Origin of the sequence: Bradyrhizobium sp. in8p8 (assembly GCF_000426845.1) — a bacterium.
GTDB classification, from domain to species: Bacteria; Pseudomonadota; Alphaproteobacteria; order Rhizobiales; family Xanthobacteraceae; genus Bradyrhizobium; species Bradyrhizobium japonicum_C.
The window spans coordinates 801,281-856,955 of sequence record NZ_AUGD01000001.1 but is presented as its reverse complement, the minus strand read 5'-3'; the positions used below and the strand labels follow the sequence as shown (position 1 = coordinate 856,955).

The window sequence follows — 55,675 nt, the reverse complement described above, 5'->3', positions numbered from 1 at the left end:
CGAACATGCAGGCAACCGCCGACACCTACGCCAAGCAGGTGCTCGGCATTCGCGAGAGCGATGTCTGCCTGTCGGCCGCAAAACTGTTCTTCGCCTACGGCCTCGGCAATGCGTTGACGTTCCCGATGGCCGTCGGCGCGAGCGTCATCCTCAACAGCGAGCGTCCGACGCCGGCACGCATGTTCGACCTGATGAACCGCTACAATCCGTCAATCTTCTACGGCGTGCCGACGCTGTTCGCGGCGATGCTCAACGACGAGACGATGAAGGGCGAGCGCTGCGGCGAGGCGTTGCGCATTTGCACCTCCGCCGGCGAGGCGCTGCCGGAATCCGTCGGCAACAGCTGGAAAGCGCGGTTCGGCGTCGACATCCTCGACGGCGTCGGCTCGACCGAGCTCTTGCACATTTTTCTCTCGAACGCGCCCGGCGATATCAAGTACGGCTCCTCCGGCAAGCCGGTGCCGGGCTACGCGGTGCGGCTTGTGAACGAGGCCGGCCAGGACGTCGCCGACGGCGAGGTCGGCGAGCTCCTGGTCGATGCGCCTTCCGCCGGCGAGGGCTATTGGAATCAGCGTCACAAAAGCCGCCGCACCTTCGAGGGGCCGTGGACTCGCACCGGAGATAAGTATGTTCGCGACGGCGAGGGCCGCTACACCTTCTGCGGCCGTGCCGACGACATGTTCAAGGTCTCCGGCATCTGGGTCTCGCCGTTCGAGGTCGAGAGCGCGCTGATCACCCATCCGGCGGTGCTGGAAGCCGCCGTCGTGCCCGAGGCCGATCCGGAAGGCCTCCTGAAGCCGAAGGCGTTCGTGGTGCTGCGCCCGGGCGCGACGACGACGGACTTGCAGGAGATGCTGAAGGAACACGTCAAGCAAAAGATCGGCCCTTGGAAATATCCGCGCTGGATCGACGTGGTGGAGTCCCTGCCCAAGACCGCGACGGGGAAGATCCAGCGGTTCAAACTGCGGGAAGGCGCGAATTGAGTTTGCTGATGCCGCGCACTGCCGTCACCGAGACCTCCGTCGCGTTCCCTTCCCCACAAGGGGGAGGGAACGACGGAGTGCGCGTAAATATCTCGCGCTCATCCAGCGAAGCAGAGTGACACCATGACCAATCTCACCCCCACCGGTTTCCTCAGCATCGGCACCGCCAGCCTCGAATACAAATGGCTCGCGCCACCGGCCGCGGATGCGCCGACCATCGTGATGCTGCACGAAGGCCTCGGCTCCGTCGGGCTCTGGGGCGACTTCCCGGAGAAGCTGCAGCAAGCCTCCGGCGCCGGCATCTTCGTCTATTCGCGCGCGGGCTATGGTCAATCCAGTCCGGTCGCGCTGCCGCGGCCACTCGACTACATGCAACGCGAGGCGCTGGACGTGCTGCCGAAGCTGCTCGACTTGATCGGCTTCAAGCGTGGCCTTCTGCTCGGCCATTCCGACGGGGCCTCGATCGCCACGATCTATGCCGGAGCGCATCAGGATCATCGTCTCAGCGGCCTCGTGCTGATCGCGCCGCATTTCATCGTCGAGGATATCTCGATCAAATCCATCGCCGCGATCAAGGCGACGTTTGAGACCACCGACCTCAAGACGAAGCTCGCGCGCTGGCACAAGGACGTCGACAACGCGTTCTACGGTTGGAACGGCGCCTGGCTCGACCCGAAGTTCCGCGATTGGGACATTTCAGACTACCTCGCCTACATCCGCGTCCCCGTTCTGGTCGTGCAGGGTGCGGACGATCAGTACGGGACGCTGCGTCAGGTCGAGATCGCGCAGGAGGAGTGCTACTGCCCGGTCGACGTGAAGATCGTTTCCGGCGCGGGGCATTCTCCGCATCGCGAGGCGCCGGCGGCGACGCTGGAGGCGATCGAGCAGTTCGCAGGAGCGGCCCTGCGCGACGATCAGGGTCTGCAAGGGCGCGCCGCGTGATGGCAGCAGAACGACTCCTCATGAAACAAAGTGCATGCTACGGCAGTTGATGGCTAGACGCGTTCGAAAAGATGCATTATTGTGCATCTAACGGACAAGCCAGAACGCATAATTCAAGCTCAGGGATGACCCATGGCCGGGGAAGATCGGCGCCTCGCAGGCGGCGCGACATTCATCGATTTCCAGACCGAACCGTCCCGCTACAAGCACTGGAAGCTCGCGGTCGACGGCGACGTCGCGACGCTGACCATGGATGTCGATGAGAACGGCGGCCTGTTCGAGGGCTACCTGCTCAAGCTCAATTCCTACGACCTCGGCGTCGATATCGAGCTGGCTGACGCGCTTCAGCGACTGCGCTTCGAGCATCCCGAGGTGAAGGTCGTGGTGATGCGCTCGGCCAAGAACCGCGTGTTCTGCGCCGGCGCGAACATCCGCATGCTCGCGGGATCGACCCACGCGCACAAGGTGAATTTCTGCAAATTCACCAACGAGACCCGCAATGGCATGGAGGATTCGTCGGAAAATTCCGGCCAGCGCTTCATCACCGTGGTGAACGGCTCGGCCGCCGGCGGCGGCTATGAACTGGCGCTTGCGACGGATCACATCATCCTTGCCGATGACGGCTCGTCCGCGGTGGCCTTGCCTGAAGTGCCGCTGCTCGCCGTGCTGCCCGGCACCGGCGGTCTGACGCGCGTCGTCGACAAGCGAAAAGTGCGCCGCGACCATGCCGATTTTTTCTGCACCATCGAGGAGGGTGTGAAGGGAAAGCGCGCGGTGCAGTGGCGTCTCGTGGACGAGATTGCGCCGAACTCCAAGCTGGAAGCCAGGATCGCCGAGCGCGCCAGGGAATTCGCCGCCGCTTCGAAGCGGCAGGGCAGCGGCAAGGGCGTTGCGCTGACGCCGCTCAACCGCGTCATTGACGAGACCGGCATCCGTTATGGCTTCGTCACCGTGGACATCGATCGCGCGGCCCGCATCGCCACCATTTCGATCAAGGCGCCGGAGGCTGCACCGCCCGCCGACATCGACGGAATGATGGCGCAAGGAGCGTCGTTCTGGCCGCTCCAGGTCGCGCGCGAGATCGACGATGCCATCCTGCATCTTCGCATCAACGAGCTCGAGATCGCCATGCTGGTGTTCAAGAGCCATGGCGACCGCGCCCATGTGCTCGCCTGCGACGCCTTCCTCGAAGCCAACAAGGCCCACTGGCTCGTCAACGAGATCAGGCACTACTGGAAGCGCGTGCTGAAGCGCATCGACGTCACCTCGCGCACGCTGGTGACGCTGGTCGAACCCGGCTCCTGCTTTGCCGGCACGCTGGCCGAGCTCGTGTTCGCCGCCGACCGCTCCTACATGCTGATCGGCACGCGCCAGGGCGACAACCGTCCGCCGCCGTCGATCGAACTGTCTGCGATGAACTTCGGCCCGTATCCAATGAGCCATGGCCTGACGCGGCTGCAATCGCGCTTCCAGGCCGATCCGTCCGACGTCGACCGCGCGGAAGCCACGCTCGGCACCGCGCTCGATGCGGAGCAGGCGGAAGAGCTCGGCCTCGTCACCTTTGCGCTCGACGACATCGACTGGGACGACGAGGTCCGCGTGTTCCTCGAGGAGCGCGCCAGCTTCTCGCCCGACAGCCTCACCGGCATGGAAGCGAGCCTGCGCTTCGTCGGCCCCGAGACGATGGAATCAAAGATCTTCGCGCGCCTCACCGCCTGGCAGAACTGGATCTTCCAGCGTCCGAATGCCGTCGGTGAGGAAGGCGCGCTGCGCCGCTACGGCAGCGGCCAGAAGCCGAAATTCGATATGACGCGAGTCTAGCGGGTAGGGAGTGGCGAATGGCGAATAGGGGATGCCCATTCGCTACCCGCCATTCGCCATTCGCCCCTTCAAGCGAGCTAGTCCCACACGGGAGGTCCCCATGAACGTCAACATCATGAACGTCGACTACTCGACCAAGATTCCCAACAACGTCAATCTTGCCGAAGACCGCCAGGTGCTCAAGGCGCTGGAAGGCTGGCATCCCGGCTACATGGACTGGTGGAGCGACATGGGGCCGGAAGGTTTCCAGGAATCGCTGGTCTATTTGCGCACGGCCTATTCGGTCGATCCGCGCGGCTGGGCCAAGTTCGACTATGTCCGCATGCCCGAATATCGCTGGGGCATCCTGCTCGCGCCGCAGGAGGAAAACCGCGTCGTGCCGTTCGGCGAGCACTACGGCGAGCCGGCCTGGCAGGAGGTTCCGGGCGAGCATCGCGCCATGCTGCGGCGCCTGATCGTGATCCAGGGCGACACCGAGCCGGCCTCGGTCGAGCAGCAGCGCCATCTCGGCAAGACCGCGCCCTCGCTCTACGACATGCGCAACCTGTTCCAGGTCAACGTCGAGGAAGGCCGCCACCTCTGGGCGATGGTCTATCTGTTGCAGAAATATTTCGGCCGCGACGGCCGCGAGGAAGCGGATGATCTGCTGCGCCGCCGCTCCGGCGATGCCGATGCGCCGCGCATGCTGGGCGCCTTCAACGAGGCGACGCCGGACTGGCTGTCGTTCTTCATGTTCACCTACTTCACCGATCGCGACGGCAAGATGCAGCTGCACAGCCTCGCGCAGTCCGGCTTCGATCCCCTGTCGCGCACCTGCCGCTTCATGCTGACGGAGGAGGCGCACCACATGTTCGTCGGCGAGACCGGCATCACCCGCGTCGTGCAGCGCACCTGCGATGCGATGAAGGCGGCCGGCATCACCGATCCCGCCGACATCGCCAAGGTCCGCGCGCTCGGGGTGATCGATCTCCCGACCATCCAGAAGAAGCTGAACCTGCACTATACGCTGTCGCTCGACCTGTTCGGCTCGGAGGTCTCGACCAACGCGGCCAACGCCTTCAACGCCGGCATCAAGGGCCGCTACCACGAGACCCAGATCGAAGACGATCACCAGCTCAAGAACTCCACCTATCCGGTGCTCAAGCTGATCAACGGCGAGATCAAGCTGGTCGACGAGCCGGCGCTGACCGCGCTCAACATGCGCCTGCGCGACGATTACAGCCAGGACTGCGTCAAGGGCATGCTGCGCTGGAACAAGGTGATCTCGACCGCGGGCTACGATTTCCAGCTCAAGCTGCCCAACGTTGCCTTCCACCGCCACATCGGCGAGTTCAAGGACGTGCACGCGACGCCCGACGGCATCCTGATCGACGATGCCACCTGGGCCAAGCGCAAGGACGAGTGGCTGCCGTCCGCCAGCGACGGCGACTTCATCACCTCCCTGATGCAGCCCGTCACCGAGATCGGCCAGTTCGCGTCCTGGATCTCCCCGCCCAAGGTCGGCATCGACAACAAGCCCGGCGATTTCGAGTACGTGAAGATCGAGTCGTAAGCATCGGGACTCGGCACTCCCGCAAACACGAATGGCGTCATCACCCGGGAAGCGGGTGATGCACTATTCCAGGGGCGCTTGTGGCTTCACATAGAAGTCGCAAGCGCACTGGATTCCGGACGGGCAGTGTTTTGCCCGACGTGTCAACCGCGTCGCGGCTGAATCGTCGTTTCTGGGCGGCTCAAGAAAATCCCTTGCTGATCAAGGGGCATTCTACTGTGCATGGGGTTGTTTTCGACGTTTCGGTTTTGGGCCCCATTGCGTGTGACCAGAGATCGCCCGATCAATCGCTGTCCCACCCGCTGCCCTTGATCCCCGGGTTCGCATAGACGATGCCGCCGTCGACCGCGATGGTCGCCCCGACGACGTAATCGCCCGCGCGCGAGGCGAGATAGATCGCGGCGCCCGCCATGTCCTCGTCGGTGCCGATGCGGCCGACGGGTACGCGCGTTGCGACCTCGTCGGCGTGGTCGCGCGCGGCGCGGTTCATGTCGGACTTGAACGGGCCCGGCGCGATCGCGGTGACCACGATGTGGTCCGGGACGAGCTTCACCGCCATGCGCCGCGTCAGATGGATCAGCCCGGCCTTGCTCGCGGCATAGGAATAGGTCTCGCCCGGATTGACGAAGATGCCGTCGATCGAGGCGATGTTGATCACCTTCGCGGGCCGCTCCGCGCTTCCCGACGCGCGCAGCGTCGGCGCCAGCGCCTTGGTCAGGAAGAACGGCGCCTTGACGTTGAGGTTCATCACCTTGTCCCAGCCGCTCTCCGGAAATTCGTCGAACTCCGCGCCCCAGGCCGCGCCGGCATTGTTGACCAGGATGTCCAGCCTGGCCTCGCGCTTGCCGTACTCATTCGCCAGCAGCTCGCAGCCGGCGACCGTGGAGATGTCGATCGGCAGCGCGATGCACTCGCCGTCGTATTGGGCGCTGAGCTCTTTCGCGGTGGCTTCGCAGGGTCCTGCCTTGCGCGCGGTGATGTAGACCTTCGCCGCGCCGGCGCTGAGGAATCCCGCCGCAATCATCTTGCCGATGCCGCGCGAGCCGCCGGTCACCAGCGCGATGCGGCCTTTGAGCGAGAACAGATCGTTGAACATGGTGCCTCCCTTGATTGGCGCTTGTTGTGAGCGGGGCGGGGAGGGGAGTCAATCTCCGCCGCCGCGGACATCGAGGGGCTACGCCGCCGCGATCCGGCGGAGGCCGTTCCACATCGCGGTCGCAGCGCCCGAGGTCAGCACCGGCAGGATGCGCGCGTCCTGGTAGTTGCCGTTGAGCGAGACGCGTGGCAGCGCCGTCATGTGGGCGGCATTGTCGGCGAACAGCATGCCGGGCCGCGTCGTCACCGCGGTCTTGAAGCCGGCGGCTGCAGCAAGGGTGAATTCGCGCATCCCCGCGGCCTCGCGGTCGCCATAGGGGTAGGCAAGATGCAGCACGGGGCGCTCCAGCGCCTGCTCGATCCGCGCGCGGCTCACCGTCATCTCCTGCGCGGCAACGTCTTCCGCCTGCTTGGCGAGGTTGCAATGGCTGACGCTGTGCGCGCCGATCGTGACCAGCGGATCGGCGGCGAATGTCTTCAACTCGGTCCAGGACAGGCAGAGGCTGCGGCACAGCGCTCCCATGTCGACGTCGTACGTCGTGCACAGTGCCTCGATCTCGCGCTTGAGGTCGTGCTCGCCCGGCAGCGCGCGCAGCCAGTCGTGCAGGCGGTCGAACGTTGCCTGCTTGGCCGCAGGCGTCGTCGCATCGAGCCGCAATGCAGAATTGCCGATTGTAATGTCGATCTGCTCGGCCTTCGCGATGACGGCCTCCAGCGCCGCCCACCACAGGCGTCCGGTGCCGTCGGCAAAGTCGCTCGCGACATAGACGGTCAGAGGCGCGTCAAATTCGCGCAGCACCGGCAGTGCATGGTCCAGATTGTCGCGATAGCCGTCGTCGAGGGTAAAGGCGGCGAAGCGGCGGTCGAACCGTCCCTGCGCCAATCGCTCGTGCAGCTCGTCCATGGTGACGATGTCGATGTCGCGCGAGCGCAAATGGCACAGTGTCGCGCGAAGGAATTCGGGGGTGACTTCGAGATGCCGGTTCGGCTGAAACGCGGCCTCACGGGCCGGCCGCACCCGGTGCAGCATGAAAATGGCGCCGACGCCCGACAAGAGCGGGCGCAACAGGTGGTGCGCCCCGCTGAAATAAAGTGCTCCCAGCCCGGCGCGGATGACGTTGTTACGCAGTTGTTTCATGACCGGCTGAGGGACTCTGGCATTCCGCCTTCAACTTACGGAAGAACCCTTGAAGAAAAAGTTATTTGGATTGTCCAGGCAGGGCCTTCGGAACGGCACCATTTCCGGTTTGACAGCCTGCCAAGGGTTTGTTTTGTCTCCGTTTCCAGAGTTCGGGTCGTCGAATGCAAAAGCTTTTCTCGTGGGCCAGCAAATGGTGGCCGGGGCTGATCCCCCTGGCCATCATGTGGGGATTTGCGGCCTGGAATAACACCTTACCGGTTGAGGCCGACCTGTCTGCCCGAAGCTCGGCGGTGCTGAAGAATACCGTCCTGGACAAAACCCGGATCGCGGTCGATGGCCGCGACGTCAGCCTGGCCGCGGACGCCTTCTCCGAGGAAGGGCGCCGCGACGCCGTGATGGCGGTCGAGACCGTGCCCGGCGTGCGACTGGTCGACGACCGGACCCGACTTGTTCCCGAGGCCAAGCCTTTCGTCTGGAATGCCGAGCGTGACGTGGTGCGGGTGACGCTGTCGGGCTCCGCGTCCTTGCCGTCGATGAAGGCCCGGCTGACCGAGGCGGCCCGCAAGGAGGTCGGCGGCGCCGAGGTGGCCGACCAGATGGGTCTGGCACGCGGCGCGCCGCCGCGGTTCGAGGCGGCCGCGATGCTCCTGCTGGACCAGATCGGCAAGCTCAAGGACGGCAAGATCACGATAACGGACACCAAGGTCAATCTGTCGGGCATGGCGCGCGAGCTCGGCGGCCGCGAGGCGATCGCAGCAGCGCTGAAGAACCTGCCCGAGGGCTTTTCAATCGCCGCCAACGACATCAAGGCGCCCCCTTATATCTTCCAGGCCTACAAGGACCCGGTGGCGGCGAAGGTGACGCTGACCGGCTACGTTCCCGACAACAATGTCCATGCGGCAATCGCCACCAGCGCCTCGCGAAAGTTCTTCACCGAAAAGGTCGTGGACAATCTCAAGGCCAGCGTCGGCGCACCCGGCTCCTTCAGCATGGCGGTCGTCGCAGCGCTTGGCGCGCTGTCGCGGCTATCGACCGGCACGCTCGTCGTCTCCGATCGCGAGGTGAAGCTGTCCGGTGATGCGCTCTACGAGGGCGCCGCCAACGACATTCGCGCTGGCCTCGGCAGGGACTTCCCGAAAACCTGGCAATACAAGCCGGAGATCACGGTGAAGCCCGCGGCAGGCCCCGTCGACGGCACCGTGTGCCAGCAATTGTTCACAGAGCTGCTGACCAAGGGCAAAATCCGCTTCGCAAACAAGCGCGCGGATATCGATCCCGACTCCGTGGCCATCCTTGATCGTCTCATCGAGACCGCACTGCGCTGCCCCACCACCAATATCGTGGTCGTCGGGCATACCGACGCGGACGGTGAGGATTCCTTCAACCAGGCTCTCTCGGAAAAGCGCGCACAGGCGGTGATCGACTATCTGGTCAAGGCCGGTTTGCCGGCCAGCCGGTTCACGGCGGTCGGCCATGGCAGCACGCAGCCCGTTGCCAGCAACGACACCGATGAAGGCAAGGCGCGGAACCGCCGCATCGAATTTCTGGTGAGGTGACGATGCCCTATCTCGTCTCTTTCCACCTGGGCTGGCTGATCGGCTCGTTGCTGCTGGGCTTTTGCATGGGCTGGATCTCGGTGGTCCAGCGCGGCAACGGCACCTCGAAGGTGACGGCGCGCTGGCTCGCCGCGCTTGCTGTGGCTCTGATCGCGGCCTCGGTCGCCCATGTTGTCCCCGGCCGCTTCGGCTACTGGCTCGACCTTGGGCTGATCATGTTCGCCTGCTATCTCGTCGGTTGCACCATTGGTGCATGGCTGCGCGACCGCGTCGTCTCGCGCACCGCACCGCCGGCGGCTCCGTGATGTTGCCGTGCACCCTGACCGCGCGGCCGATAGATTGAAGTTGGCTTAAGTCGTGACGGAACATTGTGCGGCCGAAATCATCAAAACTTCATGGCGTCTGCGCAGGATTGCCACGGAGATTCGCGTCAACCGTGCCGCCGAAGGCGCCAAACCGTGCATCAGGAGCCATGACCCTGCCTAAAATACTGAAGGCACGTGTTTTTGTTCGAACTGGCGAATTCCACTCCGCCCGAAAACGCGCTAGTGGAGGGGCAGGGGGCATGCGCGATGCCGGTGCCGGCGGCGAAGGTTCGTTGAGTGCCTGTGAGTCGTCCGCCCGTCCGCCGGCCACCCTGGCCGCTGAAGCGTTGTTCGAGGTCTAGATGCTGGAAGCCATACGCAGGGCGACGTCGTTTCTGCGCGAGAAGCAAGTCCTGCATAAGCTTGGCGTTGTGATCAGCATCGCGGTCATCGGGATCGCTTGCTATGTGCTCTACCACATGCTGCGGGGCATCGATTTCAACGAGGTCCTCGAAGCGATCAAGAGCACCGAGCCGAGCCAGATTGCGATGGCGGCGCTGTTCGTCGCTGCGGGCTATTTCACCCTGACCTTCTACGACCTGTTCGCCACGCGCGCGATCGGCCACGCCCAGGTGCCCTACCGGATCACCGCGCTCGCGGCCTTCACCAGCTACTCGATCGGTCACAATGTCGGCGCATCCGTCTTCACCGGCGGCGCGGTGCGCTATCGCATCTATTCGGCCTATGGACTGAACGCGATCGACGTCGCCAAGATCTGCTTCCTCGCCGGCCTCACCTTCTGGCTCGGCAACGCCGCCGTGCTCGGGCTCGGCATCGCCTACCATCCGGAGGCTGCAGCCTCGATCGACCAGCTTCCGCCCTGGCTGAATCGGACGCTGGCGCTGATGATCATCGCGGCGCTGGTCTGCTACGTGGTCTGGGTCTGGACCCAGCCGCGGGTGGTCGGCCGCGGCCCCTGGACCGTGGTGCTGCCGGGCGGCCCCCTGACGCTGCTCCAGATCGCAATCGGCATCATCGATCTCGGCTTTTGTGCGCTCGCCATGTACGTGCTGGTCCCGGACGAGCCCAATCTCGGTTTCGTCGTGGTCGCGGTGATCTTCGTCTCGGCGACCCTGCTCGGCTTTGCCAGCCATTCGCCGGGAGGCCTTGGCGTGTTCGACGCCGCCATGCTGGTCGGCCTCTGGCAGATGGACCGGGAGGAGCTGCTGGGCGGAATGCTGCTGTTCCGCCTCCTCTATTATGTGTCGCCCTTCGTCATATCTGTAATCTTGCTGACGTTTCGCGAAGTTATAATCGGCACACGTTCGAAGCGCTTGCAGCAGGCGGCACTCAAGCTCGACCCCGGCCCGGCGCGTGAAGCCGCCTATGTGAGAGAGCGTAGCGACAGCGGTGCCTGACCGCCGCAAGTCCTCCAGGAGAAGCCCGTCCCGATGGCGATCGACGCCCCATCTTCTCCCAACGTTCAGCCATGGTCGGACCGGCTGCGGCACTCGACCATCATCCTCATCGCCGCGGCGCTGGCGCTGTCAGTCGTGGTCTCGCTCGGCGAATTGTCGGCACTGCACGCCGCGATCGTGTTCCTCTGCATCGCGGCGGCTGCCCTGATCCCCTGGCGGCTGCACGATCCCGCCGCTTCCCGGGACGACGTCAGGCGCATCAACCCGGTCGAGAGCGCGGCGGTGGCCGCGGTGGTCGCCGGCATGCCGGATCCGGCTGTGCTGCTCGACCGCGCCGGTCGCGTCATCCACCTCAATGCCGCCGCCGCTCAGCTCGCCCCGGCGCTGCGTCGGAACGAGCTCGCCCAGTTCGCGCTGCGCTCGCCGGAGATCATCACGGCACTGCGCGAGGCGATCGCGACCACCGAGCCGCGGCGCGCGACCTATCTCGACCATGTTCCGGTCGATCGCTGGATGGAGCTCATGATCACGCCGGTGCCGGTTCCGACCAGCTTCGGCGGTACCGACAAATGCATGCTGATGACCTTCCACGACCAGACGCCGCTGCGCCGGGTGGAGGAGATGCGCGCCGACTTCGTCGCCAATGCGAGCCACGAGCTGCGTACGCCGCTGGCCGCATTGTCGGGCTTCATCGACACGCTGCAGGGCCAGGCCAAGGACGACCCCAAGGCGCGCGAGCGCTTCCTCGGCATCATGCACAACCAGGCCACCCGCATGGCGCGCCTGATCGACGATTTGCTGTCGCTGTCGCGGGTCGAGCTGTCGGCCCATGTCCGGCCCGACACCCTGGTCGACCTCGTGCCGATCATCCGCCAGGTCGCCGACGGGCTCGAGCCGCTGGCCCGCGAGCGCCAGGTCGTGGTGGAAATCCAGCTGCCGGATCCGCCGGTGATGATCGCCGGCGACCGCGAGGAGCTGCTCCGCCTGTTTGAGAACCTGATCGAGAACGCGCTCAAATACGGCGCCTCCGGCGGGCGCGTCATCGTGTCGCTGACATCAGGCGCCGCCTCTGATGGAACTCAGGAAATCCGGATCATGGTACGCGATTTCGGCCCCGGTATCGCGCCCGAGCACCTGCCGCGGCTGACCGAGCGCTTCTATCGGGTGGACGTCGGCGACAGCCGCTCGCAAGGCGGTACCGGACTCGGATTATCGCTGGTGAAACATATTCTTAACCGCCACCGCGGCCGGCTTTTGATCGAAAGCGTGCCCAAGCAGGGTGCAACTTTCACGGCGTGTTTTCCCCAGGCGAAGATTTCGACCGCGGCCTAAAAACCAAGCGAATCCAAATGCTTGGTTGCGTCATCCAACTGTCATGAAACCTTCGTAAAAGCACAGCCGACCGCTCCTAAACGGGCGGCGCGGGGAGCGCGATCGGGCGCGGATGGCGCTTCGCTCCCCTGTATGGAGACCAGCATGAATTTCCTCAAAACTATGGTCGCTGCTGGCTTGGTAGCCGCATCGACGACGGCCGCCTTCGCGGCCGACATCACCGGCGCCGGCGCGACGTTCCCGTTCCCGCTCTATTCCAAGTGGGCTGACGCCTACAAAAAGGAGACCGGCAACGGTCTGAACTACCAGTCGATCGGTTCGGGCGGCGGCATCAAGCAGATCCAGGCCAAGACCGTGACCTTCGGCGCGAGCGATATGCCTCTCAAGCCCGAGCAGCTTGAAAAGGACGGAATGATCCAATGGCCGCAGGCGATGGGTGCCCTGGTGCCGGTCGTCAATCTCGAAGGGATCAAGTCGGGCGAGCTGGTGTTTTCCGGCGAGCTGCTGGGCGACATCTATCTGGGCAAGGTCAAGACTTGGAATGACCCGGCGATCGCCAAGCTTAATCCCAAGGTGAAGCTCCCCTCGGACGCCATCACCGTCGTGCGTCGGTCGGACGGTTCCGGCACCACGTTCATCTGGACCGATTTCCTTTCCAAGACCAATGCCGAGTGGAAGACGAAGGTCGGTGCCGGTACCGCGGTCGAATGGCCGACGGGCGTTGGCGCCAAAGGCAATGAAGGCGTCGCGGGCAATGTCAGCCAGACCAAGAACTCGATCGGCTATGTCGAGTATGCCTATGCCAAGCAAAACAAGCTGACCTACGGTGCCCTGATCAACAAGTCCGGAAAGACCGTGCAGCCGACCGTTGCGGCCTTCCAGGCTGCAGCCGCCAACGCCGACTGGGCCGGCTCCAAGAACTACTATGTGATCCTGACCGACCAGCCGGGTGAAGCGTCTTGGCCGATTACCGGCGCGACCTTCATCCTGATGCACAAGGATGCGACCGACAAGGCGGCCTCCCAGGAAGCCCTCAAGTTCTTCAAGTGGGCGTTCGAGAAGGGCGACAAGATGGCCGAGGAGCTCGACTACATCCCGATGCCCGACACTGTCGTGAAGCAGATCGAGAAGACGTGGGCTGCCGAGATCAAGAGCTGATTGCAGCGTACTGAACTCGCGCTCCGCCTCGCGGCGGGCGCGAGTGGACGAGCGGCCCGGAATCTTCAGGATTCCGGGTCCCCTTCAAGACAATCCCGGAACGACGCGGGCAAGCTGTCGAAAACGACCGCCTTTGGCGGCATGCAGCTGGCGTGAGCAAAACAGGGGATCGGCGTGGCAGAGATGGCCGTTCAGAGCGATGTAATCGACGATGCCGGACCGTATGATCGCGCCAAGGCCTTGGGCGCGTTCAAGCTCGGCGACGTCACTTTCTATTGGATCACGCGGCTTTCCGCGATCTCGGTGCTGCTGATCCTCGGCGGCATCATCCTTTCGCTGGTCGTCGGCGCCTTCCCCGCGATGAAGGAGTACGGCCTCTCCTTCCTGTGGACGCAGCGCTGGGCACCGTCCGCCGATCCTCCGGTGCTGGGCGCGCTCGGGCCGATCTACGGAACGCTCATCACCTCCTTCATCGCCATGCTGATCGCCATTCCGGTCGGCCTCGGCATTGCGATCTTCCTCACCGAGCTCTGTCCGCAATGGCTGCGCCGCCCGATCGGCATGGCGGTCGAGTTGCTCGCCGGCATTCCCTCGATCATCTACGGCATGTGGGGCTTCTTCGTGCTCGGGCCGTTCCTGGCCAACACCTTCCAGCCATTCATGATCAAGGTCTTCGACGGCGTCCCTGTGCTGGGCGCGATCTTTGCCGGGCCCCCCTCCTATCTCAGCCTGTTCAACGCCGCGCTGATCCTCGCGATCATGGTGCTGCCCTTCATCACCTCGATCTCGGTCGACGTGTTCAAGACGGTGCCGCCGGTCTTGAAGGAAGCCGCCTATGGTGTCGGCTGCACCACCTGGGAAGTCGTCCGCAGCGTGGTGATCCCCTACACCCGCGTCGGCATCATTGGCGGTGTCATGCTGGCGCTGGGCCGCGCGCTCGGCGAAACCATGGCGGTGACCTTCATCATAGGCAATTCGTTCCGCATCTCATCGTCGATCTTCGCCCCGGGTACCACGATCTCGGCGGCGATCGCGTCGGAGTTCGCCGAGAGCGACGGCCTGCACCAGTCCGGCCTGATCCTTCTCGGTCTGCTCCTGTTCGTGTTGACGTTCTTCGTGCTCGCAGCCGCGCGGCTGATGCTGATGCGCCTGGAAACCAAGGCCGGGAAGTAAAGCCATGAACCCGATCTATGCACGTCGCCGCCGCTGGGACATCGTCATCCGCGGGCTCTGCATCGCCGCTGCCGCCTTCGGCGTCACCTGGCTCGCGCTGATCCTGATCACGCTGTTCTACAACGGCCTGGCCGGGCTCAACTTCCAGGTCTTCACCGCTGACACCCCGCCGCCCGGATCGACCGAGGGCGGCCTGCGCAACGCTATCGTCGGCTCGCTGATCATGACCGCGATCGGCGTCGGCATCGGCGCGCCGCTCGGCCTATTCGCCGGCACCTATCTCGCCGAGTACGGCCGCAACGACAAGCTGACCTCGGTGATCCGCTTCATCAACGACATTCTGTTGTCGGCGCCCTCGATCATCATTGGCCTGTTCATCTACGGCGCGGTGGTGGTGCCGATGCGAGGCTTCTCGGCGATCGCGGGCGCGCTGGCGCTCGCCGTCATCGTGATCCCGGTCGTGGTGCGCACCACGGAAGACATGCTGCTGCTGGTTCCCAACCCGCTGCGTGAGGCCGCCAGCGCACTGGGCCTGCCGCGCTCGCTGGTGATCAAGCGGATCGCCTATCGCGCCGCGCGTTCCGGCCTCATCACCGGCGTGCTGCTCGCCACCGCCCGCGTTGCCGGCGAGACGGCACCGCTGCTGTTCACCGCGCTCTCGAACCAGTTCTTCAGCCTGGGCCTGGACAAGACCATGGCCAACCTGCCGGTGACCATCAACAATTTCGTGCAGAGCCCCTACGCCTACTGGAAGCAGCTCGCCTGGAGCGGCGCGCTGCTGATCACCCTGACCGTGCTTGCCCTGAACATTGGCGCGCGCATCATCGGCGCCGAGAGGACTGCAAAATGAGTGAAATGTCTGTTTCCGTCAGCGCGCCGACCGTCCATCCCGGCTCGCAGCCCCTGCCCGAGGCGCCCGCCAAGGTTACGGCGCGCAACCTCAACTTCTACTACGGTGAGCACCATGCATTGAAGAACATCAATCTGGCGCTCGGCACCAACCGCGTCACGGCATTCATCGGCCCGTCCGGCTGCGGCAAGTCGACCCTGCTGCGCATCTTCAACCGGATGTACGATCTCTATCCGGGCCAGCGCGCCACCGGTCAGCTGCTGCTCGACCACACCAACATTCTCGACCCCAAGCTTGATCTCAATCTGCTGCGCGCCCGGGTCGGCATGGTGTTCCAGAAGCCGACCCCGTTCCCGATGACGATCTACGAGAACATCGCGTTCGGCATTCGTCTGTACGAGAAGATCTCGAAGTCCGAGATGGACGACCGCGTCGAGAAGGCGTTGCGTGGCGGCGCGCTGTGGAACGAGGTCAAGGACAAGCTCAATGCTTCCGGCCTGTCGCTTTCCGGCGGCCAGCAGCAGCGCCTCTGCATCGCTCGCACTGTCGCGGTCCGGCCCGAGGTGATCCTGTTCGACGAGCCCTGCTCGGCGCTCGATCCGATCTCGACGGCGAAGGTTGAGGAACTGATCCAGGAATTGTCCGAGAACTACACGATCGCGATCGTCACCCACAACATGCAGCAAGCGGCGCGCGTCTCGGACAAGACCGCGTTCATGTATCTCGGCGAGCTGATCGAGTTCGACGATACCAGCAAGATCTTCACGTCGCCGAGCGACCGGCGCACGCAGGATTACATCACCGGCCGGTTCGGCTGAGGAGACGGAACATGGGTTCTGAACATACCGCAAAGGCCTTCGACAGCGACCTCCAGGAGCTCACGCGCCTGGTTGCCGAAATGGGCGGCATCGCCGAGCGCATGATCGTCGATTCCGTCGACGCGCTGATCCGCCGCGACGTCGCGCTCGGCCAGCGCGTCGTCGCCACCGACACCGAGCTCGATGCGCTGCAGAAGCGCATCGAGGAGCGCGCGGTGCTCACCATCGCGCGCCGCCAGCCGATGGCGGTTGACCTGCGCGAGATCGTCGGCGCCATGCGCGTCGCGACCGATCTCGAGCGCATCGGCGATCTCGCCAAGAACATGGGCAAGCGCGTCGCGGCGCTGGAGACGGATTTCCATCCGCTCAAGCTGTTCCGCGGCCTGGAACACATGACCGACCTGGTGCAGCAGCAGGTCAAGTCGGTGCTGGACGCCTACGCCGCGCACGATCTGCCGGCGGCAATGGCGGTGTGGAAGGGCGACGAGGAGGTCGACGCGATCTGCACCTCGCTGTTCCGCGAGCTCCTCACCTATATGATGGAGGATCCGCGCAACATCTCGTTCTGCATCCATCTGATGTTCTGCGCCAAGAACATCGAGCGGATCGGCGACCACGCCACCAACATCGCCGAGACCGTGTTCTACATGATCGAGGGGCAGGCGATCACCGACAAGCGGCCGAAGGGCGACATGACCAATTTCGCCACCACGATACCGAATACCTGAAGACGTAAGGAGCGACGACACCATGGGCGCACGCATTATGGTGGTTGAGGACGAGGAAGCTCTCACCGAGCTTCTCCGCTACAACCTCGAAGGCGACGGCTATGACGTCGAGACGGTGATGCGCGGCGACGATGCCGATACCCGCCTCAAGGAGCACATTCCCGATCTGATCGTGCTCGACTGGATGCTGCCTGGGCTATCGGGCATCGAGCTGTGCCGGCGGCTGCGCACGCGGCCCGAGACCAAGCAGCTCCCGATCATCATGCTCACCGCGCGCGGCGAGGAGAGCGAGCGGGTGCGGGGGCTTGCGACCGGCGCCGACGACTACATCGTCAAGCCGTTCTCGGTGCCGGAGCTGCTCGCGCGCGTGAAGGGGCTTCTGCGGCGCGCGAGCCCCGAGCGGCTCGCGACGGTGCTCGCCTATGGCGACATCGAGCTCGACCGCGACAAGCGCCGCGTGGCGCGCTCGGGCCGGCCGATCGATCTCGGCCCGACAGAATATCGCCTGCTTGAGTTCTTCCTGGAGCATCCCGGCCGCGTGTTCTCGCGCGAGCAGCTGCTCGACAGCGTCTGGGGCCGCGACATCTACATCGACGAGCGCACCGTCGACGTCCATATCGGGCGCCTGCGCAAGCTGCTCAATCTGGGTCGCGAGCAGGACCCGATCCGCACGGTCCGCGGCGCCGGCTACGCGCTGGATGATCGGTTCGCCAAGGCGGAGCAGACGTAAAGCTCTAAACTGGCGAGTGTTGGTTTCGCGAGATGCGGCAATGATCTTGGCCGCCATCCCGGGACGCGCGCAGCGCGAGCCCGGGTCCATAACCACAGAACGTGCTTTGACGAAGACTCGGAGTGACCATCTCGCGCGACAATTGCGCGCTGTGGCTACGGATCCCCGCCCCTCGCGCGCAATCGCGCACCAGGCGGGGATGACACCGAGTTACTGGAGCCGTGATCGCGTCACGGCTGCCATCAGGTAGATCGACAAACTCAGCGCGTGCCCGGCTTGGCCGGCGCGCGCCGGCGGTCTGCTGCGGGCTGATACGCCACGCGCGAATGCTGGGCGCAGTAGGGCAGGCCGGAAAGCGCCTTGCCGCCGCAGAAGAAGAAATCCGGGCTCGAGGGATCGCCGACCGGCCAGTGACAGGTCGCCTCGTTCAATTCCAGTAGCGACAGCCGTTGGCTCATAGGCACCACGTTGTCGTAGGTAACAGGTTCAGCCTCAACCTCGACCTCGAAGGCCTGCGCCAGCGCGGTGTTGCCGCGCGCGACGGGGCGAGTGACTCGCATCATGTGCTGCGCGGGCCGTGCCTTGCGCGGCCGGGGCGCTGCCGATGAAGGGCTCTTGGCGCGGCCGGACAGGCCGAGCCGGTGCACTTTGCCGATCACGGCATTGCGGGTCACATTGCCGAGCTCCGCCGCGATCTGGCTGGCCGAAAGTCCGGCCTCCCAGAGCTTCTTCAGCTGCTCGACGCGATCATCGGACCAGGTCAAAACCGTCATTGCACCCTTTCCCTCGCTGCGCGCCTGCCGTCCTGGGGCCTTCACAGCGAATGCTTAAGCCTTGAAAAACCCGTGCCGCCAGAATCCCTTAAGGCTCGCCGGGCGCGCTCAAGACGCCCGAACGTTTACGCCGGTACATGAGGACTCTTGGGATCAGAACTGCTGCACGAGATGTCGTATCTGACAGTCCAAACGCTACAATATGGCGTGACTCCCGCGCAAGAGTCCGCCGACTCGCGTCCACATGTTCCGTGGTGAAAATCCCGCAAAATCGGCACCGCAAGACTACGGATTCAGCGTTTCGCGGGGCTTTCGGGCGGCATTGACACACGTCTTGCCAAGCATAAGATAGTCCCACGTGCCGCCCTTAAAAGGCGGCACGTTTCGTTTTCCGGGCCGGTCAATGGTGCGTTGCGCAATGCATGCATCACACCGTCCGCAACATTCAAGTGACGTCATGACTAACAGCGCCGCGCCGCATTTGCTCCCCGTTTTCGCCAGGGCCGACCTCGGTTTCGAGCGCGGTGAAGGCTGTTGGCTGATCGCGACCAACGGAGATCGCTATCTCGATTTCACCTCGGGCGTGGCGGTGAATGCGCTCGGCCATGTTCATCCGGCGCTGGTCAAGGCGTTGCAGGAGCAGGCGACGAAGCTCTGGCACATGTCGAACCTGTTCCAGAGCCCGGACGGCGAGAAGCTCGCAAGCCGGCTCTGCAACGAGAGCTTTGCGGACTTCGTGTTCTTCTGCAATTCCGGCGCCGAGGCGCTGGAAGGCGTGATCAAGCTGGTGCGCCACCATCACTTCTCGAAGGGGCATCCTGATCGTTACCGCATGATCACCTTCGAGGGCGCCTTCCATGGCCGCACGCTGGCGACGCTCGCCGCCACCGGATCTGCAAAATATCTGGAGGGCTTCGGTCCGCCGATGGAAGGCTTCGACCAGGTGCCGCATGGCGACCTGGAAGCCGTGAAGAAGGCGATCGGCCCACACACCGCGGGCATCCTGATCGAGCCGATCCAGGGCGAGGGTGGCGTTCGTTCGTCGCCTCCCGCCTTCCTCAAGGCGCTGCGCGAGCTCTGCAACGAGCACGGCCTGCTGCTCGCCTTCGACGAAGTGCAGACCGGCATGGGCCGCACCGGCGAGCTCTTCGCCTACAAGCGCACCGGTGTCGTGCCCGACGTAATGTCGCTGGCGAAGGCGCTCGGCGGCGGCTTCCCGATCGGCGCGGTGCTCGCGACCGCGGACGCGGCCGCCGGCATGGGGCCCGGCTCGCACGGTTCGACCTTCGGCGGCAATCCGCTCGCGATCGCCGCGGCCAATGCCGTGCTCGATGTCATGCTCAAGCCCGGCTTCTTCGACCACGTGCAGAAGATGTCGCTGCTGCTCAAGCAGAAGCTCGCCTCCGTGATCGACCGGCACCCCGATGTCGTCAGCGAGGTACGCGGCGAGGGCCTTTTGGTCGGCATCAAGGCCGTGGTGCCTTCGGGCGATCTCGTCGCGGCGCTGCGTGCTGAAAAATTGCTCACCGTCGGGGCCGGCGACAACGTAGTGCGCTTCCTGCCTCCGCTGATCGTCACCGAGGCCGAGATCGAGGACAGTGTCGGGCGGCTCGAACGCGCCTGCGCTGCGATCTCGTCCAGCCAGACCAAGCGGGCGGCAAGCTGATGAGCAAGACGCCCGACAAAGCTCCTAAGCACTTCTTGGACATCAACGAGCTGCCGTTGTCGGAGCTCAAGCGCATGCTCGCCGCATCCTCCGCCATGAAGGCCAAGCAGAAGGCGCATCAGCCGGTCAGGCCGCTCGAAGGCAAGACGCTGGCGATGATCTTCGAGCGTCCCTCGACCCGCACGCGCGTCTCGTTCGACGTCGGCATGCGCCAGCTCGGCGGCGAAGCGATCATGCTCACCGGCGCCGAGATGCAGCTCGGCCGCGGCGAGACCATCGCCGACACCGCGCGCGTGCTGTCGCGCTATGTCGATGCGATCATGATCCGCATCCTCAATCACGATGCGCTGCTGGAGCTTGCGGCCAACGCCACCGTGCCCGTCATCAACGGCCTGACGCGGCGCTCGCATCCTTGCCAGGTGATGGCCGACCTCATGACCTATGAGGAGCATCGCGGCCCGATCGAGGGCAGGACGGTGGCCTGGACCGGTGACGACAACAACGTGCTGGCGTCCTGGGCGCATGCCGCAGAACGCTTCAAGTTCCAGCTCAACGTCGCAACACCTTCCGAGCTCGCACCGAAGAAGGCGATGCGGGACTGGATCAAGGCGACCGGCGCGCCGATCGTGCTCGGCACCGATCCGGAAGCCGCCGTGCGCGGCGCCGACTGCGTCGTCACCGACACCTGGGTGTCGATGGGCGACAAGGAAGGCGAGCACCGCCACAACGTGCTGAAGCCGTACCAGGTCAACGCCAAGCTGATGTCGCTGGCCAAGCCGGACGCGCTGTTCATGCACTGCCTGCCTGCCCATCGCGGCGAGGAGGTCACCGATGAAGTGATCGACGGCCCGCAATCGGTCGTGTTCGACGAGGCCGAAAACCGCCTGCATGCGCAGAAGGGCATTCTGGCCTGGTGCTTTGACGCGGTGAAATAAGCTTGCTTGGAGTCCGGATGAAGCGCAGCGAAATCCGGGGTTCTCAACTCGTGAAACGATCTCCCCGGATACCCGGGCTACGCGGCCCGTGAGGACGACGGAATGCCGGCGTTCCCCTTCCATTTTCCGCCTCCGACCCCAAATAGTGCGCCATGGTTTCCCAATCCCCTGACATGAAAACCGGGCCGGAAGGTCCGGTTCGCGCACCATCGGCCGTTCCGATCGACGACGCGGTGCTGCCTTACGAGGTCGACGCGCTCGACGTGCGCGGGCGGCTGGTACGGCTCGGCCCGGCGCTCGACGACATTCTCACCAAGCACGATTATCCGGCGCCGGTCGGCAAGCTGCTCGGCGAGGCCATCATGCTGACGACGCTGCTCGGCAGCGCGCTTAAATTCGAGGGCCGCTTCATCCTGCAGGCCCAGACCGATGGTCCGGTCTCGTTCCTGGTCGTCGATTACGTGGCGCCGGATCGCCTGCGCGCCTATGCGCGCTTCGATGCCGCGCGTCTCGGCGAAGCCAAGGATTCCGGCACGCTGCTTGGCCGCGGCCATCTCGCCATGACCATCGACCAGGGCCCCGACATGAGCCGCTACCAGGGACTGGTCGCGCTCGACGGCGGCAGCCTGGAAGACGCCGCGCACGAATATTTCCTGCGCTCCGAGCAGATCCCGACGCGCGTCCGCCTCGCAGTCGGCGAGGAGTGGCGCTCGAGCGACGGCGGCAAGCATCGCTGGCGCGCCGGCGGCATGTTGATGCAGTTTCTGCCCAAGGCCCCCGAGCGTGCCTGGCAGGCCGATCTGCATCCCGGCGATGCCCCTGATGGTACCGAGGTGCACAGCGTCGCCGAAGACGACGCCTGGGTCGAGGCGCGCTCGCTGATCGAAACCGTCGAAGACATCGAGTTGATCGATCCCGAGCTCTCCGGCGAGCGGTTGCTCTACCGTCTCTTCCACGAGCGCGGCGTGCGCGTGTTCAATCCGCAGGTCCTTCAGGCCCGGTGCTCCTGCTCGCGCGATGCGGTTGCCTCGATGCTGAATAGCTTCTCGCCCGACGACCGCGCCGCGATGGTGAAGGACGACAAGGTCGTCGTCACCTGCGAGTTCTGCTCGTCGGTCTACCAGTTCACGCCGCACGAGGCGGGCGTCGAGGACGCTTAATCCTATCCTCCGTCATTGCGCGCCAACCGGTCCGCGCGAAGCGCGGCCCGGTGACAGGCTCCGCGAAGCAATCCCGCGTCTTTGCGCGGTGGCGGTCTGGACGGCTTCGCTGCGCCCGTCCTCAGTTCAACACCCGCTTGTTGTCGGGGCTGTCCAGCGAAAATGTCGGTACGTCGATTTCGAAGCGCTCGCCGGTTTCGCTGACCATCTGGTACCGACCGGTCATGAAACCGGAGGCGGTCGAGAGCGGCACGCCGGAGGTGTATTCGAAGCGCTCGCCGGGGGCCAGGATCGGTTGCTCGCCGACCACGCCCTCCCCCTTTACCTCCTGTTGGCGGCCGGAGGCATCGGTGATGATCCAGTGCCGCGTCTTGAGCTGCACCGTCTCCTCGCCCGAATTGGTGATCACGATGGTGTAGGACCAGAAATAGCGTGAGCGGTCCGCCGACGACTGCTCCGGAACAAAGTTCGGCTCGACGGTCACTTCGATCTGGCGGGTCACGGCGCGGTACATGGCTGCATCATACCGAAATCCGTCCCGGGAACCAAACGCCCCAGGCTGGCTTCGGCGACATCGTCCGGCCAGATTTGGAAGGGAAGGACACCCACAGTGACCTCCTGATGTGGGTCCGGCCGCTTTGCGAGACGGCCGCCGGACCGCTACATTCCGTCAACGTCGCGATTTGCGGGAAGGGTTTTTTGCCCCCGATGACCATTGCCGACCAAGTGACGGGACCGACGATCGCGGGCGCCGCTGGCACCAAGCCCGCGGCGGCCAAGCCACGCACCGCCGTACCCGCCATTACGCTGCCGGCCATCGGCGAGCGCGAGCTCCGGCTCGATCTGTTTCGCGGACTCGCCTTGTGGCTGATCTTCGTCGACCACCTGCCGCCCAGTCTGCTGACCTGGTTCACGATCCGCAATTACGGGTTCAGCGACGCCACCGAGATCTTCATCTTCATTTCCGGCTATACCGCCGCCTTCGTCTACGGCCGGGCGATGCTGGAGAGCGGCGTCGTCATCGCCACCGCGCGTATCCTGCGCCGCGTCTGGCAGATCTACGTCGCCCACGTCTTCCTGTTCACGATCTTCCTCGCCGAAATCTCCTATGTGGCGACCCGCTTCGAGAACCCGCTCTATACCGAAGAGATGGGCATCATGGACTTCCTCAAGCAGCCCGACATCACCATCGTGCAGGCGCTGCTTTTGCGTTTCCGTCCCGTCAACATGGACGTGCTGCCGCTCTACATCGTATTGATGCTGGCGCTGCCTTTTATCCTCTGGTCGATGAAGTGGCGGCCCGACGTCACGCTCGGCCTCTCGGTCGTGCTCTACGCAGTGACCTGGGAGTTCGATCTTTATCTGTCGGCCTATCCGAACGGCTTCTGGGCCTTCAATCCCTTTGCCTGGCAATTGCTGTTCGTCTTCGGTGCATGGTGTGCGCTCGGAGGTGCGCGCCGCATGTCGCGCATTCTGTCGTCACGCGTCACGATGTGGATGGCTATCGCCTATCTCGTCGCGTCGTTCTACGTGACGTTGACCTGGTATGTGCCGCAGCTCTCCCAGTTCATGCCGAAGCTGATCGAGCAATGGATGTATCCGATCAACAAGACAGATCTCGACGTCTTGCGCTTCACGCATTTCCTGGCGCTGGCCGCGCTCACGGTGCGTTTCCTGCCGCGGGATTGGCCGGGCCTGAAGTCGCCTTGGCTGCGGCCGCTGATCCTGTGCGGTCAGCATTCGCTCGAGATCTTCTGCCTCGGCGTCTTCCTGGCCTTCGCCGGCCACTTCATCCTGGCGGAAGTCTCCGGTGGCGCAGTCATGCATGCGTTGATTAGTCTCTGCGGAGTCCTGATCATGTGGGGCGTGGCGTGGGTGATTTCGTGGTATAAGCGCGTGGCTGACAAGAGCGGTGCGAAAAGCAAAAACGCCGTCGGCAACGCCGATCTGGCGGGAGGGGGCTGATGAAGGCGAAGGTTCTCCTGAGCCTGATCCTGCTTTGCGGTAGCCTGACCGCGCCGACGGCGCGAGCGGGCGATGCTGCGCCCACGGCTTCCGCTGCGCCCGCTTCGTGCGATTTGCCGGCCTATCTGCTGACCAGCGAAAGCCCGCTGCCCAAGGTCGCCGCCGCCGTCAAGGCTGGCAAGCCGCTCGAGATCCTCGTCATAGGCAGCCGCTCGACGACCATCCCATCTTCGGAGAACAGCTCGTACCCCGCGCGCATGGAGGCGATCCTCAAGGAGAAGCTGCCGCCGTCGGGAGTGGTGCATGTCTCCGTAGAAATACAGAGCAAGAAAACGGCAGAGGAGACCGCCGCCACCTTCGTTAAGCTGATGGAAGCAAAAACGCCTACCTTGGTGATCTGGCAGACCGGGACCGTGGATGCTATCCGAGCCATCGATCCCGACGACTTTCGCAGCGCCGTCACCGAAGGCGTTGTTGCATTGCAAAGTGCGGGGACTGACGTCGTCTTGATGAACTTGCAGTACAGTCCACGGACCGAAACCATGATTTCGGCCCAGCCTTTTCTCGATAATATGCGGGTCGTGGCACAGGAGCACGACATCCCGCTGTTCGATCGTTTCGCAATCATGCGGCAGTGGAATGATCAGGGTCAGTTCGACCTGTTCAGCCCGTCCCGCGGGCCCGAACTGGCGAAACAGGTCCATGATTGCCTTGGCCGGGCGTTGGCACAATTCGTGATCGACGCAGCTCACCGGGAGCCGGCCCAGCAGCAAAATTGAGGTCTAGCGTTAATGAGTTCTCTCCGCCCTTTTTGCCTGACGACATGGCTGGCCGCGCCTGCAGCCGCAGCGCTGTTGCTGCTGGCGCCGGCCGCATACGCTCAGACGCCAGCCGCACAGCCGACACCGGCGCAGCCGGCTGATCCGACTTCCGCTTCGCCTGCCCAGACCACCGTTGCCGCGAGGTCGTCCGAGCAGCGCGGCGTCACGTCGCGTGCCATCGACAAGGTGAAGGAGGTTGCAAAGTCGGCCGCCGACATCTTCAACCGTGTGCCATGCCTGCCGTCTAAGGGCGGTTCGAAGACAATGGGCTCGCTGCCGCACGTTGCGGGCAAGCTCGCCGCCGGCCAGCCCGTCGTCATCGTCGCGTTCGGCTCGTCGTCGACCCAAGGGTTTGGCGCGAGCTCGCCGGAGTTCAACTATCCCAATCGTCTTGCCGCGCAGCTGCGCCGGCACTACCCGACCGCCGACATCACGGTCATCAATGCCGGTGTCGGCGGCGAGGATGCCCCCGAGATGATGAAGCGCCTCCAGACGCAGGTGATCGACGTGCATCCGGATCTCGTGATCTGGCAGGTCGGCACCAACGCCGTGCTGCGCAATCTCGATCCCGGCGACACCGTGAAGCTGGTCGAGGAGGGCATCAGCCGCATCCAGGCCGCCGGCGGCACCGACATCGTGCTGGTCGATCCGCAATATTCGCCGGCCGTCAATCAGCGCGCCGAGAGCGCCGGCAAGATGGTGAAGCTGCTCGGCAAGGCCGCCGAGCTCCGTCACGTCGGCATCTTCCCGCGCTTCGAGGTGATGCGCGATTGGCACGAGAAGCAGGCGATTCCGGTCGAGGGCTTCGTCATCGCCGACGGCCTGCACATGAACGATTGGGGCTATGCCTGCTTCGCCCAGCTATTGGGTGACGACATCATCCGGTCCGTCGACCAGATCAAGCTCGGTGTGAACGTGCCCGCGGACGTGAGGACATACCGGCCGATGTGAGAAGGCGAATAGGGACTGGCGACTAGCGAATAGATCAACCTATTCGCCAATCACTCTCCGCCATTCGCTATTCACGCCTTCGCCAGCGCCGCCGTCAGATCCTCGATCAGATCGTCCGGATGCTCCAGCCCGGCCGAGAAGCGGATGAAGCCTTCGCTGATGCCGAGCGCGGCGCGGTCTTCCGGCTTCAAGCGTTGGTGTGTCGTCGTCGCCGGATGCGTGACGAGGCTCTTGGCGTCGCCGAGATTGTTGGAGATCTTCGCAAGCCTCAGTTCATTGAGGACGCGGAAGGCAGCCGCCTTGCCGCCCTTGACCTCGAAGCCGACCAGCGTCGAGCCGCCGCGCATTTGCTTCTTGACCAGTGCCGCCTGCGGATGATCGGAGCGGCCGGGATAGACGAGCCGCGAAATCTTCGGATGGCTCGCCAGCACCTCCGCAATGCGCGCAGCGGTATCGGTCTGCGCGCGCACGCGCACGCCGAGCGTCTCGAGACCCTTGAGCAGGACCCAGGCGTTGAACGGCGAGATCGACGGGCCGGTCTGGCGCATGAAGTTGTGGATGTGCTCGGCGATGAAGGCTTCCGAGGACAGGATGATGCCGCCGAGGCAGCGGCCCTGGCCGTCGATATGCTTGGTCGCGGAATAGACGACGACGTCGGCGCCCAGCGCCAGCGGACTCTGCCAGATCGGGGTCGCGAACACGTTGTCGACCACGAGCCGTGCGCCGCCTCCGTGTGCGATCTCGGCGATGGCGGGAATGTCGAGCACGTCGAGCGTCGGATTGGTCGGGCTCTCAAGGAAGAACGTCTTGGTGTTCGGCCGAAGTGCACGCTGCCATTGGTCGAGGTCGAGCCCATCGACCAGCGTGGTCTCGATCCCGTAGCGCGGCAACAGGTCCTGGATGACGTAGAGGCACGAGCCGAACAGCGCGCGCGAGGCCACGACGTGATCGCCCGCCCTCAGCGGCGCCAGGATCGCGGTCGTCACCGCGGCCATGCCGGTCGCCGCCGAGCGGGCAGCCTCGGCGCCCTCGAGCTCGATCATGCGGCGCTCGAACATCGCGACGGTGGGGTTGGAGTAGCGCGAATAGATGAAGCCGGGATCCTCGCCCTTGAACCGCGCCTCGCACTCCTCAGCGCTGTTGTAGACGTAGCCTTGTGTCAGGAACAGCGCCTCGGACGTCTCGCCATATTGCGAGCGCAGGGTCCCGGAATGGACCAGGCGGGTTTCGGGACGGTAGGCAGCAGGCGACTTTGACATTGGACCCTCCGACATGACCATCGACGCGCAAATGGTCACAAAAAAACCGGCCTGGATATCTCCACGGGCCGGGATCACAGAGGTCCCCGGCCTGTTTAGCGACTTATTTAACGTGGCTGCAAGCCGGCCGGCTCAAATCACCACGGGATAAGTGATGCTCATATTCCGCAACGCCCTTTCCGTCAAGGCGTCCATCGGCTAGCCGTAAACGGCCGGCATGTCCCGCATGTCGGGATGCGACAGACCCCTGATGAGGACCCCCGGTTGACGTTCACGGTCGCCGCCGACGCCAATGGTATCCTGCCCGACCGCATGATCGCGGCGATGGCGGAAGCGGGGCTCATTTTGCCGGCGTACGACTTCGTCGAAAGCCAGATCCAGCCGGCGAGCCTCGACCTGCGCCTTGGTGATATCGCTTATCGCGTTCGCGCCAGCTTCCTGCCGGGCCCTGGCGCCACGGTTGCCGAACGCATCGACGAGTTGAAGCTGCACGAGTTCAGCCTCGCCGACGGCGCAGTGCTTGAGACCAACTGCGTCTACATCGTGCCGCTGCTGGAGAGCTTGGCGCTGCCGCCGGAGATCGTCGCGGCCGCCAACCCAAAGAGCTCCACCGGCCGGCTCGACGTCTTCACTCGCGTGATCGCCGACGGCACCCGCCGTTTTGACATGATCGGCGCCGGCTATCATGGTCCGCTCTATGCCGAGATCAGCCCCAAGACGTTTCCGGTGTTGGTGCGCGAGGGCTCGCGCCTGAGCCAAGTGCGCTTCCGCACCGGTGACGCCATCCTCAACGCCGACGAACTCGATGCGCTGCATGCCACCGAGCGTCTCGTCGACGTCGACGATGCCGATCTCTCGGGCGGCGTCGCCGTCTCCGTCGATCTCTCCGGCGAGAAGGGCGGCGGCTTCGTCGGCTACCGCGCCAAGCGCCATACCGGCGTCGTCGACGTCGATCGTCGCTCCGGTTATGCGGTGGAAGAATTCTGGGAGCCGATCTCGGCGCGTCCCGACGGCAGCCTGATCCTCGACCCGGGCGAGTTCTACATCCTCGCCTCGAAAGAGGCGGTGCAGGTGCCGCCCGATTACGCCGCGGAGATGGTGCCGTTCGATCCCTTGGTCGGCGAGTTCCGCGTGCACTATGCCGGATTCTTCGATCCCGGCTTCGGCTATGCCGGCGCAGGCGGACAGGGCGCACGCGCCGTGCTGGAGGTTCGCTCGCGCGAAGTTCCGTTCATCCTCGAGCACGGCCAGATCGTCGGCCGCCTCGTCTATGAGAAGATGCTGGCCCGCCCGGACGCCATGTACGGCCAGCGCATCGGCTCGAACTACCAGGCGCAGGGCCTTAAACTATCGAAGCATTTTCGGGCGTAGCTTCATCCTGTAGCCCGGATGGAGCGCTCGTGTGATCCGGGAACTCTCGCCGAGAAAACCCGGATTGCGCTGCGCTCCATCCAGGCTGCATGCGAGGTGACGAGATGAGCAATCCATCCGATCTCGACATACGTATCATCGAAGACGTTGCGGACGCGCTGATCTATTCGGATCGCTCCGGCACGATCACGCGCTGGAATCGTGCTTCGACCGCGCTGTTTGGCTTCTCCGCCGCCGAAGCGCTCGGCCAGAATCTCGATCTGATCATTCCCGAACATCTTCGAGCCGCGCACTGGAAGGGTTTCGAGGCCGCGCTTGCGAGCGGCACCACGAAGCTTGCAGGCAAGCCGACGCTGACCCGCGCGCTGCACAAGAGCGGGCGCAAGCTCTACATCGAGATGACCTTCGCGCTGGTGCGTGATTCCGGCGGCAACGTGCTGGGATCAGCGGCGATGGCGCGGGACGTCACCGAACGCACCGAGCGCGAGCGAGCGGCCAAGGCTGCACAAAATTCGTGATGCGGAATTGGCGGCGTGCAGTGCAGGGCGGCCTGCATGCGCCTCATGTTGCCTGCCACCGGGCGCGGTGACACACTCGATCAAAACCAGGATCGGGAGTGAACATGACCGCCGCATCAGATACAGCGCAGGAAACCCAATGGAAGCGCTGGCGCGCGATCGCCGATCTCTACCACGCTTACTTTACCGGTCTGATCCTCACCGTGGTCACGCGGCGCGGCACCGCGGATGCAGCTGAATTCGTCTTCCGCGTGTTCCGCCGTCAGCAGCAGGAACGCTTCCTGCCGGGTCTCGAGAAGCTCGGCCTCGACCATCTGCCGCCGGCGGTGGCCGCTGCGCAATATCACTATCTCTCCAACTGGATCGGCGGCGTGCATGTCGAGTACATGTATGAGAGCGACACCAAAGCCTGGATCCGCTACCCGCCGCCACGCTGGATCTGGAAAGGCACTGCGATCTGCGGCATCCCCGGCGAGGTGTCGCGGGCGATGTTGCGCGGCTGGCACGCCAACAACGGCGTCGCCCTCGGCGATCTGCGTCTGGGCTTCGTCTGCACCAAGCAGAGCGTCGACGGACAGGACGGGCTCGAAGGTTATTATCATCAATACGACCATCCGCTCGAGGTCGACCAGCGGCTCGTCTTCGCGCGTCACCTTGAAGCGCCGCTGTTCGACGCGAACAGTGCCCCGGCGCTGCCTGTCGCGAGCTGGCCGAAGCCGCGTCTGGAGAAGGCCTATCGCAACTATGCAATGGAATACGTCCGCACGGCGGCGCCCGTGCTGGTGCAGCTGTTTGGTCCGGAAGATGGCGGGTATCTCCTGCACCTCACGGGGAAGCTGGTCGGCATGCAATATTTCGATGAGGTCGCAGCAGCTCTGACGATGCGCCGCGGTGGCGCACACGAGTTCGTATCGTTCCTGAATGCGCTGTTCGCTGCGCAGGATGACGTGGCCGAGACCACACAGTCCGAGGGTACGTTCGAAATCCGCCAGCAGAGCTGGAAGCTGATGGACGACGTCGCCGACTATCACCCCGCCTGCGCGGAAGTGCTTGAAGGATTGTTCGAGGGGCTGGCTGCGGGATGCGGGCGGCACATCGGCGTGCACCTGCGGCCTTCTGTCGGCGGGCGTCCGCCGCTGGTGTGGACGATCCAGTAATCTCACATGGAAATGCACTGTCGCAGGGCATGCTTGCGCACTGCGCAGGAGGAATCTTGGCGAGCCGTGCTAACAAGCCCGTGCCGCGCACCGCGCGCAAGCAGATTATTGGCACACCTGTTCATTACTGCGCCGCAAGTGGTGCCCGGGAGAGGACATGTCCGACATCGCCGAGATCCCGGTCGATGAGCAAGAACGCCCGTTGCCGCCACCTCCGCCGCCGATCAGGAGCGCGCTGACCGACGGCCCGATCCTCCGCACGCTGCTCTCACTCGCCTGGCCGAACGTGATCGGCCTGTCCGCCGGCATCTGCGTGGTGATTGCGGAAACCTCCTATGTTGGCCGGCTCGGCGTCGAGGCGCTGGCGGCGATGGCGCTGGTGTTTCCGACCATCATTCTGACCATGACCATGTCGGGCGGGGCCATGGGCGGTGCGGTGGCCTCGGCCATCGCGCGCGCGCTCGGCGCCGGGAACCGCGAGCGCGCCGGCACGCTCGCGGTCCATGCGCTGCTGATCGGCGTCAGCTTCGGCCTCGTCTTCATGCTCGGCATGCTGATCTTCGGACCCAAGGTGCTCGAAATGCTTGGCGGCCGCGGCGATGTGCTGACGCATGCGATCGCCTACACGCAGGTGTTTTTCGGCGGCGCCGTTCTGCCCTGGCTGCTCAACACCATGGCCGGCGTCTTGCGCGGCACCGGCAACATGAAGCTGCCGTCCTTCCTCATCCTCAATTCGGCGGCTTGGCAAATCGTGCTCGGCGGCACGCTGGGCCTCGGGCTCGGACCTGTGCCGCGCCTCGGCATGCACGGCGTCGCCGCCGGGGCGCTGATCGCCTATTCCATGAACATCTGCATCATGGGCTGGTACCTTTTCTCCGGCCGGGCGCGGATCGCAATGAGGCTGCGCGGCCTGCGCATTCAATGGGCGATGTTCTTCGACATCCTCAAGGTCGGCGCCATCGCCTGCTTCTCGCCGCTGCAATCGGTTCTGACGATCTCGATCTTCACTCACATGCTGGCGAAGTTCGGCACCGCGGTCCTCGCCGGCTACGGCATCGGGGCGCGGCTCGAATTTTTGCTGACCTCGATCGCGTTCGCGTTCGGCATCGCCTGTGTGCCGATGGTTGGCATGGCGATTGGCGCCGGCCGTATCGCGCGCGCCCGGCGCATCGCCTGGACCGCCAGTGCTGCCGCCTTCGTGGCGGTCGGCGCGCCGGCCTGCCTCGTCGCGATCTTCCCCGACCTCTGGGTCAACATGTTCACGGACAGCCAGGCGGTGCGCGCGGCGAGCCATCAATATCTGTCCACGGTCGGGCCGTTCTACGCCTTCTTCGGCCTTGCCACGACGATGTATTTCTCCTCGCAAGGCGCAGCCAAGGTGATCGGGCCGGTGCTGGCGCAGACGGCGCGGCTGGTCTACATCGCGGGCGTCGGCTGGTGGCTGTCGACGCACGACGCGAGCGCGCAGAGCTTCTTCTGGCTCGCCGCAAGCTCGATGGCGGTGCTCGGCCTTCTGTCATGCTCCAGCGTGGTGCTGACGCGCTGGGGACCGCGCAAGGGCAAGCCGGGGATCAGGCCTGCACTGTCGGGCGCAGCCGACTAGCGGGACTTGTCGCGGCGACGGCGCCGCCGGTATGGCGATTCGCGTCGATATTGCGGGATCATCGCCGTCATGTCGCTGCCATTGCTGCCGCCAAGCAGCACGGCGGCTGCTTGGCAGATCACCTGGCGAATGCGCGTGCCCCTGCGGCCTCTACGTACAAACCGCCTCGACATTGTTGCCGTCAGGATCGATCAGGAACGCCGCGTAATAGGTCGGACTGTAGTCCTTGCGCGGCCCGGCCCCGCCGTTGTCGCGGCCGCCGCTCTTCAGCCCTTCGCTGTGAAACGCCTTCACCTCGTCTTGGTTTTTGGCACGGAAAGCGATGTGGGCACCGTCGGCCTTGCGGCCCTTGTTCAGGTGCAGCCACAGCGCCGGCTCGCCCTTCGGCCCGAAGCCGGCATAACCGTCGCCGCTCGAGCACAGGACATAGCCGAGCGGCGCCAGCACTGCGGTGTAGAAGCGCGTCGCGGCGTCGAGGTCGGCAACGCGAAGTCCGATGTGGTCGTACATGATTGTCTCCATCGATTCAGCGCGCCGACGGCGGCGCGAGCCGGAGACGAAGCTAGTCAGTTGATGGCAAGCCGCTCTTGGAGAATCTTGCGCTCCCCTTTCGAGGCTTGGCGGAATTTCGTCGGGGGCACGCCGGCAGCGCGATGAAACGTACGGACGAAGTTGGAGAGATCGCCGAAGCCGACGTCATAGGCGATGTCTGTGACCGCGATGTCGCCGTCGGTAAGCAACCGCGCCGCGTGCCGCAGCCGCGAGCGCACCAGATATTGATGCGGGGTGACGCCGAGCACGCTCGAGAACAGCCGGAGGAAATGAAACGGGCTGAGGCCGGCCTGTTTTGCTGCCTGCTCGAGATCAAGCTCGGCATGCGAGTTGTCGTCGATCCACAGCGCGGCCTCCACGGCGCGGCGGCGATCGCGGGCGGTGGGCGTGGCTGGCTTGCGGGTCTTGCCCGAGGCGACGTCAACAAAACGGCCGGCGAGGATCTGGCCGACCTCGTCGAGCCCGATGTCGCTGTTGCCATCTGCTGCCGTCTGGGCGAGCTCGCCCAACACCATCAGCTCGGGCAGCGGCGGCGTCGCGCCGACCTGCCAGACCTTGCGCTGTCCGCCGAGCGAATCGACGAGGTGTTCGCTCAGGAAGAACGACAGGCAGACGTCACCGGACACGTGCTCATGCGTGCAGGTATATTCCTGGCCCGGTGCGCCGATCAGCATCGAGCCCGCCACCAGCTCGAAGAAGCCGGCGCGGCAATGGCAGCCGAAGCTGCCGGAACGGACATAGGCGATGGAATGGCCGGTGCGGCATTCCTCAAACGGCGTGTCGTCCGGTCCCGCATCGCAGCGAAACTCGAAGACAGTCATCGATGGGGTCGTCAGCAGCGCGGTGGCGTCCATCCCGCCTATCTAGGTCGAGGCGCGCGGCGGGGCAACGGGCAGCAGAACATCGAACAGAGTCTTGCTGGCGAGGGGATGGGCGCCTTCGAGCGCCAGCAGCCGCCGCTTCGAGATCACGCCGCCGTAGGGCGAGAGCCGGTCGGTGTAATTGCCGGCTTCCAGCACCCGGTGACAGGGCACGATCAGCATGAAGGGATTCTTCGCGATGGCTTGCGCCACCGAATACACCGCTCCGGAGGCACCCAGCGCCTTGGCGACTTCGGCATAGGTGCGCGTCTCCCCGCGCGGAATGGTGCAGACGAACTCGTAGACGCGCTGGTTGAAGCCCGGCACGCCGCCGGCGTCCAGGCTGACATCGGAGAAATCGGGATCGCTGCCCTGCAGCAGGCCCGTGATGCCCTCGATCGCAAGCTCGGCGTTTTCGGACGGCCGCTGCTCCCGCGCCTCGGGATGGACCTGGAAAATCCGGCGGCGGGTGTCGATTTCCCGCGCCTCCGGCAGTTGCACCGCGATCACGCCGGTGCTGCTCCAGATGATGCCGCAGCGCCCCAACGCCGTGTCGAATATCGCGTAAGCCCGCTCCACCATGCACACGCCCCACTCAGTGCACGTCCCCCCAAGAACAAATCATAACACCGCCACAATCCGGCGCACCTGGAATCTTTCCAGGACGTTAACAAGCGTCCCGCCCGCGGCGCCAAGGCGCTTGGCGAGACGCGCCGTCTCGGCTAATCAGGAGGGGCGCAAGGCGCGCGCAAGCGGGCGTAGTTCAATGGTAGAACGGCAGCTTCCCAAGCTGCATACGAGGGTTCGATTCCCTTCGCCCGCTCCAAGCTGCCCGAAGAATCCAAGCTTCCAGGGTCCAAGTCCGTTGGTGCAAACGGATCAGCTCCCGTGCGACGCCAAGTTTCTAATATATTGGACTGTGGCTGCCGGCGTTTGCATGCGTGCGGGCTAAGCTGCTCCCGCCCTGATGGTGCTGTCTTCGTATTGGTCGCTGTTCGGATGAAAGCCTTGGACCAGCAGAAACTCGACCGCGCGATCGGCCGGCGCCTGAAGACGCTGCGGACGCAGGCCGGCATGACGTTGAACGAGCTCGCGGGCCGCTCCGGCGTCAGCCGGGCCATGATCGGCCGGGTGGAGCGGGCGCAGAGCAGTGCGACGGCGGCGCTGCTTGGAAAGCTCTGCGCCGCGCTCGACGTGTCGCTGAGCGAGGTGGTCGCGCTGGCCGAGAAGCCGCCCGAGCGGCTGGTGCGGCTGGCCGACCAGCCGCACTGGCGCGATCCCGAAAGCGGCTATCGCAGACGGCATGCTTCCCCGACGGATGCGGCGAGCGGCATCGAGATCATCGTCGTCGACCTGCCGGCCGGCGCGCGGGTGCCGTACAGCCCCTGGGGCCGCAACGCCTTCACCCAGCAGCTCCTGATGCTGCACGGCGCGATCGCCGTGCACATCGATGCCAAGGCGGTGCGGCTGCGCGAGGGCGATTGTCTGGATTTCGACGTGATGCGTGCCGTGATCTTCGAGAACGAAACCAGGCAGGACGCGCGCTACATCATCATCACGCGGCGCGGCGCCGCCTATGGAAAGATGTGAGATCCTGGAGACCTGACGATGCAGATCCGCACCGGTGACACCTATGATCCCCGCGTGATCGCGCTGCTCGATCATCACGTCACGGCAGCGCGGGCGCAGACAGCGCCGGGCAGCGCACATGCGCTCGATCTCGCGGGCCTGCGTGCACCCGATATCGCCTTCTGGACCGGCTGGGACGGCGAAGCGCTGGTCGCCACCGGCGCGTTGAAGACGCTTTCGTCCGACCACGGCGAGGTGAAATCGATGCACACGCTGCAGACCACGCGCCGGCGCGGCTTCGGCAGCCAGATGCTGCGCCACATCATCACGGAGGCTCGTGCGCGCGGGATGACCCGCCTCAGCCTCGAGACCGGCTCGTGGGACTACTTCAAGCCGGCCCACGCGCTCTATCAGGCGCACGGCTTCGTCATCTGCGGGCCATTCGAGGGCTACGTCGAGGATCCGAACAGCCTGTTCCTGACCCTGGACCTGTCGGCGCCGGCGCACCGGTAGCTCAGGAGCGCGTCTCCTCGATCTTGTCGAGCACGCGCTCCGGCGCAATGTCCCGCGCCGCTTCCTCCATATCGCGCTCAGACTCCGGCTTGACGTCGAGCCGCTCGGCGATCTGCGTGAGCAGGCGGGCAACCTTGGTCAGCTCGTGCTCGGCGAGCAGGCTGATCTGGAGGTCGAGGTCGGCGCGCTTGTCGGCAGCCGCGGTCATGCGGTTCTGCGAGATCAGCACGAAGGTGGAGAGGAAGATCGCCTCCACCGAGGCGATCATCGCCAGCACGACGAAGCTCTCGTCCCAAGCCGGAAGGCCGGGGATCCAGTGCAGGTTGGCGATGATCCAGAACCCGAACACGGCGAGGTGGAGGCAGACGAACGTCATGCTGCCGGTGAAGGTCGTGACGGCGTCTGCGACCTTGTCCTGGCCTCTTGCCGCCTGCTGCTCCCGGCGCCGCCGCTTGACCAGCGCCTGGATGTTGCGTTCGAGCGTCGGGCTCAGGCCCTCGCTGGAATGATGGGTGATGTCGCTGCGCACTTGGCGGCAACGGTCCCCGGGGGAAGCTGTTCCTAGAGCGGAATGGCTTAGGTTGATTCGAGTGTCGCGGGCCATTGACCTCTCCCAGCTTGCGGGAACGTCGGCGCAAGCGCCGGGTGAGGGCTGTCTCCTCCTGGAAATCGTCCGAGGGCAGGTCAGGTTCAAGCCGGTCAGTACCCTCAAAATGAGTTGCGTACCTCAAAACACCTCTGCTAGCCTTCAGCTATGGCCGACACGCTCACACCGACTGCGCTGACGCTGAAGGACATCGCCCGCGAGGCGGGGGTCAGTCTCGCGACCGTCGACCGCGTGCTGCACAACAGGCCGGGGGTACGCCCGGATACGGTCCGGCGCGTCAAGGAAGCCATCGCTCGCAACTCCTTCCAGCCCCATGTGGCCGCCGCCGAGCTCGCGCGCGGCCGCGCCCGCCGCTTCGCGTTCGTGATGCCGTCGGGGCCGAACCCGTTCATGCAGCAGATCGAGGCCTATCTCGGCGAGATGGCGGCCTGGCTGTCGGCCCGCCGCCTCAAGGTCGAGATGGTCGCAACTGACGTGTTCGAGCCCGCCGCGCTGGCGGCCTCACTGGAGGCGCTGTCGGGCGACTACGATGGCGTTGCCGTGGTGGCTCTGGACCACCCCAGTGTTCGTGCCGCCATCAACGATCTCGTCGATGCCGGCACCAAGGTGGTGACGCTGGTCTCGGACGTGCCGTCCTCGCGCAGGCATCATTATGTCGGGATCGACAACATCGCTGCCGGGCGCACCGCAGGCGCGCTGATCGGGCGGCTGGTCGGCCAGAGGTCCGGCAAGGTCGCGATCGTCGCGGGCTCGCAGGGCCTGCGCGACCACGCCGAGCGCATCTTCGGCTTCAACCAGGTGATGGCGACGGAATTCCCCAATCTCAGCGTGCTGCCCGTGCTGGAAGGGCGCGACGAGGACGAACGCTCGGAGCAAATGCTGGCACGGCTGTTCGGCGGACATGCCGACATTGTCGGCCTTTATAATGTCGGTGCGGGCACGCAGGGCGTCGCCAAGGCGCTGAACGACAAGGCGTTGAGCGAGACCGGTCGCGACAAGGTCGTGTTCGTCGGACACGACGTCACTGCGTTGACGCGCCGATTGCTGCTCCAAGGCTTGATGGATGCCGCGATCTCGCAGAATCCCGGACATGAAGCGCGCGCGGCCGTCCGCGTGCTGCTCGCGCTCGCCCGCGGCGAGCCGATCTTGAGCGAACAGGAGAAGATCAGGATCGACATCGTGATGCGGGACAATCTGCCTTAGCGGCAGGTGAACTTGGATACAGGCCGTTCCGGGCGAAAGCGACGCAAGATCGCGCACCGCAGCCGGCCAAAGGGAGGATGACGTGTATCTCGGGATCGACATCGGCACGTCCGGTGTGAAGGCGGTGCTCGTGAGCGAAGCCGGCGCAGTCGTTGCGACCGCCTCGCGCGAGCTTGCGCTGTCGCATCCGGCGCCGCTGTGGTCCGAGCAGGATCCCGACGCATGGGTCGAGGCGGCCGTTGGCGCAGTCGACGATCTCGCCGCGCACCATCCGCACGATGTTGCGCAGGTCCGCGGTATCGGGCTGTCAGGTCAGATGCATGGCGCGACGTTGCTCGGCCAGGATGGCAGGCCGCTGCGTCCGGCCATCCTCTGGAACGACGGCCGCTCGCAGGCCGAATGTGTCGCGCTGGAGCGGCGCTGTCCCTCGTTGCACGCGATCGCCGGCAATCTGGCGATGCCCGGCTTCACCGCACCAAAACTGCTCTGGGTCGCGCGGCATGAGCCAAAGATCTTCGACCGCCTGGCAAAGGTGCTGCTGCCGAAAGCCTATGTCCGCTATCGCCTCACCGGTGAGATGGTCGAGGACATGTCGGACGCGGCTGGCACGTTGTGGCTCGACGTCGGCCTGCGCCGCTGGTCGGCCCTGCTGCTGCATGCCACCGGGCTCGACCTGCATCACATGCCGCGACTGGTCGAAGGCAGCGCGGCCAGCGCGGTGCTCGCGCCGGATTACGTGCAGCGCTGGGGCATGCAGAAAAATGTGGCAGTCGCGGGCGGGGCCGGCGACAATGCCGCCAGTGCGATCGGGCTCGGCGCCATTGCGCCGGGCGACGCCTTCTTCTCGCTGGGAACGTCGGGCGTCCTGTTCCGCGTTACCGATCGCTTCGCCCCGGCGCCGGCCCTGGCCGTGCATGCCTTCTGCCACGCGCTGCCCGGCCTCTGGCATCAGATGGGCGTGATGCTGTCGGCGGCCGCCTCGCTGGCATGGCTTGCCGGCGTGATGGAGACTCAGCCTGCTGCGCTGTTGACGCGGCTCGGCGAGCGCGTCGATGGACCAAGCCCGGTCAAATTCCTGCCCTATCTCGATGGCGAACGCACGCCGCACAATGACGCGGCCGCAAGCGGCGCATTCGTCGGCCTGCGAGGCGCGACCGGGCGCAGCCAGATCGTGCAAGCCGTGCTCGAAGGCGTTGCCTTTGCCGCGCGCGACAATCTGGCGGCGCTGAGCGCGGCCAGCGGGCCGATCGCCGAGCTCGATCTCGTCGGTGGCGGCTCGCGCTCGCCGCTGTGGGCGCAGATTTGCGCCGACGTGCTCGGCATTCCCGTCCATCGGGTCGAGGAAGGCGAGGTGGGTGCCGCGCTCGGCGCTGCGCGGCTCGGCCGGCTCGCCGCGACGGGGGAAGACCCAGCAGACGTCTGCACCCGTCCGCGCCGCCTCGCGAGTTTCACGCCCCGCCCGTCCGTCGCTGCGGCCTATGACGAGGCCTATCGTCGCTGGCGTGCGCTTTATCCCGCGTTGAAGGAGTCTTCTTAAGTGAACGCGCCAGCCCAATTCTTCGATGCAAGTGCGCCCGTCGCCTTCGGAGGCAAGGACGCGGAAGGCGCGCCTGCCTTCCGCTGGTATGACAAGGACCGCCTCGTGCATGGCCGCCGGCTGGAGGACCATATGCGCTTCGCGGTCTGCTATTGGCATTCCCTGTGCTGGCCGGGCGGCGATCCCTTCGGTGGCGAGACCTTCCTCCGGCCTTGGCAGCACGGCACTGATCCGATGGCAATGGCACGCGCCAAGGCCGATGTCGCCTTCGAACTCTTCCGCCTGCTGGATGTGCCGTTCTTCACCTTCCACGATGTCGATGCGGCGCCGGAAGGCGCTTCGCTCGCCGAGTCCGTCGCCAATCTCAATGCCATCGCCGACCTGTTTGAGCAGAAGATGGCATCGAGCAAGGTCCGGCTGCTCTGGGGCACCGCAAACTTGTTCACGCACCGCCGCTACATGGCAGGCGCGGCGACCAACCCGGACCCCGAGATATTCACCTATGCCGCCGGCCAGGTTCGCGCCGCGCTGGAGGTGACGCACCGGCTCGGCGGCCAGAACTACGTGCTCTGGGGCGGCCGAGAGGGCTACGAGACGCTGCTCAATACCGATCTCAAGCGCGAACTCGACCAGCTCGGCCGCTTCATCTCGCTGGTCGTCGAGCACAAGCACAAGATCGGTTTCAAGGGGCCGATCCTGATCGAGCCGAAGCCGAAGGAGCCGACCAAGCATCAGTATGATTTCGACGTCGCGACCTGCTACGGCTTCCTCGAACGTTACGATCTGCTCAAGGACGTCAAGCTCAACATCGAGCAGAACCACGCCATTCTCGCCGGCCATTCCTTCCACCACGAGGTCGCGCTGGCAGAGGCGCTCGGCGTGTTCGGCTCGCTCGATATCAACCGCGGCGACGATCTGCTCGGCTGGGACACCGACCAGTTCGCAATGAACGTGCCGGAGCTGGCGCTGGTGTTCCACGAGATCCTGAATCGCGGCGGCTTCACCACGGGCGGGCTCAATTTCGATGCCAAGATCCGCCGCCAGTCGATCGACCCTGATGATCTCATCTATGCCCATGTCGGCTCGATGGATGCCTGCGCGCGCGCCTTCCTTGCCGCTGCCGACATGCTCGACGCCGGTACGCTCACCGCGCCGCTTGCAACACGCTACGCCGGATGGGCCGGACCCGAGGGCAGGGCCATTCTCGCCGGCCAGCGCTCGCTGGCCGATCTCGCCGACCGCGCGCTTAGCCCCGGCTTCGATCCGCAGCCGCGCTCGGGCCGGCAGGAATACCTGGAATCCCTGGTCAACCGTTATGTCTGAGGAACGCCCGCTGATGACAAAGCCTGACACAACACCGGCGCTCGAGCTCACCGGCATCGGCAAGGAGTTCGGCGCCATCCGCGCGCTGCATGACGTCGACATGCAGATCCGGTCTGGCGAGGTCGTCGGCCTGATGGGTGACAACGGTGCGGGCAAGTCGACGCTGGTCAAGATCATCGCCGGCAACTTCCGGCCCAGCCATGGCGAGATCCGCTTGGCCGGCAATGCAGTCCACTTCAATCGACCGATCGATGCCCGTGCCGTCGGCATCGAGGTCGTCTACCAGGACCTCGCGCTCGCCGACAATCTGACCGCGGCCGCCAACGTCTTCCTCGGCCGCGAGTTGAAGCGCAGGTTCGGACCGTTCGCCTTGCTCGACCACAAAGCCATGGCGGCGCGCGCGCTGGAGCTGTTCGGCGAGCTGCGCTCGGAGACGCGTCCCGACGATTTCGTCAAGCAGATGTCCGGCGGCCAGCGCCAGGCCGTCGCGATCGCGCGGACCCGGCTCTCCAATGCGCGGCTGGTCATGATGGACGAGCCGACCGCGGCCATCTCGGTGCGCCAGGTCGAGCAGGTGCTCAGCCTGATCCGTCGGCTCAAGGAGCAGGGCGTTGCGGTGATGCTGATCTCGCACCGCATGCCCGACGTGTTTGCGGTGTGCGACCGCGTCATCGTCATGCGCCGCGGCGAGAAGCGGGCCGACAAGCCGATCCATCAGACGTCGCCTGAGGAAGTCACCGCTCTCATCACCGGCGCGAAGGAGGCGGCGTGATGGCCATGCCCATGGAATCCCCGATCACCTTCACCAATGTCGGCAAGACCAAATGGTGGCAGCGTGGTCTCTTCGCGTCGCAGACCGGCTATGTCCTGCTCGCGCTAGCGGTGCTGCTGTTGGTCATGCATTTCGCCAGCCCCTACTTCTTCACCCAGGGCAACATGCAGAATGTGGCGAAGAACTTCTCCTTCATCGCCATCGCGACGCTCGGCGTCACCTTCGTGATCATCACCGGCGGCATCGACCTCTCGATCGGCTCGATGATGTGCTTCTCGGCCATGATCACCTCGATGGTGATGACTGAGCTGTCGATGCCCGGCTCGCCTGCAGGATCGCTGTTCGTGCACATGGCGTCGGACGGCAAGACCGTGCTCGCCAACGTACCCGGCTTGATCCTGCTGGTCTCTGTCTTCGCTGGCCTCGGCGCTGCGCTGATCGTCGGTCTCGTCAACGGTTTCTGCATCGCCGTGCTGGGCCTCTCGCCCTTCGTTACCACGCTCGGCATGCTCTCGATCGTGCGCGGGCTCGGCTATGTCGTTTCCAACGGACGCGGCAGTTTCCCAGGTGGGCCGGACGCCGATTACTTCTACGCAGCTACTTCGGGTGACGTGTTCGGCGTACCGGCGCCGTTCATCTATCTCGTGATGCTCGCGCTGGCGATGGCGGTGGTGCTGCACCACACTTCGTTCGGCCGCCACGTCTTCGCACTCGGCGGCAATGAGAAGGCGGCGGAGCTGACCGGCATCCCGGTGGTCCGGGTGAAGATCGAGGTCTACGTGATCTGTGCGCTTGCTGCGGGCCTGCAGGGCATCATCATCTCCGGCTGGCTCGGATCGGCGCCGGCCAACATGGCGACATCCTACGAGCTCAACGTGATCGCGGCGGCCGTCATCGGCGGCGCGAACCTTGCGGGGGGCATCGGTGGTCCGCTCGGGGCCATCGTTGGCTGCGTGCTGCTGGAGGTGATCCGCAACGGCCTCGTGCTCGCCCAGGTCAGCTCCTACTGGCAGCAGACGCTGGTGGGCGTGATCATCATCCTCGCCGTGCTGGTCGATCGCATCCGCTCGCGGGTGAGCTGAACTAACGTCGTCTCGGGAAGGCAGACAAAACGCCGCCCGTTCGCTTCCCGGACGATTCGAAAGGACGGGCACCAAACAAGGGTGGAGGAGATAATGAGGAAGCTTCTTCTTGCAGGCATCGCGGTTGCGATGATGGCGACGCCGACGTTCGCCGCGAACTACCGCTTCGTCATCGTGCCCAAGGCGATGAACAATCCGTTCTTCGACTTCGCGCGCGACGGCTGCCTGAAGCGTGCCAAGGAGCTCGGCAACATCGAGTGCATCTACAAGGGACCGGTCGAGCACGAGCCGGCGACGCAGGCCCAGATCATCCAGGACTTCATCACGCAGAAGGTCGATGGTCTGGCTATCTCCGTCGCGGATGTCGCAGCGATGACCAAGTCGATCGAGGCCGCGACTGCCGCCGGCATTCCCGTCATCACCTTCGATGCGGATGCCCCCGGCTCCAAGCGCATCGCCTATATCGGCACCAACAACAAGGAGTTCGGTGTCGCGCTCGGCAAGCAATTGCTGAAGATGCGGCCCGACGGCGGCAAATACGCCATGGTGTCCGGCGGTCCCGGCGCCAAGAACCTCGCCGAGCGCGTCGACGGCGTGCGCGAGGCGCTGAAGGGATCGAAGTGGACCGAGGTCGCGGGTTCCCCGACCTTCTGCAACGACGATCCCGCGCTCGCGGTCCAGCAGATGACGGACATGCGCACCGCAACGCCCGATCTCGCCGCGATCGTTCCCATCGGCGGCTGGCCGATGTTCGCCCCCGAAGGCTTCAAGGCCTTTGCCTCCCGAAACAAGAAGGACATCGATTCCGGGAAGTTCACGCTGGTCGTGGCCGATACGCTGAAGATGCAGCTCGAGCTGCTGCGCGACGGCTATGCGAATGCGCTGGTCGGTCAGCGTCCGTTCGAGATGGGCGAGAAGGCGATGGATACGCTGCTCGCCATCAAGAAGGGCGAGAAGGTGCCGGAGATCGTCTATACCGGCCTCGACCTCGTGACCAAGGACAACGTCGCGCAGATGCTGAAGTAGGAGCGCCGCCAGCCCCGCGTTCCTGCGTATCTCCCCCGCTTGCGGTTTCCGCGAGCGGGGGAGATGATTGTTGGAAGGACGACTGCTGGAAGGCAATGGGAATGAAATGGTCGCGGCTCGGCGCTCTCGATGTCACCTCAATCGGTCTCGGTTCCGCCCCGCTCGGCGGATTGTTCTCGCCCGTCAGCGATGCTGACGCGCACGCCACGATCGCGCGGGCCTGGTCGCTCGGCGTCCGCTTCTTCGATACCGCGCCGCTCTACGGCTTTGGCCTCGCGGAGCGGCGGCTCGGCGCGTTCCTTCGGCAACAACCGCGCGAATCCTATGTCATCTCGACGAAGGTCGGGCGCCTGCTGCGAGCACCGGATGGCGCTCCCGCCGAGGACGAGCACTACAAGGGCACGCCGCGGGAGCGGCCGGTGTTCGATTTCAGCCATGACGGCGTGATGCGATCGGTCGAGGAGAGCCTGGAGCGTCTTGGCCTCGACCGTATCGACGTCCTGCTCGTCCATGATCCCGACGACCACTATGACGATGCCGTCACCGGCGCCTTCCGCGCGCTGCAGCGGCTGCGCGAGAACGGCACGGTCAAGGCCATCGGCGCCGGCTTGAACCAGTCGGAGATGCTGGTTCGCTTCGCGGAAGCCGTGCCGGTCGACTGCTTCCTGCTCGCCGGGCGCTACACGCTGCTCGACCAGGGCGCGCTTCATGCACTGTTTCCGCTGTGTCAGGCCAAGCATATAGGCATCCTGCTCGGCGGCCTCTACAACAGCGGCATCCTGGCCAATCCCACCACGAGCGCGAAGTTCAACTATCAGGACGCCGACGCGGCGCTGGTCGCACGTGCGCTGGAGCTCGATGCGCTCTGCCGCAAGCATGGCACCGAGCTAAAAGCCGCCGCGCTGCAGTTCTGCATGGCTCATCCGGCCGTGACGGTCGCGGTCATGGGCGCGCGCAATGCCGGTGAGGTCGCCGACAACATGGCGATGACGGAGAAGGCGGTGCCTGCCGCGTTCTGGCAGGAGCTGCGCGCTCGAAAGCTCGTCGATGTGCGCGCGCCGCTCCCGGGCGGAGCGTAGGGCATGATCATCGACGCTCACCAGCATTTCTGGGATCCGGCGCGCGCCGACTATCCGTGGATGGACGCGCCCGAGCTCGCTCCGATCCGTCGCGCCTTCGGGCCCGCCGATCTCGCGCCATTGCTGAAGGCAAACGGCCTCGACGCCAGCATCCTGGTGCAGTGCCGCTCCGCGCTGGAGGAGACCGAGGAATTCCTGCGCATCGCGCATGCGACGCCCTCCGTCATCGGCGTCGTCGGCTGGGCCGATCTGACGGATGGGGCGCTCGACGAAACGCTCGACCGGCTGCGTGCTTTGCCGGGCGGCGGCAAGCTGGTCGGAGTCCGCCACCAGGTCCATGACGAGGCCGATCCCGAGTGGTTGCTCCGCGAGGACGTTCAGCGCGGCCTCACGGCAGTCTTCGCCCACGATCTCGCCTATGATTTCCTCGTCCGCACCCGCGAACTGCCGTCGGCGATCGCAACCGCGCAAGCCTTTCCGGAAGCGCGCTTCGTGCTCGACCATGCCGCCAAGCCGCCGATCGCCGCCGGCGGGAGCGCCGAATGGGCCGACCTCATCAGGGCGTTGGCGGCCTGCGGCAATGTCTGGTGCAAGATCTCTGGGCTCGCGACCGAGGCGGTCTGGACTGACTGGAACGCGGAACGGCTGCTTCCATTCGTCGCGCACGCCGCAGAATGCTTTGGCGAGGACAGGCTGATCTTCGGCTCCGACTGGCCGGTGTGCCTGCTTGCGGGAAGCTACGGCAGGATCAAGACCGCGTTGGAGGATTGCTTGATGGGCCTTGGCCCGCGTGTGCGGGACAAGGCTTTCGGCGTGAATGCGACGCGGGCTTATCGGCTGGCGATCGCAGGTTAGCGCAAGGCGCCGCCCGTGCTGTCTCTCCTGGCGAGCAGGAGAGGCAGCAGCGCGCGGTGCTGCAAGGCTATTCCGACATCGGTTTGTCGGAGATGTCCCAGTCCTTGCCGGTGAAGGTGGAGATGAACAGCGTCTTCATCGGCGTATAGTTCTCGGGCGTGTAGCTGTAGGTGACGCCGTCGAGGAAGTACGGCGAATGGAAGCCCGCGAGCGTCGAGGCATGCTTCAGCACGTTGGCGCGGGTCAGCTCGTCGCCGCAGCGGCGCAGGATCTCGGCCATGGTCGCAGCCTGGCCATACCCGGCGAAAGCGATGGTATTGTCGGGGTCGATCGCCGGCGTGTACTTCTTGCGCAGCTCCTCGAACGCCATCACATCGGGGTCCTTCTCCCATTTGGGAAGGCCGACCTCCTTGTTGTAGCGGATGGCGACGATGCCGGCGGCATTCTCGAGGCCGGCGGCGCTGAGGATGGAGCGGCCGGTCGACCCCGCCGACAGCAGCTGCAGAGGCTTCCAGCCGAGCTCGGCCACTTTGCGGATCGACTGCGACGAGGCTTTGCCGGTGGAGATGTTGTAGAAGACGTCGGCGCCCGACTTCGACAGATTGATCAGCTGGGAGTCGACAGTCGGCTCGGTGAGATCGTAGGTCTGCTCCATGATCACCTGAGCGGTGCCGCCGGCATCGGCCAGCACCTTCTTGAACGGCGCCAGGAAGTCGCGGCCGAAATCGTCGTTCTGGTAGAGGATGCCGATCTTGGCGTTCGGCTTCACGCTGACGACGTGCCTCGCGAGAATGCGCGCCTCGGTCGGATAGAGCGGCAGGCCCGCCATGGTCCATTTGAACTCTTTCGGGTTGTTCCACTTCGAGGCGCCGGTGTTGAGCAGAAGCTGCGGCACGCCCTTGGAGTTCAGGTATTTGTGCACGGCAGTCTGCGGCGCGGTGCCGAGCGAGCCGTAGAGCGCCAGCACTTCTTCCTGCTCGACCAGACGCCGAGTCGCTTCGACGCATTTCGGCGCGCTGTAGGCATCGTCCATGGTGAGGAATTTGATTTTCCGCCCGTTGATGCCGCCCTTCTCATTGAGCATCTGAAAATAGGCCTCGCCGATCCGGCCGAGCACGCCATAAAGCGAGCCGGGGCCGGAATGCGGCACGGTCTGCCCGATCTTGATCTCGGTGTCGCTGGCGCCCGCATCGTATTTCTTCTCGGCGGCCCAGACATAAGGTGCAGGCAAGGTGGAGGCAGCGATGGTAGCGAGCGCAGCGGCGCTGAAATCGCGCCGCGATGGATTCTTCGTCATTATTTGTTTCTCCCTAGCGAGTGCATTGTGCTGGCATCGCAGCTCTGCTCGCAAGTGGGAAGTCGCGGCTTTGCGACGCAATGACGCTTAAATGCTGCAGATTCAGCGCCTAGACTCAAGTTTTCTCGGCGACGACGACGAGGCCGCGCACCGGCTCGTTGTTCTCGTTGCGCGGGGAAGCCGGCTCCAGTGTCAGCAATTTGAGATCCGCCCTGGCAATGGCGACGCGGACATATTCCGCAGAGTGGGCATAGCGCAACCCCGCGCCGAGCACGATCCCACTGCCGCCATGCGTCTCCAGCGTGAAGGCGATCACGCCGCCTGGTACGAGCACGCGCCTCGCTTCGTTCAGCACCGGTGCGAGATCGGACAGATAGACGAATGCATCCGCGGCGACGACGAGGTTCGCGCTGGCGTCAGCCTTGGCACGCAGACCGTCGATCATGTCGGCCACCTCGAGCTCGGCATAGAGGTTCGTCGCACGCGCCTCCTTGATCATGCCGGGGGACAGATCGATGCCGATGAAATGATCGACCTGTTTGGCGAAGGCGGCCGCCGCAAGGCCGGTGCCGCAGCCGAGATCGATGGTGCGCTTGAAGTAAGCCGGCTTGTTCGCCGCAACGCGCGCGGCCAGCACCGCCTTGAAGATCAGCGCAGGGGCGCGATAGCCGAGATCGTTGACCAGCACGTGCTCGAAGCGCGGCGCGTATTGGTCGAACAGGGCCTGCACATAGGCTTTCGGCATTTCAGATAGCGGCGCATCGCCGAGCCGGATCAGATGCAGGCCGGCGCCGTGCTGGTCCTCCGGGTCGCACCGCCGCGATTCCTGGAACGCCGCGATGGCCTTGTCGCGTTCGCCAAGCTGCATTCGGATTTCGCCGAGCGTGAACCATGCCGAGGTGAAATCGGGCGCGAGCTCGATGGCCTGCTCCAGCAGATCGGCGGCCGCGGGCAGATCGCCCTTGAGCTGGAGGTCGCGCGCGAACTCGAAGCGGCGGTCCGCCATGAGATCGCCGGAGGACTGGAACAGGCGCAGGGGCATTGGGAACTATCTCGCCATTGCCGGGCCCGACCCGGCAATCCATCAAAACGATGACTCTTTAAGAGGATGGATGCGCGGGTCAAGCCCGCGCATGACGGCTTAATTTGGAGCGGCTGCTTCCTATATGTCTCACATGCGCCCGCAAGACATCCTGTTGCCAAATGCTGCCGGCCTGTGCTGCAAGCCTGGCGGCTTCCACATCGATCCTGTGCGCCCGGTCGACCGGGCCGTGATCACCCACGGCCATTCCGACCATGCTCGCGCCGGCCATGGCGCCGTACTGGCGACGCAGGAAACGCTCGACATGATGCGGTTGCGCTACGGCGAGAATTTTGCCGGATCGACCCAAGCGATCCGCTATGGCGAGGAAATCCGGCTCGGCGATGTCTGCGTGAAGTTTCACCCCGCAGGCCATGTGCTCGGCTCGGCGCAAATCGCGGTGATCTGCAAGGACACCTGCATCGTCGCCTCCGGCGACTACAAGGACGCGCCCGACCCGACCTGCACGCCGTTCGAGCTCGTGCCCTGCGACGTCTTCATCACCGAGGCGACGTTCGGACTGCCGGTGTTCCGGCATGGCGATGCCGCGGACGAGGTGAAGAAGCTGCTGGCTTCGGTCGCGCTGTTTCCGGAGCGCGCGCATCTGGTCGGCGCCTATTCGCTCGGCAAGGCCCAGCGCGTGATCGCGTTGCTGCGCCGGAGCGGCTACGACGCACCGATTTACCTGCATGGCGCCATGGAGAAGATCACCGAATACTATCAGAGCCGCGGCATCGAACTCGGCGAGCTCAGGCCGGTGAAGGGCATGAAGAAGGCGGCGCTCGCCGGTACCATCACGCTGGCGCCGCCCTCGGCGACCTCGGATCTCTGGACGCGCCGCTTTCCCGACCCCGTCACCGCCTTTGCGTCCGGATGGATGCGCGTGCGTGCCCGCGCACGGCAGCGCGGGGTCGAGCTGCCGCTGGTGATCTCCGACCATGCCGATTGGGACGGCCTCACCGCCACGATCGGGGCGACCGGCGCCGGCGAGGTCTGGGTCACTCACGGCCAGGAAGACGCGCTGGTGCATTGGTGCCGGAGCAGGGGCCTCAAAGCGCAGCCGCTCGATCTCGTCGGCTATGGCGACGAGGAGGAGAGCGAGGTGCCTATTCCAGGCGAGGCCGAGGCATGAACCGCTTCGCCGAACTGCTTGACCGTCTCGCTTATGAGCCCGGCCGCAACAACAAGCTGCGGCTGATCACCGGGTATTTCCGCGAGGCCAGCGATCCCGATCGCGGCTACGCGCTCGCCGCGCTCACTGGCGCGCTCAGCTTCAAGCACGCCAAGCCTGCGCTGATCCGCGACCTGATCGCGGCGCGCACGGATGAGGTGCTGTTCGGGCTGAGCTACGACTATGTCGGCGATCTCTCGGAAACCGTGGCGCTGATGTGGCCGAAGGCGCCATTGGCCGCCCACAACAACCCGCCGCCACCAACGCTCACCGAAGTCGTCACCACGTTGCGCACGCTCGGCAAGACCGAGCTGCCAAAGCAGCTCGAACGCTGGCTCGACGAGCTCGACGAAACCGGACGCTGGGCGCTGCTGAAGCTCGTCACCGGGAGCTTGCGCATCGGCATCTCTGCGCGATTGGCCAAGACCGCGGCGGCCGCGCTCGGCGACAAGGACCCGCATGAGGTCGAGCTGATCTGGCCGGGCCTTGCGCCGCCCTATCTCGACCTGTTCGCCTGGCTGGAAGGCCGCGCCGAAAAGCCGGTCAACCGCGACCCTGCGCCGTTCCGCCCCGTGATGCTGGCGCATGCCATCGAGGACACGGACTTCGCGGCGCTCGACCCCGCCGACTACATCGCGGAATGGAAATGGGACGGCATCCGCGTGCAGGCAGTGGCGGGCCGCGACGACCGCGGCCACATCACGGGCCGGCTCTATTCGCGCACCGGCGAGGACATCACCGGCAGCTTTCCGGATCTCGTGCCGTCGCTGCGGCTGCCCGGGGCCATCGACGGCGAGCTTCTGATCCTGCGCGAGGGCCGCGTGCAGAGCTTCAACGTCCTGCAGCAGCGGCTGAACCGCAAGGTGGTCTCGCCGAAGCTGATCAAGGAATTCCCCATCCACCTGCGCGCCTACGACCTGCTCGGCGACGACGAGAACGATCTGCGCGAGCTGCCCTTCGCGGAGCGGCGGGAACGGCTGGAGACCTTCATTGCGAAGCTTGACGATCCCCGCATCAATCTGTCGCCCACCGTCCGCTTCGCGAGCTGGGAGGCGCTGACTGCCGCGCGCGCCGATCCCGCGAGCGCCGGTGCGGGCGAGGACGCCGACGCCGTCGAAGGCGTGATGCTGAAGCGCCGCGATGCGCCTTATCTGCCGGGGCGACCGAAGGGCCAATGGTGGAAGTGGAAGCGCGATCCGCACATCATCGATGCCGTGCTGATGTACGCACAGCGCGGACACGGCAAGCGCTCGTCCTATTACTCGGACTACACGTTCGGCGTCTGGACCGGCGGCAATGGCGGCGACGAACTGGTGCCGGTGGGAAAAGCCTATTTCGGCTTCACCGACGAGGAGCTCCTGCAGATCGACCGCTTCGTCCGCCGCAACACCACCGAGAAGTTCGGCCCGGTCCGCCATGTCGTGCATGAGCCGGACAAGGGCCTGGTGCTCGAGGTCGCCTTCGAAGGGCTGCAACGCTCGCCGCGGCACAAATCCGGGGTTGCCATGCGCTTTCCCCGGATCAGCCGCCTGCGCTGGGACAAGCCGCCGCGAGAGGCCGACCGGCTGGAAACGCTGGAGAGAATGTTGAAGGCCGAACCGGCGGAGATTGATCTATGAACTGTCCTCACGAGCAATGCGCTCCCTCCCGGGATATCCAGGGTGGGATCGGCCGAGAGGAGAGCGCCCTTACTCCGCGCTGCGCGCCGACTTCTGTCGCAAACAAGAGAGGTTAAGGAGCCCGCGGCCAGCCGCGCGCCACAGTCGAAGCTCCGGCGCTGCCCGAATTAAACTCCGGTAAGCTGATTGACGCGCCGTTACGGGTTCCCCATGTGCCTCGCCGTGCCCTATACTGGGGTCGAATCCCCCTGAGGAGTTTGCGATGGTCCAAGACGTCAGAGATTTGCCGGCCGGCCGCAGCGACGGCCTGCACCGCTTTCTCGGCGGCTCCCCGCTGACGGTCGCGTTCCGGCTGGTCATGCTCTCGATCCTGGTTGGCGTCGTGCTGGCGGCGATCGGCTTCGATCCCTGGAACATCATCTACAGCATCCAGCTGCTGTTCCAGCGTCTGTGGGATCTCGGATTCGACACGATCAATTGGCTGTGGCGCTACTTCCTGCTCGGCGCGGTCATCGTGATCCCGATCTGGCTGCTCTCGCGCGTGTTCGGCGCGCCGCGCGGCCGGTAAGGACCTGGGCGAGGGAGTACGCAGCCGATGCAATTGCGTTTCGTCGGCTGCGGTGACGCCTTCGGCTCCGGGGGCAGGCTCAACACCTGCTTCCATGTCTCGGGGCGCGCCGCGAATTTCCTGATCGATTGCGGCGCGTCGGCTCTGCCGGCGCTGAAGCGGCTCGAGATCGTGCGCGAGGACATCGACCTCATTCTCATCACGCATTTCCATGGCGATCATTTCGCAGGGCTACCGTTCCTGCTGCTCGACGCGCAGTTTTCGCGGCGGACGCGGCCGCTGACGGTTGCGGGCCCGCAAGGCATCGAGACGCGGCTGCGAGAGGTGATGGAAGCGCTGTTCGAGCACTCCTCCAAAACCAGGCAGCGCTTCGAGCTCAACCTGGTCGAGCTCGCCCCAGAGCAGCGTCGAACCTTCGGGGCAATAACGGTGACACCGTATCCGGTTGTGCACGGCGAATCCGGCGGGCCTTTCCTCGCCTATCGCGTCGAGGCTGAGGGCCGGACGCTGGCCTACAGCGCCGACACCGAATGGACGGAGACGCTCATTCCGCTGGCGCATGGCGCGGACCTTTTCATCGCCGAAGCCTACATGTACGAGAAGGTTGTCAAGAACCATCTCAGCTTGAAGACCTTGGAACAGCATCTGCCCGCGATCGGCGCCAAGCGGCTCGTCCTCACCCATATGAGCGACGACATGCTGTCGCGTCTGGGCGACGTGCCGCATCTGGCTGCAGAGGATGGCATGGTGCTCGTGTTCTGACATGCACGCACCGGTTCATCCCAGGATCAGCTCCCGACAGGTGTTCGCCATCGCGGGACCGGCCATGGTCGCGAACCTCACCACGCCGCTGATCGGGGTGGTTTCGACCACCGCGATCGGACGGCTCGACGACGCCGCGCTGCTTGGCGGCGTCGCGATGGCCTCCATCATCTTCGACTGCCTGTTCTGGCTGTTCGGCTTCCTGCGCATGAGCACGCTCGCCTTCACCGCACAGGCACTCGGCGCGGGCGTGACTGAGGAACTGAATGCCATCCTCGTGCGTGGCTTCATCGTCGCCGGCCTGATCGGCACCGGGCTGATCGCGCTGCAATTGCCGCTGACCTCGGTGCTATTCGACCTGATGGGCGGCAGCGAAGGCGTGACGCGCGCGGCGAAGACCTATTTCATGATCCGGATCTGGTCATCGCCGTTCGCCTTCGCCAATTACGTCGTGCTCGGCTGGCTGATCGGGCAGGCCCGCGCCAATCCCGCGCTTGCGCTCCAGGTCGTCATCAACCTCATCAACATGGCGGCGACGATCCTGCTGGTGTTGGTCTATGACACCGGCATTGCCGGCGCGGCCATCGCCGCACTGCTGTCGGAGACGACCGGCTTCGTGCTTGGCGTCATCGTCTGCCGTCGCTCTGCGGTGGGCGGCTTTGCCGTTCCCCGCGCCCGCCTGTTCGACCGGGTCAAGCTGATGCGCCTGCTGGCGGTGAATTCCGACATCATGATCCGCACCGCGGCGCTGATCGTCGTATTCCTGTTCTTCACCGCAAAGGGCGCACGTGCCGGTGACGTGACGCTGGCGGCGAACTCTGTCCTCAACAATTTCCTCCTGGTCAGCGCCTTCTTTCTGGACGGCATCGGCAACGCGGCCCAGCAACTCTGCGGCCGCACGTTGGGCGCGCGCGACGCCAAGGGTTTCCTGGATTCCACCCGGCTGGTGCTGCTGTGGGGGCTCGGCTTCGCGCTGGTCGTTGCCTTGCTGTTCGCGCTGTTCGGGCCGGGGCTGATCAATTTCATGACCGCCAGTGAAGACGTCCGCCGCGCAGCGCGCGAGTTCCTGCCGTTCATCGTGCTTGCGCCGTTGCCGGGCGTATTCGCCTTCGGCTTCGACGGCATCTATGTCGGCGCAACCTGGGCACGCGAGATGCGCAATCTGATGCTGGTTTCGCTCGCGATCTTCTTCGGCGTCTGGCTGGCGCTGCAATCTCTCGGCAATGCCGGGCTGTGGAGCGCGCTGATCGCGTTCTATGTGGCGCGCGGTGGGCTGCAGGGCGCAAGGTATCCGGCGCTGTATAGGGCGACGTTTCCGAAATCGTAGGCGTAGCTCACATCCCTGGCCAGTCTTCCGCCGTGAGCGTCGCGGCATCTGCGCCGACGATCTCCGACAGCGAATCGCGCCCTGTCCGCAGCAGCGTCGAGGTCAGGTCGCGCTTGATCTCGTCGACGAGGCCGAGGCCCTTGTAGACCAGCGACGAATAGAGCTGAATCAGGCTGGCTCCGGCGCGGATCTTCGTCAGCGCGGCGCCGCCGGAATCCACACCGCCGACGCCGATCAGGGGGAACGCGCCTTCGACGCGCACATAGGTTTCTGCGACCATCCGCGTCGACAGACGGAACAGCGGGCGGCCGGACAGGCCGCCTTGCTCTTTGGCGCGCGCCTGCTCGCGCAACGTGCTCGGCCGCGCGATCGTGGTGTTCGATACGATCATGCCGTCGACCCGGCGCGATCGCGCGACCTGCACGACGTCGTCGAGCTGGGCAAGGCTCAGATCCGGCGCGATCTTGAGCAGCACCGGCGTGTCGCCGGCCTTCTGGCGCACCCGCTCGCGGGCGTCGATCACGCGGGCGAGGAGCTCGTCGAGCAGCGCGCCTTCCTGAAGATTGCGCAGGCCCGGCGTGTTCGGCGAGGACACGTTGACGGTGAAATAGCTCGCCACCGGCGCAAAGGTCTCGATCAGCTTGACGTAATCGGCGACGCGATCCGGCGAATCCTTGTTGGCACCGACATTGACGCCGACGATGCCGCCATGCTGTGCGCGCGCGGCAAGGCGGCGCAGAGCTGCCTCTGCTCCGTCATTGTTGAACCCCATGCGGTTGATGATCGCCTCGTCTCGCTCGAGCCGGAACAGCCGCGGCCGCGGATTGCCTTCTTGCGGCTTCGGCGTCACCGAGCCGATCTCGACGAAGCCGAAGCCGAGCCGCAGCAGCGCGTCCGGCACCTCGGCGCTCTTGTCGAACCCCGCGGCCATCCCGACCGGATTGGGAAAATTGAGTCCGAAGGCGCGCACGGCGAGCTTGGGGTCGTCAGGGCGGGGCTTGATCGGCGGCAGGAAGCGCAGGCCCTGGATCGCGAGGCGATGGGCGTCCTCGGGATCGAACCAGCGCAGCACCGGCAGCGAGAAGGCGTCGAACGCGCGGATCACGGCAGCAGCTCCGGAACGTCGTGGCTGCCGTCGGAACGCATGGTGAGGTTGATCACCGTGACCACCGTGCCGAGATCGAGCTCGCCGTAAAGATGCGGGAACAGCTCGTCATTGCGCGAGCGCTCCCAGCGCAGCTCGCTGCCGAGTGCATCGCCGTCGACCTCGACCAGGAACAGCGCGCGCTGTCCGAAATAGTGCTTGCGCAGGGTCTCGGGAACCTGGCCGGCGGTCGAGAAATGGATGAATCCGTCGCGCGCGTCGTCTGCGCTGCCCCGGTAGACACCCTGCCGTTCCGCCTCGCGCCAAGCCGAGGCCGGACAGATTTTGTAGATCTTGACCACCGCTACCGCAGCCTTGTTTGTTCTTTGAGTCTTTTGGATTTTTTCGTCTCGTGCGGGTCCTCAAAACCCGGCCGCGACCGTAAAGGCCGCCTCTGCCGAACTCAAGAGTTAGCCGCCGCCCTTGCGCGAAAAAGGGAAAACCGGTTGATTTGAGGACAGTTTTCCTGAGTTGCGACGGGCTGGACCTTCCATGGTCAGGCAGGCCAAAGCACAGAGGATGCTGACTCACCACCAGATCTGGGCCGCGCTGGATCGGCTGGCGGCGCGTGCCGGGCTGTCGCCGTCCGGCCTTGCCAAGCGTGCCGGGCTCGACCCCACCACGTTCAACAGGTCCAAACGTGTCACTGTCGATGGCCGCGAGCGCTGGCCATCGACAGAATCGATCGCAAAGGCGCTGGCCGCGGCCGACGCCTCGATCGACAGCTTTGCGAAGCTGATCGATGACGGCGGTGTAAGCGACCGCGGCTCGGTGCCGCTGCTCGGCCTCGCGCAGGCCGGGACCGGCGGGGCCTTCGATGGGGCCGGCCTTCCATCCGGCAGGGGCTGGACCGAGATCGCGCTTCCGATCGCCGAGGACGGTCAGGTCTTTGCGCTGGAGATTTCCGGCGCAGCGCTACTGCCTGCTTATCGCAACGGCGACATCATCCTGGTCTCGCCTGCGGCGCCGATCCGCAAGGGTGATCGCGTGGTGGTAAAGATCAAGACGGGCGAGATCACGATCGCGACCCTGAAGCGGCGCACGGCAAAGGCCCTGGACTTGGCGCCCTTCGATGCGTCGCAGGCGGCGCGAAGGGTCGCGTCGAGCGATGTCGCCTGGATTGCGCGGATCCTCTGGGCGAGCCAGTGATTGCGCCGCTCACGCGCTCCTTGCCAGCGCGCCGTCGATCATGTTGATCGCGTTCTGAATGCCGTACACCGCGACGAACGAGCCGAAGCGCGGCCCTTTCTCCTGGCCGAGCAGGACCTGGTAGAGCATGTTGAACCAGTCCAGCGTGACGCCCGGACGGCCGTCCTTGCCCTTCTTGACCTGGTCGAGAAACGGCTCGCGGCGGCCGACCTCGTAGACGACGTTCTGGATGTCCTCGGCGGATGCGTTTGGCGCGAGCTGCGACAGTGCATCGCGCAGATCCTGCAGCGCGGCGCGCTCGGTATCCGTGGGCACACGAAACTGCTTCGTCGGCGCGACGAAGTCGCGATAATAGTTGATGGCATAACCCACCATCGCATCGAGCTTCGGATGCGTCTGCGGGCTCACGCCGGGTCGATAGCGACCGATGAAGCCCCACAGCGTCTCGGCATTCTCCGCATTCGACGACGACACCAGCGTCAGCAGCAGCTGGAAGGTGACGGGCATGTCGCCCTTCGGTGGCCTGCCGTTGTGGATGTGCCAGACCGGATTGCCGAGCTGCTGCTTGGCATCCTGCTTGGCAAAACCGTCGATGAACTGCTGATAGTCGTCGACATTGCGCGGGATGACGTCGAAATACAGCCGCTTGGCCGCCTTCGGCTCGCGGTACATGAACAGCGACAGCGATTCCGGCGAGGCGTAGCGCAGCCATTCGTCGATGGTCAGGCCGTTGCCCTTCGACTTCGAGATCTTCTGGCCCTTCTCATCGAGGAAGAGCTCGTAGTTGAAGCCTTCGGG

General features: G+C 65.0%; 54 protein-coding genes, 1 tRNA gene and 1 riboswitch (2 of these 56 cut by a window edge). Of the genes, 41 read left to right on the top strand and 14 right to left on the bottom strand.

The window, feature by feature from the left end:
- From K408_RS0104130 to boxB, 4 genes are all read left to right on the top strand, one after another.
- Positions 1-983 carry the 3' portion of a benzoate-CoA ligase family protein gene (locus K408_RS0104130; protein ID WP_024337082.1) on the top strand. The gene continues 559 nt to the left of window position 1, outside the view, so 983 of the gene's 1,542 nt are visible here — the last part of the coding sequence; the start codon falls outside the window, past its left edge; it ends in the stop codon at positions 981-983.
- 123 nt (positions 984-1,106) lie between these two features.
- Positions 1,107-1,925, top strand: a complete 819-nt coding sequence (locus tag K408_RS0104125; protein WP_024337083.1) for an alpha/beta fold hydrolase — start codon at positions 1,107-1,109, stop codon at positions 1,923-1,925.
- Positions 1,926-2,057: 132 nt separating this feature from the next.
- A complete protein-coding gene (gene boxC / locus K408_RS0104120; RefSeq protein ID WP_024337084.1) occupies positions 2,058-3,746 on the top strand; it encodes a 2,3-epoxybenzoyl-CoA dihydrolase in 1,689 nt (562 codons plus the stop codon).
- 100 nt (positions 3,747-3,846) lie between these two features.
- Positions 3,847-5,298 carry a benzoyl-CoA 2,3-epoxidase subunit BoxB gene (gene boxB, locus K408_RS0104115; protein ID WP_024337085.1) on the top strand — a complete coding sequence of 484 codons (1,452 nt, stop codon included), beginning with the start codon at positions 3,847-3,849 and terminating at the stop codon, positions 5,296-5,298.
- Positions 5,299-5,581: 283 nt separating this feature from the next.
- On the opposite strand, the gene K408_RS0104110 is transcribed toward boxB, so the two are convergent.
- The gene (locus K408_RS0104110; protein ID WP_024337086.1) at positions 5,582-6,394 is read right to left on the bottom strand and encodes an SDR family oxidoreductase; all 813 of its coding nucleotides are present in this window, start codon (positions 6,392-6,394) and stop codon (positions 5,582-5,584) included.
- A gap of 78 nt (positions 6,395-6,472) precedes the next feature.
- Complete coding sequence (locus K408_RS0104105; protein WP_024337087.1) at positions 6,473-7,531, bottom strand: polysaccharide deacetylase family protein; 1,059 nt, start codon at positions 7,529-7,531, stop codon at positions 6,473-6,475.
- A 164-nt stretch (positions 7,532-7,695) separates the two neighbouring features.
- On the opposite strand from K408_RS0104105, the gene K408_RS0104100 reads away from it, so the two are divergent.
- The 10 genes from K408_RS0104100 (at position 7,696) to phoB (ending at position 17,602) form a co-directional block, all read left to right on the top strand.
- Positions 7,696-9,090: an OmpA family protein gene (locus tag K408_RS0104100; protein WP_024337088.1), complete on the top strand. Its 1,395-nt coding sequence runs from the start codon at positions 7,696-7,698 to the stop codon at positions 9,088-9,090.
- A gap of 2 nt (positions 9,091-9,092) precedes the next feature.
- A complete protein-coding gene (locus tag K408_RS0104095; RefSeq protein ID WP_024337089.1) occupies positions 9,093-9,395 on the top strand; it encodes a hypothetical protein in 303 nt (100 codons plus the stop codon).
- 362 nt (positions 9,396-9,757) lie between these two features.
- Positions 9,758-10,813, top strand: a complete 1,056-nt coding sequence (locus K408_RS0104085) for a lysylphosphatidylglycerol synthase domain-containing protein (protein WP_024337090.1) — start codon at positions 9,758-9,760, stop codon at positions 10,811-10,813.
- Between the two features lie 33 nt (positions 10,814-10,846).
- On the top strand, positions 10,847-12,145 hold the full coding sequence (locus K408_RS0104080; protein ID WP_024337091.1) for an ATP-binding protein: 1,299 nt from the start codon (positions 10,847-10,849) through the stop codon (positions 12,143-12,145).
- 144 nt (positions 12,146-12,289) lie between these two features.
- Entirely contained in the window at positions 12,290-13,303 is a 1,014-nt protein-coding gene (gene pstS / locus K408_RS0104075; protein ID WP_024337092.1) for a phosphate ABC transporter substrate-binding protein PstS, read from the top strand.
- 183 nt (positions 13,304-13,486) lie between these two features.
- Positions 13,487-14,476: a phosphate ABC transporter permease subunit PstC gene (gene pstC, locus K408_RS0104070; protein WP_024337093.1), complete on the top strand. Its 990-nt coding sequence runs from the start codon at positions 13,487-13,489 to the stop codon at positions 14,474-14,476.
- Positions 14,477-14,480: 4 nt separating this feature from the next.
- The gene (pstA, locus tag K408_RS0104065) at positions 14,481-15,326 is read left to right on the top strand and encodes a phosphate ABC transporter permease PstA (protein ID WP_024337094.1); all 846 of its coding nucleotides are present in this window, start codon (positions 14,481-14,483) and stop codon (positions 15,324-15,326) included.
- Positions 15,323-16,144 carry a phosphate ABC transporter ATP-binding protein PstB gene (gene pstB / locus K408_RS0104060; RefSeq protein WP_024337095.1) on the top strand — a complete coding sequence of 274 codons (822 nt, stop codon included), beginning with the start codon at positions 15,323-15,325 and terminating at the stop codon, positions 16,142-16,144. The genes pstA and pstB overlap by 4 nt, the downstream gene beginning before the upstream one ends.
- An 11-nt stretch (positions 16,145-16,155) precedes the next feature.
- Positions 16,156-16,872, top strand: a complete 717-nt coding sequence (gene phoU, locus K408_RS0104055) for a phosphate signaling complex protein PhoU (RefSeq protein ID WP_024337096.1) — start codon at positions 16,156-16,158, stop codon at positions 16,870-16,872.
- A 22-nt stretch (positions 16,873-16,894) separates the two neighbouring features.
- Complete coding sequence (gene phoB, locus K408_RS0104050) at positions 16,895-17,602, top strand: phosphate regulon transcriptional regulator PhoB (RefSeq protein ID WP_008143479.1); 708 nt, start codon at positions 16,895-16,897, stop codon at positions 17,600-17,602.
- Positions 17,603-17,862: 260 nt separating this feature from the next.
- On the opposite strand, the gene K408_RS0104045 is transcribed toward phoB, so the two are convergent.
- The gene (locus K408_RS0104045; RefSeq protein WP_024337097.1) at positions 17,863-18,375 is read right to left on the bottom strand and encodes a GcrA family cell cycle regulator; all 513 of its coding nucleotides are present in this window, start codon (positions 18,373-18,375) and stop codon (positions 17,863-17,865) included.
- Positions 18,376-18,832: 457 nt separating this feature from the next.
- Here K408_RS0104045 and K408_RS0104040 point away from each other — a divergent pair, with 457 nt between their 5' ends.
- The 3 genes from K408_RS0104040 to K408_RS0104030 all read left to right on the top strand — a co-directional run bounded on the left by K408_RS0104040 (position 18,833) and on the right by K408_RS0104030 (position 22,136).
- Complete coding sequence (locus K408_RS0104040) at positions 18,833-20,041, top strand: aspartate aminotransferase family protein (RefSeq protein ID WP_024337098.1); 1,209 nt, start codon at positions 18,833-18,835, stop codon at positions 20,039-20,041.
- Positions 20,041-20,976 (top strand): ornithine carbamoyltransferase, encoded by a 936-nt coding sequence (gene argF, locus K408_RS0104035; RefSeq protein ID WP_024337099.1) that lies wholly within the window; start codon positions 20,041-20,043, stop codon positions 20,974-20,976. The genes K408_RS0104040 and argF overlap by 1 nt, the downstream gene beginning before the upstream one ends.
- A gap of 152 nt (positions 20,977-21,128) precedes the next feature.
- Positions 21,129-22,136 carry an Hsp33 family molecular chaperone gene (locus K408_RS0104030; protein WP_024337100.1) on the top strand — a complete coding sequence of 336 codons (1,008 nt, stop codon included), beginning with the start codon at positions 21,129-21,131 and terminating at the stop codon, positions 22,134-22,136.
- Positions 22,137-22,257: 121 nt separating this feature from the next.
- Here the strand turns inward: K408_RS0104030 and apaG are convergent, their stop codons facing one another.
- On the bottom strand, positions 22,258-22,650 hold the full coding sequence (gene apaG / locus K408_RS0104025) for a Co2+/Mg2+ efflux protein ApaG (protein WP_024337101.1): 393 nt from the start codon (positions 22,648-22,650) through the stop codon (positions 22,258-22,260).
- 194 nt (positions 22,651-22,844) lie between these two features.
- Between apaG and K408_RS0104020 the strand changes: the two genes are divergently transcribed.
- The 3 genes from K408_RS0104020 to K408_RS0104010 are packed head-to-tail and all read left to right on the top strand — an operon-like array spanning position 22,845 to position 25,873.
- Positions 22,845-24,101, top strand: a complete 1,257-nt coding sequence (locus K408_RS0104020; RefSeq protein WP_024337102.1) for an OpgC domain-containing protein — start codon at positions 22,845-22,847, stop codon at positions 24,099-24,101.
- A complete protein-coding gene (locus tag K408_RS0104015; protein ID WP_024337103.1) occupies positions 24,101-24,880 on the top strand; it encodes an SGNH/GDSL hydrolase family protein in 780 nt (259 codons plus the stop codon). Before K408_RS0104020 ends, K408_RS0104015 begins: the two co-directional genes overlap by 1 nt.
- A 12-nt stretch (positions 24,881-24,892) precedes the next feature.
- Positions 24,893-25,873 (top strand): SGNH/GDSL hydrolase family protein, encoded by a 981-nt coding sequence (locus K408_RS0104010; protein ID WP_024337104.1) that lies wholly within the window; start codon positions 24,893-24,895, stop codon positions 25,871-25,873.
- A 71-nt stretch (positions 25,874-25,944) separates the two neighbouring features.
- Here the strand turns inward: K408_RS0104010 and K408_RS0104005 are convergent, their stop codons facing one another.
- The gene (locus K408_RS0104005; RefSeq protein ID WP_024337105.1) at positions 25,945-27,132 is read right to left on the bottom strand and encodes an O-succinylhomoserine sulfhydrylase; all 1,188 of its coding nucleotides are present in this window, start codon (positions 27,130-27,132) and stop codon (positions 25,945-25,947) included.
- 74 nt (positions 27,133-27,206) lie between these two features.
- Positions 27,207-27,286: riboswitch (SAM riboswitch) on the bottom strand.
- 80 nt (positions 27,287-27,366) lie between these two features.
- Between K408_RS0104005 and K408_RS0104000 the strand changes: the two genes are divergently transcribed.
- The 4 genes from K408_RS0104000 to K408_RS0103985 all read left to right on the top strand — a co-directional run bounded on the left by K408_RS0104000 (position 27,367) and on the right by K408_RS0103985 (position 31,781).
- Complete coding sequence (locus K408_RS0104000) at positions 27,367-28,503, top strand: 2'-deoxycytidine 5'-triphosphate deaminase (protein ID WP_155248220.1); 1,137 nt, start codon at positions 27,367-27,369, stop codon at positions 28,501-28,503.
- Positions 28,504-28,607: 104 nt separating this feature from the next.
- The gene (locus K408_RS0103995) at positions 28,608-29,021 is read left to right on the top strand and encodes a PAS domain S-box protein (protein WP_024337107.1); all 414 of its coding nucleotides are present in this window, start codon (positions 28,608-28,610) and stop codon (positions 29,019-29,021) included.
- Positions 29,022-29,125: 104 nt separating this feature from the next.
- Positions 29,126-30,178, top strand: a complete 1,053-nt coding sequence (locus tag K408_RS0103990; RefSeq protein ID WP_024337108.1) for a hypothetical protein — start codon at positions 29,126-29,128, stop codon at positions 30,176-30,178.
- Between the two features lie 157 nt (positions 30,179-30,335).
- Positions 30,336-31,781, top strand: coding sequence for an MATE family efflux transporter (locus K408_RS0103985; RefSeq protein ID WP_024337109.1), 1,446 nt, complete (start codon positions 30,336-30,338; stop codon positions 31,779-31,781).
- Between the two features lie 150 nt (positions 31,782-31,931).
- On the opposite strand, the gene K408_RS0103975 is transcribed toward K408_RS0103985, so the two are convergent.
- The 3 genes from K408_RS0103975 to K408_RS0103965 are packed head-to-tail and all read right to left on the bottom strand — an operon-like array spanning position 31,932 to position 33,775.
- Positions 31,932-32,291 carry a VOC family protein gene (locus K408_RS0103975; protein WP_024337110.1) on the bottom strand — a complete coding sequence of 120 codons (360 nt, stop codon included), beginning with the start codon at positions 32,289-32,291 and terminating at the stop codon, positions 31,932-31,934.
- Between the two features lie 56 nt (positions 32,292-32,347).
- On the bottom strand, positions 32,348-33,187 hold the full coding sequence (locus K408_RS0103970) for a helix-turn-helix transcriptional regulator (protein WP_024337111.1): 840 nt from the start codon (positions 33,185-33,187) through the stop codon (positions 32,348-32,350).
- Between the two features lie 9 nt (positions 33,188-33,196).
- Positions 33,197-33,775 carry a methylated-DNA--[protein]-cysteine S-methyltransferase gene (locus K408_RS0103965; protein WP_024337112.1) on the bottom strand — a complete coding sequence of 193 codons (579 nt, stop codon included), beginning with the start codon at positions 33,773-33,775 and terminating at the stop codon, positions 33,197-33,199.
- A gap of 170 nt (positions 33,776-33,945) precedes the next feature.
- Here K408_RS0103965 and K408_RS0103960 point away from each other — a divergent pair.
- From K408_RS0103960 to K408_RS0103950, 3 genes are all read left to right on the top strand, one after another.
- A tRNA-Gly gene (locus tag K408_RS0103960) sits at positions 33,946-34,019 on the top strand.
- A 182-nt stretch (positions 34,020-34,201) separates the two neighbouring features.
- The gene (locus K408_RS0103955) at positions 34,202-34,783 is read left to right on the top strand and encodes a helix-turn-helix domain-containing protein (protein ID WP_024337113.1); all 582 of its coding nucleotides are present in this window, start codon (positions 34,202-34,204) and stop codon (positions 34,781-34,783) included.
- 18 nt (positions 34,784-34,801) lie between these two features.
- Complete coding sequence (locus K408_RS0103950; RefSeq protein ID WP_024337114.1) at positions 34,802-35,275, top strand: GNAT family N-acetyltransferase; 474 nt, start codon at positions 34,802-34,804, stop codon at positions 35,273-35,275.
- 1 nt (position 35,276) lies between these two features.
- On the opposite strand, the gene K408_RS0103945 is transcribed toward K408_RS0103950, so the two are convergent.
- Positions 35,277-35,804 carry a DUF1003 domain-containing protein gene (locus K408_RS0103945; RefSeq protein ID WP_024337115.1) on the bottom strand — a complete coding sequence of 176 codons (528 nt, stop codon included), beginning with the start codon at positions 35,802-35,804 and terminating at the stop codon, positions 35,277-35,279.
- A 225-nt stretch (positions 35,805-36,029) separates the two neighbouring features.
- Between K408_RS0103945 and K408_RS0103940 the strand changes: the two genes are divergently transcribed.
- The 8 genes from K408_RS0103940 to K408_RS0103905 all read left to right on the top strand — a co-directional run bounded on the left by K408_RS0103940 (position 36,030) and on the right by K408_RS0103905 (position 44,759).
- Positions 36,030-37,085 (top strand): LacI family DNA-binding transcriptional regulator, encoded by a 1,056-nt coding sequence (locus K408_RS0103940; RefSeq protein ID WP_024337116.1) that lies wholly within the window; start codon positions 36,030-36,032, stop codon positions 37,083-37,085.
- An 82-nt stretch (positions 37,086-37,167) separates the two neighbouring features.
- Positions 37,168-38,622, top strand: a complete 1,455-nt coding sequence (gene xylB / locus K408_RS0103935) for a xylulokinase (protein ID WP_024337117.1) — start codon at positions 37,168-37,170, stop codon at positions 38,620-38,622.
- Positions 38,623-39,945 carry a xylose isomerase gene (gene xylA / locus K408_RS0103930; RefSeq protein ID WP_024337118.1) on the top strand — a complete coding sequence of 441 codons (1,323 nt, stop codon included), beginning with the start codon at positions 38,623-38,625 and terminating at the stop codon, positions 39,943-39,945.
- Between the two features lie 13 nt (positions 39,946-39,958).
- On the top strand, positions 39,959-40,717 hold the full coding sequence (locus K408_RS0103925) for an ATP-binding cassette domain-containing protein (protein ID WP_024337119.1): 759 nt from the start codon (positions 39,959-39,961) through the stop codon (positions 40,715-40,717).
- The gene (locus K408_RS0103920) at positions 40,717-41,799 is read left to right on the top strand and encodes an ABC transporter permease (protein WP_024337120.1); all 1,083 of its coding nucleotides are present in this window, start codon (positions 40,717-40,719) and stop codon (positions 41,797-41,799) included. The genes K408_RS0103925 and K408_RS0103920 overlap by 1 nt, the downstream gene beginning before the upstream one ends.
- Before the next feature lie 93 nt (positions 41,800-41,892).
- Positions 41,893-42,825, top strand: a complete 933-nt coding sequence (locus tag K408_RS0103915; protein WP_024337121.1) for a sugar-binding protein — start codon at positions 41,893-41,895, stop codon at positions 42,823-42,825.
- A gap of 101 nt (positions 42,826-42,926) precedes the next feature.
- Complete coding sequence (locus K408_RS0103910) at positions 42,927-43,904, top strand: aldo/keto reductase (RefSeq protein WP_024337122.1); 978 nt, start codon at positions 42,927-42,929, stop codon at positions 43,902-43,904.
- Positions 43,905-43,907: 3 nt separating this feature from the next.
- Complete coding sequence (locus tag K408_RS0103905) at positions 43,908-44,759, top strand: amidohydrolase family protein (protein ID WP_024337123.1); 852 nt, start codon at positions 43,908-43,910, stop codon at positions 44,757-44,759.
- Positions 44,760-44,826: 67 nt separating this feature from the next.
- On the opposite strand, the gene K408_RS0103900 is transcribed toward K408_RS0103905, so the two are convergent.
- Together K408_RS0103900 and K408_RS0103895 are read right to left on the bottom strand one after the other, a co-directional pair.
- Entirely contained in the window at positions 44,827-46,056 is a 1,230-nt protein-coding gene (locus K408_RS0103900; RefSeq protein WP_024337124.1) for an ABC transporter substrate-binding protein, read from the bottom strand.
- Between the two features lie 115 nt (positions 46,057-46,171).
- Entirely contained in the window at positions 46,172-47,098 is a 927-nt protein-coding gene (locus K408_RS0103895; protein WP_024337125.1) for a class I SAM-dependent DNA methyltransferase, read from the bottom strand.
- Positions 47,099-47,231: 133 nt separating this feature from the next.
- Here K408_RS0103895 and K408_RS0103890 point away from each other — a divergent pair, with 133 nt between their 5' ends.
- The 5 genes from K408_RS0103890 (at position 47,232) to K408_RS0103870 (ending at position 52,584) form a co-directional block, all read left to right on the top strand.
- Complete coding sequence (locus K408_RS0103890; protein WP_035697784.1) at positions 47,232-48,269, top strand: ligase-associated DNA damage response exonuclease; 1,038 nt, start codon at positions 47,232-47,234, stop codon at positions 48,267-48,269.
- Complete coding sequence (locus tag K408_RS0103885; protein WP_024337127.1) at positions 48,266-49,927, top strand: ATP-dependent DNA ligase; 1,662 nt, start codon at positions 48,266-48,268, stop codon at positions 49,925-49,927. The genes K408_RS0103890 and K408_RS0103885 overlap by 4 nt, the downstream gene beginning before the upstream one ends.
- A gap of 262 nt (positions 49,928-50,189) precedes the next feature.
- Positions 50,190-50,495: a DUF6460 domain-containing protein gene (locus tag K408_RS0103880; RefSeq protein WP_024337128.1), complete on the top strand. Its 306-nt coding sequence runs from the start codon at positions 50,190-50,192 to the stop codon at positions 50,493-50,495.
- A 27-nt stretch (positions 50,496-50,522) separates the two neighbouring features.
- Positions 50,523-51,257, top strand: a complete 735-nt coding sequence (locus K408_RS0103875; protein WP_024337129.1) for an MBL fold metallo-hydrolase — start codon at positions 50,523-50,525, stop codon at positions 51,255-51,257.
- Position 51,258: 1 nt separating this feature from the next.
- Positions 51,259-52,584, top strand: coding sequence for an MATE family efflux transporter (locus tag K408_RS0103870; RefSeq protein WP_024337130.1), 1,326 nt, complete (start codon positions 51,259-51,261; stop codon positions 52,582-52,584).
- A gap of 7 nt (positions 52,585-52,591) precedes the next feature.
- Here the strand turns inward: K408_RS0103870 and K408_RS0103865 are convergent, their stop codons facing one another.
- A complete protein-coding gene (locus K408_RS0103865; RefSeq protein ID WP_024337131.1) occupies positions 52,592-53,689 on the bottom strand; it encodes a quinone-dependent dihydroorotate dehydrogenase in 1,098 nt (365 codons plus the stop codon).
- Entirely contained in the window at positions 53,686-54,030 is a 345-nt protein-coding gene (locus K408_RS0103860) for a DUF952 domain-containing protein (protein WP_024337132.1), read from the bottom strand. Before K408_RS0103860 ends, K408_RS0103865 begins: the two co-directional genes overlap by 4 nt.
- Positions 54,031-54,220: 190 nt before the next feature.
- On the opposite strand from K408_RS0103860, the gene K408_RS0103855 reads away from it, so the two are divergent.
- Positions 54,221-54,877, top strand: coding sequence for a S24 family peptidase (locus K408_RS0103855; protein ID WP_024337133.1), 657 nt, complete (start codon positions 54,221-54,223; stop codon positions 54,875-54,877).
- 9 nt (positions 54,878-54,886) lie between these two features.
- Here the strand turns inward: K408_RS0103855 and K408_RS0103850 are convergent, their stop codons facing one another.
- On the bottom strand, positions 54,887-55,675 hold the 3' end of the coding sequence (locus tag K408_RS0103850; protein WP_024337134.1) for a lysine--tRNA ligase. It continues 852 nt past the right edge of the window; 789 of the gene's 1,641 nt are visible here — the last part of the coding sequence; its start codon lies beyond the right edge, outside the window; its stop codon occupies positions 54,887-54,889.

What these genes read in the sequence shown, in the direction of transcription:
- K408_RS0104125 (WP_024337083.1), top strand. Translation starts at nt 1,107, where the DNA reads ATGACCAATCTCACCCCCACCGGTTTCCTCAGCATCGGCACCGCCAGC.
- boxC (WP_024337084.1), top strand. Translation starts at nt 2,058, where the DNA reads ATGGCCGGGGAAGATCGGCGCCTCGCAGGCGGCGCGACATTCATCGAT.
- boxB (WP_024337085.1), top strand. Translation starts at nt 3,847, where the DNA reads ATGAACGTCAACATCATGAACGTCGACTACTCGACCAAGATTCCCAAC.
- K408_RS0104110 (WP_024337086.1), bottom strand. Translation starts at nt 6,394, where the DNA reads ATGTTCAACGATCTGTTCTCGCTCAAAGGCCGCATCGCGCTGGTGACC.
- K408_RS0104105 (WP_024337087.1), bottom strand. Translation starts at nt 7,531, where the DNA reads ATGAAACAACTGCGTAACAACGTCATCCGCGCCGGGCTGGGAGCACTT.
- K408_RS0104100 (WP_024337088.1), top strand. Translation starts at nt 7,696, where the DNA reads ATGCAAAAGCTTTTCTCGTGGGCCAGCAAATGGTGGCCGGGGCTGATC.
- K408_RS0104095 (WP_024337089.1), top strand. Translation starts at nt 9,093, where the DNA reads ATGCCCTATCTCGTCTCTTTCCACCTGGGCTGGCTGATCGGCTCGTTG.
- K408_RS0104085 (WP_024337090.1), top strand. Translation starts at nt 9,758, where the DNA reads ATGCTGGAAGCCATACGCAGGGCGACGTCGTTTCTGCGCGAGAAGCAA.
- K408_RS0104080 (WP_024337091.1), top strand. Translation starts at nt 10,847, where the DNA reads ATGGCGATCGACGCCCCATCTTCTCCCAACGTTCAGCCATGGTCGGAC.
- pstS (WP_024337092.1), top strand. Translation starts at nt 12,290, where the DNA reads ATGAATTTCCTCAAAACTATGGTCGCTGCTGGCTTGGTAGCCGCATCG.
- pstC (WP_024337093.1), top strand. Translation starts at nt 13,487, where the DNA reads ATGGCCGTTCAGAGCGATGTAATCGACGATGCCGGACCGTATGATCGC.
- pstA (WP_024337094.1), top strand. Translation starts at nt 14,481, where the DNA reads ATGAACCCGATCTATGCACGTCGCCGCCGCTGGGACATCGTCATCCGC.
- pstB (WP_024337095.1), top strand. Translation starts at nt 15,323, where the DNA reads ATGAGTGAAATGTCTGTTTCCGTCAGCGCGCCGACCGTCCATCCCGGC.
- phoU (WP_024337096.1), top strand. Translation starts at nt 16,156, where the DNA reads ATGGGTTCTGAACATACCGCAAAGGCCTTCGACAGCGACCTCCAGGAG.
- phoB (WP_008143479.1), top strand. Translation starts at nt 16,895, where the DNA reads ATGGGCGCACGCATTATGGTGGTTGAGGACGAGGAAGCTCTCACCGAG.
- K408_RS0104045 (WP_024337097.1), bottom strand. Translation starts at nt 18,375, where the DNA reads ATGACGGTTTTGACCTGGTCCGATGATCGCGTCGAGCAGCTGAAGAAG.
- K408_RS0104040 (WP_024337098.1), top strand. Translation starts at nt 18,833, where the DNA reads ATGACTAACAGCGCCGCGCCGCATTTGCTCCCCGTTTTCGCCAGGGCC.
- argF (WP_024337099.1), top strand. Translation starts at nt 20,041, where the DNA reads ATGAGCAAGACGCCCGACAAAGCTCCTAAGCACTTCTTGGACATCAAC.
- K408_RS0104030 (WP_024337100.1), top strand. Translation starts at nt 21,129, where the DNA reads ATGGTTTCCCAATCCCCTGACATGAAAACCGGGCCGGAAGGTCCGGTT.
- apaG (WP_024337101.1), bottom strand. Translation starts at nt 22,650, where the DNA reads ATGTACCGCGCCGTGACCCGCCAGATCGAAGTGACCGTCGAGCCGAAC.
- K408_RS0104020 (WP_024337102.1), top strand. Translation starts at nt 22,845, where the DNA reads ATGACCATTGCCGACCAAGTGACGGGACCGACGATCGCGGGCGCCGCT.
- K408_RS0104015 (WP_024337103.1), top strand. Translation starts at nt 24,101, where the DNA reads ATGAAGGCGAAGGTTCTCCTGAGCCTGATCCTGCTTTGCGGTAGCCTG.
- K408_RS0104010 (WP_024337104.1), top strand. Translation starts at nt 24,893, where the DNA reads ATGAGTTCTCTCCGCCCTTTTTGCCTGACGACATGGCTGGCCGCGCCT.
- K408_RS0104005 (WP_024337105.1), bottom strand. Translation starts at nt 27,132, where the DNA reads ATGTCAAAGTCGCCTGCTGCCTACCGTCCCGAAACCCGCCTGGTCCAT.
- K408_RS0104000 (WP_155248220.1), top strand. Translation starts at nt 27,367, where the DNA reads ATGCGACAGACCCCTGATGAGGACCCCCGGTTGACGTTCACGGTCGCC.
- K408_RS0103995 (WP_024337107.1), top strand. Translation starts at nt 28,608, where the DNA reads ATGAGCAATCCATCCGATCTCGACATACGTATCATCGAAGACGTTGCG.
- K408_RS0103990 (WP_024337108.1), top strand. Translation starts at nt 29,126, where the DNA reads ATGACCGCCGCATCAGATACAGCGCAGGAAACCCAATGGAAGCGCTGG.
- K408_RS0103985 (WP_024337109.1), top strand. Translation starts at nt 30,336, where the DNA reads ATGTCCGACATCGCCGAGATCCCGGTCGATGAGCAAGAACGCCCGTTG.
- K408_RS0103975 (WP_024337110.1), bottom strand. Translation starts at nt 32,291, where the DNA reads ATGTACGACCACATCGGACTTCGCGTTGCCGACCTCGACGCCGCGACG.
- K408_RS0103970 (WP_024337111.1), bottom strand. Translation starts at nt 33,187, where the DNA reads ATGGACGCCACCGCGCTGCTGACGACCCCATCGATGACTGTCTTCGAG.
- K408_RS0103965 (WP_024337112.1), bottom strand. Translation starts at nt 33,775, where the DNA reads ATGGTGGAGCGGGCTTACGCGATATTCGACACGGCGTTGGGGCGCTGC.
- K408_RS0103950 (WP_024337114.1), top strand. Translation starts at nt 34,802, where the DNA reads ATGCAGATCCGCACCGGTGACACCTATGATCCCCGCGTGATCGCGCTG.
- K408_RS0103940 (WP_024337116.1), top strand. Translation starts at nt 36,030, where the DNA reads ATGGCCGACACGCTCACACCGACTGCGCTGACGCTGAAGGACATCGCC.
- K408_RS0103925 (WP_024337119.1), top strand. Translation starts at nt 39,959, where the DNA reads ATGACAAAGCCTGACACAACACCGGCGCTCGAGCTCACCGGCATCGGC.
- K408_RS0103920 (WP_024337120.1), top strand. Translation starts at nt 40,717, where the DNA reads ATGGCCATGCCCATGGAATCCCCGATCACCTTCACCAATGTCGGCAAG.
- K408_RS0103915 (WP_024337121.1), top strand. Translation starts at nt 41,893, where the DNA reads ATGAGGAAGCTTCTTCTTGCAGGCATCGCGGTTGCGATGATGGCGACG.
- K408_RS0103910 (WP_024337122.1), top strand. Translation starts at nt 42,927, where the DNA reads ATGAAATGGTCGCGGCTCGGCGCTCTCGATGTCACCTCAATCGGTCTC.
- K408_RS0103905 (WP_024337123.1), top strand. Translation starts at nt 43,908, where the DNA reads ATGATCATCGACGCTCACCAGCATTTCTGGGATCCGGCGCGCGCCGAC.
- K408_RS0103900 (WP_024337124.1), bottom strand. Translation starts at nt 46,056, where the DNA reads ATGACGAAGAATCCATCGCGGCGCGATTTCAGCGCCGCTGCGCTCGCT.
- K408_RS0103895 (WP_024337125.1), bottom strand. Translation starts at nt 47,098, where the DNA reads ATGCCCCTGCGCCTGTTCCAGTCCTCCGGCGATCTCATGGCGGACCGC.
- K408_RS0103890 (WP_035697784.1), top strand. Translation starts at nt 47,232, where the DNA reads ATGCGCCCGCAAGACATCCTGTTGCCAAATGCTGCCGGCCTGTGCTGC.
- K408_RS0103885 (WP_024337127.1), top strand. Translation starts at nt 48,266, where the DNA reads ATGAACCGCTTCGCCGAACTGCTTGACCGTCTCGCTTATGAGCCCGGC.
- K408_RS0103880 (WP_024337128.1), top strand. Translation starts at nt 50,190, where the DNA reads ATGGTCCAAGACGTCAGAGATTTGCCGGCCGGCCGCAGCGACGGCCTG.
- K408_RS0103875 (WP_024337129.1), top strand. Translation starts at nt 50,523, where the DNA reads ATGCAATTGCGTTTCGTCGGCTGCGGTGACGCCTTCGGCTCCGGGGGC.
- K408_RS0103870 (WP_024337130.1), top strand. Translation starts at nt 51,259, where the DNA reads ATGCACGCACCGGTTCATCCCAGGATCAGCTCCCGACAGGTGTTCGCC.
- K408_RS0103855 (WP_024337133.1), top strand. Translation starts at nt 54,221, where the DNA reads ATGGTCAGGCAGGCCAAAGCACAGAGGATGCTGACTCACCACCAGATC.